This is a genomic window from Cardinium endosymbiont of Culicoides punctatus, from assembly GCF_004354815.1.
Classification (GTDB): domain Bacteria; phylum Bacteroidota; class Bacteroidia; order Cytophagales; family Amoebophilaceae; genus Cardinium.
This window is the reverse complement of record NZ_QWJI01000007.1, coordinates 1-48,154: the sequence shown is the minus strand read 5'-3', so window position 1 is coordinate 48,154 and position 48,154 is coordinate 1. Positions and strand designations below refer to the sequence as shown.

The window sequence follows — 48,154 nt, the reverse complement described above, 5'->3', positions numbered from 1 at the left end:
AGTTGCGTAGTAACTTTCATCGTTGAGTACAATAATTTGAAGTTAGTAACTATAACTACAAAAATATCAATTATTCAATACTTTGCGAAAGTCCTGATAAAAATAAATCTATTGGATTTTAAGAAAAAAATATCCAGAATACTACAAAATCCTACCTATAACTAAACCCACCTTATGACATGTAATATATAATATTACATAAAAAATACAATTTTACTTATATATTACGCATTTTCTTAAAGCATATGTATAATTTTATACATATAATATGTTTTGTATAATTTTTATAGCTGATTTATAATGAACTATAAATTACACAGTAAAAAATTTGGTAGCATACTTTCTTATGTATTTGATTTTAATAATCAATTCCTTTTATAAAAAAAGAGCCTGGGGAGTTACCTTTTTTTCAACACACACTAAGAAACTAATAAAGTGGCAAGATCCTGCTCCCTGAAAAATAATAGATTTGATGAGAAAGAGCATAATCAAAATTACATTTTGGACATACGAGCTTTTTTTCGTTATTATTACTAGTATTTTTGTTCATAAAAACAGCAGCACACTTATTATGCACTTTATGCTTATTACAATGTAGCATTTTTAGCTTATAATCAACAGGAATAGAGATCAAAAATAGAATTTTCGAACGACAGAAATTTTTATTACAAATAATACATTTTTGTGATTGTGATTCTGTTTCTGCAGCGACGTCTATGTGTTTGTCTTTAAACCGGACTCTTTCATATTCCGAATCTGAACCTGAATCTAAATCCGTTGAACTGACTTCTTCACTTACTATTGAAGAAGCATCATTATTATCATCTTCTTTCATGCCCTGTACATCTGCTAAACGCCCTGTACAGCTAGTACCATGTACCAAAATTATTATGGCACATAAAATACCCCTAACATGCTTCAAAAAAGAATAAAAATTGTGTTGAACCATATATGAACTATATTTAAATCTGTTATAAAAATAAATCTATTGGATTTTAAGAAAAAAAATATCCAGAATACTACAAAATCCCACCTATAACTAAACCCACCTTATGACATGTAATATATAATATTACATAAAAAAATACAATTTTGCTTATATATTACGCATTTTCTTAAAGCATATGTATAATTTTATACATATAATATGTTTTGTATGATGCTTACACATAACATAATCCAATTCTTGTTTTTTACCATAAATATAATATATCCGAAATGGATAATCAGCAAAATAATTCTATTTATCAACAAAAATATTTATTGAATCACAACTTACATGTTACGCAATGTATTCAGGAATCCTTTAGTACAATTGTTTAATTTTTTATAAAAAAATTACATATCTTTGTTAAAAATGAATTTGTGGGTTCTTAATTCTAGGTAACTATTTTCTATGCATAAAAATCGCAATCCATTGATTGTAATCTATTTATATTTAAGTTTGTTTAAACTTTATTTTATTTATCATAACTCCCCAGGCCTCCTATATGCCGCATAAAAGATGCTATTTTTATAGCTGATCTATATGCACTATAAAAATATACAGTAAAATTTAGGTAGTACATTTTTTTATGAACTAGGCTTAACGAATATATATCTAACAATCAACAACTTTTTATAAAAAAACACTCGAGTATTATATATGCACCATTATCATTCTGTTTTCAGAAAAATCAGATTTATTCACTATACCACAATAGTTCTACTACTACATAGTACTCATAGTAGTTGTACAAGAAGTTTATTACAAGCTAAAATCTATACTTATTCTGAAAAAGAACATGAAATAAATACCTTTTCTACTTCTTCCGAAGAAAACAATAACATAAATACCACATTGCATTCCGCAATTAGAGAAGGTAATTATAAAAAAGTTAAAAACTTATTACTAAATGCAGCCAATCCAAATTTTGCAGATCCGTCTAGAAAAACTTCTTTACATATAGCTGTTAGTAAAGGGTATTATAAGATCGTTAAGCTATTGCTAAAAAAAGGAGCCTATGTAAATGCTGCAGATCAGTCTAAACAAACTCCGCTGCATATAGCTGTTAATAAAGGGGACGATAAGATCGTTGAGATACTACTAAAAAACAAGGCTGATCAAAATGCTAAAGATGCATTTGACCAAACTCCGCTGCATATAGCTGTTAATAAAGGAAATATTAAAATCGTTACATTATTGTTAAAAAATTTGCCTAATGGTAACACTAATTCAATTATAGAAACTCTGTTACAGATAGCTGTTGATAAAGGAGATGATGGCATCGTTGATCTATTATTAAAACACAACGCTAATCCAAATGTAACCAATTCAATTGGACAAACGCCTCTACATATATCTATTAATAAAAGAGATGAAAAAATAGCTAAAATATTGTTAAATAATGGAGCGGATCTAAGTATAACCAATTCGTTTGGACAAACCCCTCTATATATAGCTGTTGACAAAGGAGATGATAAGATGATTGAGCTGCTATTAAAATTAAAAAATCCAGTCTACCCAAATACTGCAGATCATTTTAAACAAACCCCTCTGCATTTAGCAACGAACAAGTGTTCTTATAAGAACGTTAAACTATTGTTGAACAAAAGAGCCAATCCAAATGCAACAAATTCACTTGGACAAACGTCTCTGCATATAGCTGTTGATAAAGGGAATATTAAAATCGTTGAGTTACTATTAAAACACAACGCCGATCCAAATGTAACAAATTCACTTGGACAAACGCTTCTGCAAATGGCTGTTGATAAAGGGAATATTAAAATCGTTGAGTTATTATTAAAACACAACGCCAATCCAAATGTAACAAATTTACTTGGACAAACTCCTTTATACGTGGCCATTGATAAGAATGATTGTAACATGGTTACCCTATTGTTAAACCATAAAGCTAATCCAAATATACCAAGCAATTCTAAAAATACCCCTCTAGAAGAAGCAATTATAAATGGAAATGACTATATCATCAACGAGCTAATAAAATATAAGGCTGTTATAAATAAAGAGGAAATAAATACAGTAAAAGATGATCAATGGAATACGCTTCTGCATTATGTGGTTATTTACAATAATGTCAAGATAGCTAAGCGATTATTAAAAAAATATAAAAATACAATTGATCCAAATATACAAAATAAGAATAGAATAACTCCTCTGCATATAGCCGTTGATAAGAATGATTGTAACATGGTTACCCTATTATTAAAACATGGAGCTAATCCAAATATAACAGATCAATCTGGAAGGACTCCTCTGGACTTGATAAATTTAGATGCTTTTGCCAAAGACAAACAAAAACTAAGCGAAAAAAAATATCAACGTATCAGGATATTGCTTCAATTAAAAGGTAATCAAATACAATAATTTTGTGTACAGTTACATAAACACTGAGCGAACACGTTAAGTAACTCGATGAAACCAACACCTCTACAGTTCCATTCTAGGGAAACACCTTGTAGATAGATCCGAAAAGTGTCCAAACTGGTATTTATAATAAGCTGTAATGGCAACCATAGCAGCATTATCTGTACAATAAACCATAGAAGGAATGGAAATAGTCCATCCATGCCGTCCGGATAATGCTTGAAGTTGCTGTCGTAAATGACTATTTGCGGCAACACCTCCTGCCAATGCAATAGAACGTATACCTGTCTTTTGAGCAGCTTGAACCAACTTATCTAATAGCATATCAACAAGCAACGCTTGAATACTTGCACAAATATCGGCACGATTTTCCTCTATAAAAGAGGTTTGTTTTTGTTGTATAAAAAGAGAGAACGCTGTTTTGATTCCGCTAAAAGAGAAATCAAAGTTGGGCATATTGGCTTTTGAAAAAGAAAAGGCTTTAGTATTTCCTCCCTTGGCATATTGATCTATCAACGCACCCCCTGGATAGCTAAATCCCATAAGCTTAGCAATTTTATCAAATGCTTCCCCTACTGCATCATCTTGGGTCTCTCCCAAAACTTCCATACAAAAATAATTTTTTACCAATAAGATTTGGGTATGCCCCCCACTGACTGTTAAACATAAAAAAGGGAAACTGGGTTTTGGATCTTCAATAAAGTTTCCCAGCACATGCGCTTGAATATGATGCACACCTATTAACGGAATACCAAGCGCAAAGGCCAAAGATTTTGCAAAACAACTACCAACGAGCAGAGGGCCTAATAGACCAGGACCTTGCGTAAAACCAACAGCATGTAAGGCATGTTTTTCTATACCTGCTTGTGCAAGTGCGGCAGTTACAGTAGGAACAATATTTGTTTGATGTGCCCTGGCTGCAAATTCTGGGACCACACCGCCATACTGTTGATGTATAAGCTGACTGGCTACAATATTGCTTAATACATTTCCGTCTTGTACTACGGAGGCCGCTGTTTCGTCACATGACGATTCAATGCCAAGAATATTCAAAACGCTGTTATCTCTATATGAAAACATAATAAAAATACAGTGGTAGTCTAAAAATTATATAGTATTTAAGCTGCCCAATCAGGCCTCCTAATTTATACGGGCAAGTAATACCATGATTGTGTTTACATTCTTTTATAAGCTTAGTTGAAAAGCAACAAGCTTGTCTAATATACAAAAGATTACCTATGTAAATGGCACCTTCCAGGTGTCCTATGTTCTATAATAGAACAATATGGTGACAGTTAAATTATATAATGCTCAGTTTTTAAATCAGCCATGATTTTTTATATCAGTAATGAGTATGGTAATTTCGTTTTTTTTGACATAAATAGTTTTGTACTGGAGTCATTTTTTTAATACCTTTGCATTGGTGGGGAGTATTCAAAACGGTTTCCTGTAACGAGTTTGCTTTAAGCAATTAACCGTTTTTTGCCAAAAAATGAGGCATTTTCAATATCAAATAATTTTAAAAACTACCTAAAAAGTTAAAATAGAACAAGTAATCCAAAATTATAAATCCCACATTAGCTGCATGAAAAAATTACTAGGTTTTATTGTCTTTGTATTTTCTGTATCATATAGTAGTGCCACAGAAAACGATTTTTTAATACAAGAAAAAGGAACTGAGGGAAAAGAGCTCATTAATGTTTCACACTCCGTTCAGAACGACGTATCACGTCCAGTTGCTGCTGGACTAGCAGATTTGGCCACGACGGCTATCTGGGGTGATATCAACAACCAGCTAGAGTTAGAACTACTAGTTTACAGGCTCTATAGGGAGAAAGAACGATTAGAGCATGCAAAGACGAAACTGAATGAGGAACAGAATAGAAAGAATAATAAGAATAAGAAAAGTTCCTTCGCTACCCGATTTCAATTCGAGAGCTACGGAAAAAATTATAATACTTCCTCTTCTTCCAATACAATCTCCAGCCCACCCCTTCATGCTGCAATCGATAAAAATAGTATAGAAGAGGTTAAAAACTTGCTGAATACTCATGAAATTGATGTCAATGAAAAAAATCAACTTGGACTTACTCCTCTACATTATGCCATTAACAATAATCATCTAGAGCTTGTTAAACTATTACTAACAAATCCAAAAATTGATGTAAATCATAAAGATATTAGTGGACTAACGCCACTGCATAAAGCAGCTGCTCAGGGTCATGCAAAGATTGTGACGCTATTATTAGCTCATCCGAAAATTAAAATTAATGAACAAGATAAACGTTGGGGTGTGCCTCTCCATTATGCAGCTTCTGAAGGTCATGTAGAGGTAGTTAAAGTATTATTGGAAAATCCAAAAACTAATGTAAACGAAAATGATATTATAGGTGCATATACACCACTCCACTTTGCAGTTTGTAAAAGTCATATAGAAGTGGTTATGTCATTACTAGCAGCCGCTAACATTAAGATTAATGAAAAAAATGCAAAAGGATTTACGCCACTTCATCATGCAGCTTTTAATGGTTCGATAGAAATCGTTAAACTATTGTTATCAATCCCCAGAATTAAAGTCAATGAAAAAGATAGATTTGGATATACTCCACTACATTATGCAACTCGCAATGGACACGTAAAAACAGTTAAATTATTGTTAACTGCAACAAAAATTATAGCCAATGCGAAAACTGATATTCGTGATACTCCACTACATCTATCAGCCTATAATGGCCATATAGAAGTAGTTAAACTTCTACTGGAAGATCCTAGAACGGAACTAGAAGTGATAAATAAAGATATAGAAACCCCTCTTGATTTAGCAAGAAAACACAGACATCATGAATGCGTTAGCATCTTAAAAGAAGCCTCAAAATTAAAAATCCATGCAAAAGATAAACATAAACTTTCCCCTTTGTACATTGCAGCTGAAAAGGGACATGTAGAAGAAGTGAGAAAATTTCTTGGAACACCTAACATTAAGGTCAATGCCAAAAATAACAAGGGATCTACTGCGCTACATGTTGCAGTAGATAATGGTTATCTAGAAATAGTTAGATTGTTATTAGCAAATAAAAAAATTGGAATCAATGAAAAAGATAACAAGGGGTATACTCCTTTACATATCGCAGCAGATAATGGTTATCTAGAAATAGTTAAATTGCTGCTAGCAGATCTGAAAGTTAAGATCAATGAAAAAGATAAAAACAAACATTATACTCCTTTGCATATAGCGGCCCATAATGGCCATGAAAAAGTAGTTGAGTTATTATCATCAATCCCCGGAATCAAAGTCAATGAAAAAGATAAAAGAGGATACACACCTTTACATGCAGCAGCTATAAACGGTCATGTAGCAGTAATTGAAAAATTGCTAATAGCCAATGGTATCAATGTCAATGAAGAAGATAAAAAAAGACTTACTCCCCTTCACCATGTATGTATGTTTAGCCATGTAGAGGCAGCTCGTCTATTGCTATCATTTTCGAAAATTAACCTACACAAACAAGATAAAGATAGATATACTCCGCTTCATTATGCAGCTGAGAATAATCATGTAGAAATAGTTGCATTATTAATGAACATTCCGGTAATTAAGATTAATGCGCAAGATAAGTATGGGTGGACTCCACTACATTGCGCAGCTGCAAACAATTATGTAGAGACAGTTGCCTTATTAATAAAATCCAAAAAGATTAATATCAATGCAAAAAATGAAGATGGATGGACCTCATTACATTTTGCAGCAAGCCGTGGTCATGTAGAAACAGTTGCATTATTGATAGAAGATCCAAGCATTATGATTAATGCAAGGGATGATCTCGGAGACACCCCCTTATATAATGCAGCTTTTAGTGGTCAAGCAGAGGTCGTTGAATTACTACTAGCAGTTCCTGGTATTGATAGAATTGCTTCAAATAAGAATGGTTTTACACCATTGATTTGGGCACAAATAAAAGGTTATGCAAAAATCATTGAACTATTGAGCAGATCCTAGAGTTGATAAATGCGAAAATAGAGTCGTCCAAAATCCCCCCAATATGGATTGTTCATGCTTAATCTAACAATGTCTTATTGGGCATTTTAGACTTGGTGCTAAGCATGAACAGAGGTAAAGAGAAAAATTCTGCTAGCAAGCAGTTCTCGAACAATTGTGCAAAAAACGCAAACTCCTCAGCAGGTATCTGGCTTTGATCAACAAATCTTTTGAACAAACCATAGTAAGAACTTGTCTTATCTTAAAAAAGATATTGGAAACCAAATTATTTTATAATATTTTAGGACTGATTACTTAAGTTTTGTTCTTTAACAATAGATATAATTTCTTCTTTAGAAAGCGTAGTAACATCTGCTATAGTATCTATATCCATGTTTAACTGTAGCATCTTTAAGGCAGTAGCATAACGCCTTTTCTCTAAACCAAGCTTCTCCCCTTCTATCTTCCCTTTCTCTAAACCAAGTTTCTTTCCTTTTTCTATTCCAAGTTTTTCTCCTTTCTCCAAACCAATCTTCTCTCCTTCTTCTTTGCCTTTTGTTTCTGCAGAGACTAAATAGTCACGATCCTTCATAGAAGCGAGCATATAAGTGTTATAAATTTCCTGCTCTCCATGAGACATCTTTAAGACATTGAGCCGTTCTGCCACTTTTTGCATGTAAGGAGATTTAAAGTCTTCTTCTACTTTAGAATGCTTCATTACATAGAGCCATTCATCCAGTTCTTCTTTGATAACATCATCAAACAAGGGTATAGAGATGATAAAATACTCAGGAAAAACGTCATAGGCATCAAAGGTGCGCATGCCTTGGTCCATTAAGTGGACATCCACTGGATGCTCCTTATCTATTTTATGAAATATTACTTTGCCATGATGTAAAGGTGCTTTATTGCCTTCAAAAGCGAAATATAATAGATTGATATGAAATACTTTTTTGATTTTTAAATAATCTTGATTTGCCCCAAGATGATCCACAATAAGTCTTGAAGTATTAAAACAAGCCTTATACAGAAATAAATTGGTATAGGAACGATCGATCTCTACTATATAATTGTTACCTTCTTCATCTTCGAAAATAACATCTGCAATACTTCGTTTTAAAAGTTTACTTTCTTTATTGCTTTCACTTTCAAGCAGGGACTTGATTTTAATGGGTTTATACCCTTGGGAACCGAGTAAAGCAGAAATAAACCCCTCGACTATTTCATAGTCACCTTTATCCTTAAGCAGGTATTTGATGGCATAATCAAAACTTATAATTTCTTTCATAAGCATTATACATTATGTATAGTTATACTAAGATTGCATGTTTAATATATTACAAAACAAAATTAGTCTATTTTTAACTATTAAATATAACAAAAGATTTTTGTAACTTGGTATCGAGTAAAAATGGTTTTATAAAAACCAATGCTATGAATAAATCATAGAATGGTTCTATGCTTTTTTGTACATAGTGTGGGATAGCATCCCTACTTGGTATATTAATTTTTATTCCTCATACTTAGGAATGATGTTTGTTGATATTCTTATTTTTTGCAGATGTCGTTCAAACTTGTATCGCCTTATCAACCAGCAGGAGACCAACCCAAAGCTATTACAGAGCTTGTTCAGAACATGCGGTGTGGTGCTCCTAGTCAAGTCCTTTTGGGTGTTACTGGATCTGGTAAAACTTTTACCATAGCCAATGTTATTAAGGAGCTCAACAGGCCTACATTGGTTATCAGCCATAATAAAACATTGGCTGCACAGTTATATACGGAGTTACGTTACTTTTTTCCCAATAATGCGGTTGAATACTTTGTATCTTATTACGATTACTATCAACCAGAGGTATACTTACCAACTACCAACACATATATAGAAAAGGAGCTGGCAATCAATGATGAATTAGAACGGTTGCGTCTTAGTGCTGTTGCTGCTTTACTGAGTGATAGAAGAGATGTCATTGTAGTAGCATCTGTATCCTGTATATATGGCGTTGGTAAACCAGAAGAATTCAAAAAAAATAGCTACCTCTTTAAAGTCGGATGCCAATTGTCACGTAATGAGTTTTTAAGAATTCTTGTAGATATGCTCTACAGCCGCAATGATACGGAATTTACGCGTGGTAATTTTCGAGTCAAGGGAGATACGATTGATCTATTTGTTGCCTATGGGGATTATGCTTACCGTTTTGTTTTTTGGGGAAACGATTTAGAATCTATCCATATTATAGATCCTTCGTCTGGAAAGAAAATTAAAGAGATCCAGGAAGCATTTATTTTCCCTGCTAGTTTATTTGTAACCAGTAAAGATGTATTACACAGAGCTATAGAGCAAATTCAGCTAGACCTTCGTGCACAAGTTGATTTTCTTAGAGACCAATGTAAATTTGAAGAAGCAAAACGACTTCAAGAAAGAACCGAATTAGATTTAGAAATGCTTCGAGAATTGGGATACTGTTCTGGTATTGAAAATTATTCGAGGTACATAGATGGTAGGCAAGCAGGAGAACGCCCTTTTTGTTTATTAGACTATTTTCCCGAGGACTACTTAATGGTTATGGATGAAAGCCATGTTACAGTTCCCCAATTTAGAGCGATGTTTGGTGGCGATAGGGCTCGAAAAACAAATTTAGTAACCTATGGTTTTCGACTGCCATCTGCTATAGATAACCGGCCTTTAAATTTTAACGAATTTGAAAAACTAATCCATCAAATTGTTTTTGTTAGTGCTACTCCTGCGGAATATGAGTTGACAGTTTCTGAAGGAATGGTAGTAGAGCAGATCATACGTCCAACGGGATTGGTAGACCCTCAAATAGAGGTTCGGCCAAGTATGAATCAAATACAAAATATCTTGGAAGAAATTAAAAATGTAATTAAACAAAAAGATCGCGTATTAATTACTACGCTTACCAAGCGTATGGCGGAGGAGCTGACAGATTATTTGGTTTATGCAAATATTCGTTGTAGATATGTTCATTCGGAAGTAAAAACTTTAGATCGGGTTACTATATTAAATGACTTTCGTAATGGCGATTTTGATGTACTAGTAGGTGTAAATCTATTGAGAGAAGGTTTAGACCTGCCGCAAGCTTCTCTAATGATTATCCTAGATGCAGACAAAGAGGGTTTTTTAAGAAATGCCCGTTCACTTATTCAAACAATAGGAAGGGTAGCACGTCATGAGCAAGGACGTGTCATCATGTATGCAGATAGAATTACTGCGTCTATGGAGCAGGCCATTACGGAAACACAACGTAGACGCGACTTACAGATGGAATATAATCGTATTAAGGGAATTATACCCAGTTCCGTACAAAAAAGACAAATGGATATGGGCTTGTATACCGCAATATCACAAGAAAGCACGTCTAATGCTCAAGAATACAGTCAACAGGAAAATGTTGCATCTATTATAGCTGCAGAATCTGGTGCTAGCTATGGGGATGCTAAAACGGTTCAAGAGCAAATAGAACTATTAGAACATAAGATGTATCAGGCTGCAGAAGCATTGCAATTTTTAGAAGCCGATAAACTCAAAGAAATGATAGCTACACTAAGAAAGCGTAAAAAATATTAAAGGTATTCCCTATGCAAAATGTAGCAAAGAAGGTAGAACAAGCGCTAAGCACAGTATATGACCCGGATTTAAAAAAAGACCTGATAGCATTAGGCATGATTAAAAATCTGGTTGTCGGTGATACCCTAATTTCTTTTACTATAATACTTACTACACCAGCATGCCCCCTGAAAGAAGTACTCAAGCAAGCATGTATACAAGCAATCCATAATCAGGTATCCAGTGACTTCGAAGTTATTATTGAAACAACTGCAAAGGTAACATCAAGTCGTTCTAAAACAACGGTACTTCCTGAGGTGAGCAATGTTATTGCCATTGCTTCTGGAAAAGGAGGTGTGGGAAAATCTACGATAGCCACCCATTTGGCCCTAGCGTTATCTCAGCATGGTGCACGTGTAGGTCTTTTAGATGCCGATATATTTGGGCCATCTATTCCTACCATGTGGGGATGTGATACACAAAAACCAACTATAATTGAAAATAAAGGAAAAAAATATATACTTCCTATAAGTAAATATGGTGTAAAACTGCTTTCTATAGGCTTTTTAAGCCATAGCAAAGAAGCCATTATATGGCGTGGACCTATGGCTAGTGCTGCTTTCAAGCAGTTAATACAAGATTCAGATTGGGGACAGTTAGACTATTTATTCATTGATCTTCCTCCTGGAACGAGTGATATTCATCTTACCATGGTGCAAACTGTATCAGTAACAGGTGTTATCATAGTTACTACACCGCAAAAGGTAGCGCTAATAGATGCCATAAAAGCTATAGATATGTTTAGGAAAGAACAGATTAAGGTGCCCATATTGGGCTTGATAGAAAATATGTCCTACTTTTCCATAGAAAAAGAAGCCATGCATATGCCTCATTATATTTTTGGTAAGGAAGGAGGAAAAACATTGGCAGAAAAAGAGGGCATATCATTTCTCGGACAGGTTCCATTGCTTCCTGCCATTTGTACACAAGGTGATTTAGGAATCATGGGGGATGAAATCATTGAACCATTTGGTGATATTGCGCAAATGGTGGCCCAACAAATTGCTATACAGAATGCAGCCTCCTGAGAGGCTTTCGAAAAGACTCGGATTTATTCTTCTGGTTGTTCTGTACGAAGTTTTTTACTTTGTTTATCAAATTCTTCATCTATCATATTATCATCTATATCAGAACAGTCGCTAAATAAACTATTGATTACTGATTTTGCTTTTTTCTTGATATCATCAATATGTTTGTTCTTATTCAACCCTTTTTCAACTTCTCTTTTAATTATTTTTCTTTTCCTTTCATTATTTTTCTGAATATTCTTTGTTCTTTCTTCCTCTCTACCTTTATTATGTGCTTTTTCTAAAGAAGCTAATGCTACTTGTCGGTTATCTTCAGCATGTTGATATTGCCTTATGTCTTCTTCACTCCAATTTAATTGATCTATTTGCTGACATGCACGTTGAATTATAGGATTAGAGATAAGCGGCGCTTTCTCTTCTTCTGACATATTAGATATGGATTGAGCATTCTTCAAAAGAAAAGCCCAACGATCTTTTTGATCAGTTATTTCACTGATAGCCTTATTAAATTTAGGTAATTCTAAAACTATAATCTCTGTACCTTTGAAATAATTTTTATTATTTTCTTCGTCTCTATATGCATGATAGGAAATAAATCTTTGATGGTCTTTAAACATATTAAATTCTGTGATAGCAAGTAAATAAACAGGAACTAAGTCATAATATTTCTTGCCTTTAAATAATTGACCACTATAATCACGACCGATATAAGCCTGTATCCGTTTTTTCCAGCCACGGTGATGACATAATTGCATCTCTATAATGAATTTCCTGCCGCTATAATCAACACAATGAACATCAGTTATATATAAATGGTCTTCTTCTGATTCTGATTGTAAATTTGGGTCAACAAAATATACTTCTTTAATTTCATTATCACCTGATCTTCTTAGTAAAGAATTAAGTAAATCTCTTGTAAATTCATTTTGATTTTTATCTTCTGACAATACCTTTCCAAAAATATGTTTAAAGCACCAATCATTAGTAGGCCTTGCATATCTGTGACGAATTGGTGGTTCATTGCTACTGGTTGAATTTCTATAACTACGACCGCTACGAGTCGTTATAGTACTAGATGGTTGATTATCCATGTAATTTTTGTGTCTGTGTGTACTACAAGATTGTGAAATCATCCACACTATAGACACACACACTATTAAATATTTCTTGATCATAATGGTTTTTTTATAAAAAAATTGTAATAACTTATAATTAAACAATTACTGCCCGGATATGTCTTAATGAGCTATGTAGGCAATAATAGAGAAGGCTACACCAATGATACCTGTAACAGGTGTATCACTATCTCCCATGAAGACAGATCAGAATATATATATTTAGTTACTTTACAAAAGTACAAAAAAATTTAGATTGTTAGGACCAGTATGTCTATTGGAAAAGAAAAATACAGTCTTGAATATCTGCTTACACTGATAAGCCCATATTTTTATCTAAAAGTGTCAAATTAAATCTTAACTAATACAAATTATCCTTTGCATGGGTTAGAAGTAATTTTCTCCATATAAGATAATATATTCTGTATACCAGATCTATCATGAGAGGAAACAAAAAATATAGATGGAATAGGTTTCCACTCCTCTTCTAGGATGTGGATAAGGGCTGTATAATTTTTCTGGGTTAAGGTTTTATATTTTTTATCTGCCTTCGTAAGAATAATAGCAAAAGGAATGCGATTTTCCCCTAGCCAACGCATAAAAGCAAGATCTATTTCTTGGGGAGCAATCTTTGAATCTATTAACAAAAATACAGCAACCATATTTTCCCTATGTAGGAGATATGCTCGTATCATTTTTTCCCACTTTATTTTGGTCGCATAGGCCACTTGTGCCCATCCATACCCTGGAAGATCTACAAAATAAATACGATCATTGACTAAAAAATGGTTTATAAGTTGTGTTTTTCCAGGGGTTTTGGACACTTTAGCTAACTGCTTTCGCTGCAACAATGCATTAATGAGAGAAGATTTCCCTACATTAGAACGACCAATAAAGGCCACTTCTGGCCTAAGATCATTTGGGCATTTTTTATAATGCGCATTACTAGAGATAAAAGCAGCAGAAGAAATCTTCATAATAAGAAATATTGCTTAATATGTTTAATAAAGAATACTGTATACGTAAATAGTATATGAAGATACGGTTTTTAAAATGTAGAAGTCGTTATTTTTATTCTGAAACGAGTACTTCTTTTCACATATATACATTAAATTTGCAATTAAGCTTCTACCAGTCTTTACTTGGCATGTGTTTGTTTTTTGTTTATTAATGTATCGTCATGTCAAATCAACCATCATTTTTTACTTCTGATGAGCGTATATGGGCCAGTGATCACCTTCACATGGCAACAGAATTAGTGCATGCTGGTATTAGTCCAGAACCATGTACAGGTGCTATTCTTACCCCTATTTTTCAGTCTTCAGTATTTGTACAAGATTCTGTGGAGACCTATTTATCAAGTGGTCATTCCTATTCTGGCTCCAGAAATCCTACCGTTGCAGTCTTAGAAAAGAAAATTGCTATTTTAGAAAAAGCGGCAGAGGCCTATTGTTTTGGGTCTGGTATGGCTGCCATTGTCACTACCATGTCGACTTTTTTACATCAAGGTGACCATTGTATCCTCTCCAAGGCCTGCTATGGTACTACACAAGAAGTTGCATATGAGCTTTTAGGTAAACTTGGAGTAACATTTTCTTTTGTAGACTTTAGAAGTCTATTGGAAGTAGAAGCTGCCATACAGCCCAATACTAAATTAATTTTTTCTGAATACCCAACGAATCCTACACTGTACTTAACAGACTTGGCTGCTGTTAGTATGTTAGCCAAAAAATTTGGCATCAAACACGTTTGCGATAGTACCATGGCATCGCCTATTGTTATTTGCCCACTAGAGTTTGGTGTAGATATTATCATTCAATCTACAACTAAGTATTATGATGGACATAATATGACCATTGGTGGAGCAGTGGCCTGTGCATCTATTGAAGATTGCAACCCGATCTTTGCTTATAGGAATAGACATGGAAGTATTATGAGTCCTATGATCGCTTTTTTTACGCTACAATCGACTAAAACCATGCATTTACGCGTTCGAGAGCAGTCCAACAACGCACAAAAAATTGCAACATTCTTAGAAGGACATTCTAAAATACTCGAAGTAGGTTATCCTGGGTTGGCTTCTTTTCCACAAAAAGAACTTGCAGATAGGCAGCATCAACATGGGCTACATGGTGGTATGTTATACTTTGTACTAAAAGGAGGAGCTAAGGCAAGAAAGCAATTTATAAAAAGTCTACATCGTCCATGGAGTTTTGGTGCCAATTTAGGAGCTGTAGAAAGTTTGATTTCTTGTCCTGCTGTTATGTCTAATGGCAATATGAGTAAAGAACAACGTCAAGGTATTGGCATAAGTGAGGGTTTTATACGTGTATCGTGTGGAATTGAAGATCCAAAAGACCTCATTTATGCACTTGATAAAACGCTTGCTGCGTTATAAAACGGAGAATAAATATAAATTAAAACATATGGATGGCATCATAAAAGAAAAATATCAGGCAGTTATTGGATTAGAAGTCCATATTCAGTTACTCACCGATAGCAAAATATTTGCTTCTGATAAAACGGAATATGGTGCGCTCCCTAATACAAATATTAGTCCTATTACATTGGCCTGTCCTGGAACATTACCTAAAGTGAATAAAAAAGCATTCGACTATGCTATAAAGCTTGGACTAGCCTGTGAATCAGATATTACAGAATTGAATTTTTTCTCAAGAAAAAGTTATTTCTATCCCGACTTACCCAAAGGATTTCAAATTACACAAGAGGCAACACCCATCTGCCGTGGTGGTTTTGTAACGATTTACCCTAAAGAGGGTGAGCAAAAGCATATTCCACTTATACGCATGCATTTAGAAGAGGATACAGGAAAATCCCTACATGGTATCATGGAAGATGTCACGTTATTAGATTATAACAGAGCTGGTATCCCATTGATAGAACTAGTGACCACTCCAGAACTTACAACAGGCGAAGAAGCTTATTTATTTTTATCTGAAATCCGTAAACTAGTCCGGTATTTAGAGATATGCGATGGCAATATGGAAGAAGCCTCACTACGTTGTGATGCTAATGTTTCCATCATGGAGAAAGGCTCAATGTTGTTTGGTACTAGAGTTGAAATTAAAAATATGAACTCTATGCGCAATGTCCAGCTTGCTATAGAACATGAAATAGAAAGACAAATTGCACTACTAGAATCAGGAGAACCTATTATATCAGAAACAAGAAGTTTTGAATCTGCTTCTAGCGAAACATTTAGCCTGCGTGCAAAAGAGATGGCTGCCGATTATCGCTATTTTCCAGAACCAGATATCCCACCCGTTCTGGTGACAGAAGCGTGGATAAACGATATAAAGGCAACAATGCCTCCCTTACCGAATGCATTATTAAAGAAATTTATGTCCTTATATGGTCTTTCTAACTATGCAGCTTCTGTACTTACAGAAGGGAAAGCGTTTGCCTTGTTTTTTGATGAAATATGCCAACAGACTGCATACTATACATCTGCTGCTAATTGGCTGCTTGGACCAGTTAAAGGGTATCTTAATGAATTATCGGTAACTTTATCGGAAATACCTCTTACAGTGAACCACATTGTTTTGCTAGCAGAACTAGTAGAAAGTGGTGCTGTTAGCTTTTCCATTGCTGCAACACAGATTTTTCCAATATTATTGCAACAACCAAAAGAACTACCCCTAGCAATTGCAAAAAGGTTAAATCTTATACAAGATAGCAACGAATCTAATTTGAAGACTTTAATTACAGAAGTGCTGGCAGCTTATCCTGATAAAGTCATGGCGTATAAAAATGGGAAATCAGGAATCTTAGGTATGTTTATGGGAGAAATTATGAAAAAAAGCCAAGGAAGGGCAAATGCACAACTTACAAGCAAACTATTACAAGAAGCATTAGAGGACTAAAAGGCTTTATTTACGAAATGAATGAACATATTTGTATGAAAACATGGCTATTGCATAAAAAATAGCAATAATAAGTATGTTAAGTAACACGTAAGCCCATCCTAAATCTAAAAAGGTAAGTTTAAAAGGCCATGCTGCAACCTTGTCTAACAGATAAAATGTTATCAGCAAGACCAAAAATCCATGCTTATAATATGGTATGGGATAAAGCTTTTTGCTGATAAAGTAGCCAAGCAATGTCATAGCAGCCGTTCCAACTATGGAAGCATATGTTCCTCCCCAATGGCCTAATATGGGCATAAGTAGCCATGATGTTGCTAAGACTATGAGACACCCCAGTGCACTTATCCAAGTGCTGTATTGTGGCTTATTACTCAACTTAAATGCGATACTAAAGTTATAATAAACGCCTAAAAGAATATGTACAAATGCTAGATATGGAACGATATCAACCGTATTACGATAATATGCCTTAGGTATAAGGATTTTAGCAATCCAATCTATATTTAAACTAAAAAGCAATAGCGCAACGCAAGATATCAATATAAAAAGATGCATGGTTTGTCCATAAAGTTTTTTAGCATCTTTTTTATCTGAATTAGAGAAGAAAAACGGCTCAGCTGCATATTTAAATGCTTGAATCCCTAATCTTATAAGTAAAGTAAGTTTATAAGAGGTGCCTAAATTGCCTAATATTTCTTCTTTGGTATACGTTTCATAAAAATCAGTTGGTATTAATTGTCGAAAGAGTGTTATAGGTAATATATCGTTAAGTCTAAGGAAGAGTGTAGTAAAAAAAGAAGCCAAAGCATAGCCCAATATGGCTGAGTATACCTTTTTGTTATAGGAAAACCGAAAACTTTTATATTGGGGAAATAAAATAGCCAATGCACTTACATTCGACAATAAGTTGGTTATAAAAATAGCATCTAAGGCATTCATATACACAGTTATACCACAATATTTGAAAAGCAGATGTTTTATAAACCCTATAGAAGAAGGAACATAGAGCAAGATACAAGAGAAAATAATATTAATTATAGCTTGTAAAGATTTAGCAATAGTAAACTTAATGGGTTTTTGCTCTGCACGTAGCACAGCATAAAAGATAGTTATGAAAGTATCTAAAATAAGTATCGCAACTACATAGTAAAAATAACGCACATGGGATATATGATTGGTTATTTTTGCAATTACTGGTATGCATAGGACTAATATTATAGAACAGACCGCAGTTGTAATCAGCAATACAGTTAAAATTGTATTAAAAGTACATTCCTTACCTAATTTATGTAAAAACCTAAAGTAGGCTATATCCATAGAAAATAGGTAAACTATGCTACCAAAAGCAATATAACTCCCATAAAATTCGGTAATGATACCATATTCACCAGGAGTCAGTATGCCTGTTTGTAATAATAAGACTATATAAGAGCAGCCTCTTACTACAATATCACTAATGGTATAAATAATGGTTTCTTTAGCAAGATTCTTAACAGCATTGTGCATTTATAGAAATATCTAAGTTTAAAGATGCATACGTACTCAATATTAAATATAAGATAGTGGTCTAATTATATGATGATACATTGGCCTCAAGCTATTTCGGTCTTTAACCACTGCTAAAATCGTTATTTCTTTTTTTTATTGGTTGTTTTAGTAGTAACCCTAGATTGAAATGAAATTTTTTCATTTTGTTTACCTTTCTTTTTTGTAGCATCTAGTTTTTCTTTAATGCCTTCTTCACTAAGAAACTTCTTTATTAATGTTTGTTGTAAAAAAGTAGCAATGTTAGAAACAAAATAATAAAAACTTAGTCCCGCTGGAAAGGAATTAAGTACAACCATAAATGCAACAGGCATAGCATAGGATAACATTTTCATGGGTCCTTCCGTAGGATTATTCTGATTGCTAGACCAAGAATACAGAATGGTTGAAAGCACCATAAGTAATGTAAACAAGCTTATATGACTTCCATATACTGGGATAGTGAAGGGCAGTTTAATAATACTGTCATAAGTTGATAAGTCATGTGCCCACAAAAAGGATGCTTTGCGTAACGAAATGGCATTGGGAAAAAAATGAAACATGGCTAGCAAAATCGGCATCTGTAGCAAAATCGGCACACAACCACTTAAAGGATTGATACCTAATTCCCTATATAAGGTTATTTGTTCCGATTGCATTTTCTGTAAGTTATTACCATATTTTTCTTTTATTTTATCCAACTCTGGTTTTACCATTTTCATTTTAGCCATAGAAACAAAGGACTTATAAGATAATGGGGCTAGTAGTAATTTGATTATAATGACCAAGAAGAATATAACAAGCCCATAATTAGAAAAACATTTTTCTAAAAAAGAAAAAAGGGGAATAATCAATCCTTGGTTGACCCACTTAACAACTATCCATCCTAATGACATATTTTGTTCAAACCCTTGGGTCACTTTTTGAAGTGTTTTATATTCATTTGGCCCAAAGAAAAAAGCAAATGTACCACATCCTTCTTCTTTATTTTTTTCAGATAATGCAAGGGTAAGGGCAGCTGTTTTAGTAATATTTTCTCTAGCAGAAGTTGGAGTAAGACGCATATCCCCGTTAGAAAAAGCATCTCCAGCAATGATTGCAGAAGAAAAAAAGCGTTGTTTAAGACTTACCCATTTAAGTGGTGTTTCAATTTTCTTGCTCTCAATTTCTGTTGAGTTTTCTTTTAAACTATTAAAAGTCTGACTGGAAGAATAATAGTTGATAGTACTTTTAGACATGTCAGCTTTAATATCAGACTCTACCTGCTTCATATCCATATTCCAAAAAAAAGAGACATTAGATTTTTGCAAAAATGCATCCATGCCTACAGCTTTCCAAGAATGATTTATTTGATAGCTATTTCCTAAAAATTCAAATGATTGCTCAAGATATTGGCTTGGGGTAAGTTCTAAACGAAAAATTATTTTGGTCTGTTCTGTGCCTTGAAGTGTGTAATGCGTAACAGGACCTTCTATATGAAAATGCAATAAATTTGTTTTTATAACTGCATTACCACATGGAAATGAAAATCCCATAGTACTGCTTAACTCATCTAATAGCACCAGTTCCTGATCATGATTATCTTTATATTTTTTTAGCACAACTTTTTTTATCCCCCCTCCTTTTGTACTCAAAAACACCTTAATTAATTCATTTTCAACCACAACAATTTTCTCTTCTCCTTTTAAAGCCATTGCAAACGGAGTAGCAATCAAAGCATCGGTTTCACCAACTGAAGACAAAGGCATAGTAGCTTCTACAATAGGAATAATAGGAGGTTGGTTTTCATTTTTAGGCTTATTAAATATGTAAAAATAACTTAATAAAGTAATTGAAATCAAAGACAATCGAATAAATTTATTTTTATCCATAAGAAAAAAATATTTAAGTAAAAAAATAGTATTAGTAAAACGAGTTCATGAGTAAAATGCTCATTTCCCTTTTTTTGCTTATAATAAAAAAATATTTACTAATATAGTCATTATTAGCAATAATGTTGTTATGAAATGCATTAACAAAATGCCTGATGTAAATATTTAACCTGTATTACAATTTAAATAAAGTACGTAACCTCCCGTATTGGATTCGTACTCTAGATCTAGTATTGGATTTAGATAAATCAGTAGGAGAATTCTATTTTTTGGAAATAAATTAAAAGAAAATCATATCACTTCTAGAAAAGAATTAAGGGATATTACAAAAGCCTTAAATAAAAATGATATAAATGAAGTAAATTCAATCATATTATCATCTAATAGGAAACGTAAGGTACAAACCTACTAAATTTTTTAAGCATAAGGTTAAGAATACAACATAAACATTAGAAATATTTTCTTTCCAGTTGTCTAATCAATGACTGGTTTTCCAATTACATAATCATATGATATTTTATTATGAGTAATGAAAATAAAATTGTGCATCCTCATGACATGTATTTTAAAAGTATTTTTGGTAGAACAGATGTTATGCTAGACTTTTTGGAGCACAATCTACCAGCAGAGGTTTTTAGTAAGGTAGATAAGTCAACTTTACGATTGACTAACAAAAGCTTTGTTAACCCAGTAGGTACGCGTGGAGAAAGTGATTTAGTGTTTCAAGCAACCATGGATAATCAAGATGGATACATATACATGATCGTTGAGCATCAGGCAAAAACAGACAAATACATGCCACTACGTTTCATGGAGTATAACTTAAAACTATTCAGACAGCATTTACATGAAAATAAGGATTCAGATGATTTACCGTTAGTACTGAATATATGTGTATACAATGGTAAAGAGGCTTATACGGGGAAGAGGAGTCTTCTGTCTATGTTTAAAGTACCAGAGTTAGCTAAAGCTTATACATTTGGTGATTTTCAACTTGTCGATTTAACATATACATCTGATAATGAATTAGTTAAACAGCGTAGGGCAGCATTAGGTGAATTGATTCTTAAATATGGCAAGAGCAAGAATTTTAGTATGCTACTAAAATTCAATGAGTCTTTGAAATATTTATTATCACGTATTGATCTATATGATACGCAATATTATGAAAACACATTTTTATATATCTTAGCTATAGATGAAGATGAGGATATCTTAGAAAAATTAAAATCTATCAACCCAGAAACTAAAGAACTAGTTATGACAGCAGCAACAAGATTAATACAACAAGGAAGGCAAGAAGGTGAGCAATTTGGATTAAAGAAAGGAAGACAGGAAGAAAAATACAAAATAGCTAAAGAAATGCTAGCAGAAGGATTTGATATAGTCAAAATTTCTCGCATTACTGGTCTTACAGAACGAAAAATTAAAAACCTGTCTACAGATAAAGTATAAATATTTTGAGGCTTTTGAAAAGATTGTGTTTTTTAAATAAAAGGTGGTGGTACAAATATATGATGGAATAAGTATTTGATCTTGAGTGTATTTTACGTCGTTTAATAAAAAGTGGTTAATTTTTTTAAGCAAACACATTACAGAAAGCTATTCTGAATGCCTCACTAACATAGATGTAGTAAATAATGGCTTTAACAAAGACAAAAAACAGAATTATTTATGCAAAAAAAATCAATACAATATTCATTATCAAAACAAAAATATAAAATCTAGTTTGAGTAATTTAGTATCATATATTTGTACCACCACCGAAATAAAAACTAGTGGTGTATCAAAATTAGTAAATAAATCTATTATGGAAGATACTTATTCTAGTAGTAAAAAAACTAAATACGATAGATATTTATAGTACTTGATTACTAAATCCATGTAGTGGAAAATTTGTTGTTTTTCATTATTTGGAAAGTGTTCTGTTTTTTCATCTTGTATGAACAAGATGAAAAAACAGTCAAGATCTTTATATTTTTGTATCGTAACTAAAATATGTAGTCGGATCTGTCTTCATGGAAGATGATGATACAGTGTGTTACACGTATCCATTGGTATAGTCTTCTTTAAGTTACTGCCTACATAACTCATAAGACATATCGATCAGTAAAAAAAATAAATATCATTCATTATAAACATTATATAAAGTATTATCATAGTCAAAAAAATTTGATGCTACTTACTGCTTCAGTATGCACTATTGTACAATCCTGTAATACACTTAAGTATAAAAACTACATGGATAATTCATCATATAATACTATGACGACTTCTATTAGCAGTGATGAGCCCTCAATCAATATATATGAACGACGCACTCGTCATGATGTGGCAATCAAAATGAATTTACAAGTGACTTATTAAATAGCCTACTGGAACGCTCTGGTGATAATGCAATTAAAGAGGTACACCTTCAAGATCCAATTTTAGATTCAAGAATAGAAGTGGGGCTTCCAGAATTTGTGATTTCTGTTTATTGCATTGATAATAAAGACTTTAGCAGATAAAAAAGGGTATACTAACTTCTTACGCCAACTGCTTACGGAAGGATTATTCAATAGTAAAATTAGCACAAAAGCTAATGCTCTCCAATCGCAGTATCTTTTCCACTTTATACGTGAAAAATACTCAGAACAGCAAAAATTAGAAAATGTACGTATTCTTTTAGCGTATGGTGCAAATCCTAATATACCAAAAGAACTATAGTGGACTGAAAAAATTTGTCCTAAAAAGTTAGTCCAGTATAGCTTACCAAAATCCTCATATTGGAATCATCTATTCTTCTGGTTATTCTCTACGAAATTCCTCCATCCCACATTCCGCACCTTTTTTTAGATTCTTATTAATTAAATTAAGATCAATTGATAACATCAAAACTATTTAATATTACTTCAAAAACAACATTTTGTAGAATATATTGTTTAATGAAACACTCATTTCATAATGAATGATTAGGTTTGCTTCCTCATTATACTAAATAAAAAGTTACCATACAATAGTAAAGCAAAAAATTATTACTAATTAGTAGTTTCTAAAACTTATACTCTGTACAAAGTTTTACTTTGGCTATGAAAGTATATTACTATACAATTATAAAAATTATTAGTAATCAATTATAAAATAATTGTAAGATTTGCATTTTTTGGTGCGGAATGTGGGCTCCATTACTTCATTTGTAGCATTATCTATATCAGCATCATAATCATCGATAAATATATTTTTTATTACTAATCTTGTTTTTTAATTGTAGTACCCCTATCTTCATCCGGAGTATAGGGTACCTGTGGAGTTACCGTAAAGGGAATAGCCTTGTTTCATGAATAATAGTACCTTGTGAGTTGTAGGGAATTCTTGCTTGAGCAACGACTCCTACGGGAAAGGACATTGCTTCATGATCAACTGTAACTCGTACGGGAAAGGAAATTGCCTCCTGAATTGTTTCCTGAGAAGATGTGGAACTTCTTAACTTATTCTCTTCTATAAATTTTTCATTAATCTGTACACGACATTGTGGACATTTTGGACAAGATTTATCTCCTAGATAAATTGAGTCAATTATGCAATTTTTATGAACTTGATGAGTATGATGACATTCTAACATGATTATATTGCCAGAATATTGAAAATAGATATCTTCTAAGCAAATAGAACATGTTTGGGATAATACTTCTATTAGATTAGAATAACTATGTTTCTTTGCTATATCTAAAGGCATATTTCCATCTTTATTCACTTTAAACTTATTAACTCTATTTTTTAACAAAACATTAACTGCATCAGGATCATTCTCAAGAACTGATCCATGTAATAATGTATTGCCATCACTATCTTGGTCATCTAGTTTATATCCCAACTTAGGTAACATATTTACTGTTTCCTCTAATGCCTCCAATTTGCCTGAATCTATAGTAGTATGTACTGTCTTACTAGATGATGTGCCATTATGCATATGCGTTAATCTTCTTGTACAACTGCTGGTCACAACATGTAATAAGATTGTAATAGCATATAAACTACCCCTAACTTTTTTTAATAGAGCATAAAAATTGTATAAAATCATAATAAAAATATATTTAAACCTATTAAAAATACTTACTTATTATCTTTTCAAGCACAAAATTGTTGTAACTCCACAGGTACATTTTTTGAATTTTATAAAAAAAATGATTGTTAAATAGAAATATTTTTATCAATTTTAACATATCGGAAAATATACTACAAAAATTTTTACAACTAATTTTATATTTTATACAAATCAACTATAAAAATAAAATCTGTTGTATGCAGAACACAGGGTGCCTGTGTAGTTACAAATTGTTAAAAACAAAGAATTATCAATCGAATTATATATGACATTAATATATAAAAATATAAAAATTATGTAACTACTCCAAGTACCATATATTCCGTATATCTGGTGAACTTTTAAGGGAATTTTATTCAACTTCAGTAATTTTAGGACTTACGCAACATGTCTATTTATATCCTTCCTTAGTATTTAAATTTTGCCTATCTAATACATTCTATGATAATCATTATAGTTACTAAATGGTATTATTACCATTTCTAAAATTTTTTTAAAAAAATACTGTGAACATAATTTATCTTTTTTTATAAAATCTTCACTAATAAGCTGCCTACAAATTGGACATATCTTATTTCCTGTATTAATACATTTAACGATACAATCCTTATGAAAACGATGATGAACACTACATGGTAATACAACAATAGAATCTTCTGTCTTAAATTGATCAAGACAAATAGAACATTTATCCAAATAAATATCTAATGATACGCTTTCTGGTTTTTTTGCAGATCGATCAAATACATCTAGAGATAGTAGTTCAATAAAATGATTATGGCCATTAGCTTCTGCTAACATTAATGGGGTAATGTAATTTTTATTTAATGCGCTTTTATTTGCGCCTCTAGAAAGTAAAATTTCAATGATTTCTCGATGGCCATTATAAGCTGCAAAATGCAAAAGAGTATTTCCATGATTATCTGGTTTATTTACATCAGGTATATTATCTAATAAATATTCTATGTATGCTTTATTAAATGAAAATGAAGTTGAAGAAACTCTTTGAGTAAGTTGAAAGTATGGATCGAATATAGGAGATTTGATGGTTTCTTTTTTATAATCTTTACAATGTTCGTAGTTTCCTCCTATTATTTGTCCCATCAAAGAAGTATTTGATGCGTTTTTAGTACAATTAGAAATAAATATACTTGACAGAGTCATCAAAAAAATGTGTAAAACCTTTTTGTTTCTTTTTGATAAAATATTATTCATATTCATAAAAAATTAGTAGATCAGTATTTATATGTTATGCTTTATTATACATAATGTAATATATAATTAAAATTAAAAAATGTCAATAATATGTCCAAATATCTATCTTTTTCTATACACATTTTGTAATCAACAGTAGATCTGTTGCGTAAGTCTTAGGAGACTTGAAGCAGATAAAAATCTATTCGAAAATCCTTTTTTTCTATCATAAAACAACAAACAATATACTGTATAGTCCTTTTTTTGATCGTTTTTGCTCAAATCCTAATCAAATCCTAATATATAGAAACCTGAATTTTTGATATGCTTACTTACGCAACAGGTCTATTGATTTTATTTGCATAAATAATTCTGTTTTTTGTCTTTATTAAAGCCATTATTTACTACATCTACGTTAGTGAGGCATTCAGAATAGCTTTCTGTAATGTGTTTGCTTAAAAAAATTAACCACTTTTTATTAAACGACATAAAATACACTCAAGATCAAATACTTATTCCATCATATATTTGTACCACCACCAAAAAGTTACATAAAGTATTGTTTTTATACAAAAAGGTGTATAAATTGTATCGTGATAGAGGCACTAGTTGTTTTGTATTCCTTTTATTATTAATACATTTTATGCTATCACAGCATTTTTTAATATTCTGTATATCATAGGAGTGAAAATAAATTCCTTTGTGTCTCATATCATTTAACACAATTAAGTTATAAAGCTTATAACATATAATACACTATGTGTAGTAAAACTACATTATGTATTGTTAAGTTATAAATCACTGTGTTTATGTGCAAATTCAAAATTTATAAATAAAGAAGATTAAAAGCGGTAAAAAATTTTTAATAGCCTTGATTTATGTGAATCGACTTTATTATTTGACTATATGCTTATGTATTATACATAAACATATAAAAACCGGTATTTAAATACATAATAATAAATTAAAATTTGTACTAATACAGCTGATTTTGTGTTATACTTATTATTAAATGGATGAAATACATGTTCAATTTTTTTATTAAACTATAAACAATCATGAAAAAAAGTTGCTTAATTTTAATGTCATCTGTTGCGATAATTTTTACTAATTGTAGCAGAAATGTAACATCTCAAGGAATAAAAGAGTGGACTAAAGAGGAGATCAGTAGAGATAAAAATAAATTTATAAATGAGTTAACGAATGCAACGACTGATGAAAATCAGATTATCGTTGACTGTTCATCTGGATCTACTAGACAAAATATAGCAAATACAGCTATTGCTAATTATGAAAGTCCTATAAATAGAAGAAACTGGCTTACAAGCGGAAATAGGTTTAATTTTGGTCCTGGAAAACCTAAATGTAATCAATTTGTTTGGGAGGTTACTGCAGCAGTCGGTGCAAATCCAGGTTTGCCTAATCATAGTTCAGACCTTGCTGGAATAAGGAGTTGGCTACATGATTTATATCCAGATCTTATTAGATATGAACAATTTCCCCCATCTGCTAATCAATGGGCAAGTAAAGATCGATCTGTTATAGATGAAGGTTGGTGTCCATTAGAAGCATCTGGAAGAAGTACACGCCCAAATCCAAGTCCAGGAGATGTTGTAGCAAAATACGGAAGCAGAACGGGACATGTTTCAATAGTTACTGGATATCAAGAATCTACTGGAACAGTTTACGAAGGTATTATTGATAAAACAGATTTTGGCTTTAGGGATCAAGAAGAGGTTTTTTGGCGTTGGCAAGAGTAGATGTATTTGTACTCTATCTATTTATGATAAAATGATTGGTAAGAAATTACTATTTCTTGTAAAGAAATTGATTTTTTACTCTATAATATGTTTTACTATCATAAAGTTGCTTATAGTTCTACGTATAGATACTTACTATTGGAGGTATAGGTTACAATCTGTAGGTGCTAATCGTGGAACTATAGTAACCTTTGAAGAAAAGTTAATTGCAATAGCTCACAAAACAGATCCACATAAAAATCCTGAAAATCTTTTTTTATCTAGGGATTTTGTCTGGATTTATAGACATCCATCTTGTTATTTACCGCACGTAATTAGTCTATTAAATAACCCTTCTTGCTCCGAAGCAGAGAAATTAATTGCAATATATGGGATGGAAAAATTAGATCTAGATAACTATCTACTACTCTTACAAGAGGGTATAAAGCTTTATCAAAAAGGCATTATTTCTCAAGAATTACTGAACATACTATTGGGATTTTCTTTGGCAGAATGCCATCCTTTAATCAAGAATTATCAATCTATACATACTGTAGACTTTTTAAATGCTATCAGATCTTTGCGTATTCCATGGAACTTATTCGACTATATACCAGAACATATTACTTCTATCCTAAGTGGAAATGCTTTAAGGAAATGGCAAATTAGAAAAGAGCTACCGGAAATAAAAAAGATAATGCAAGACATTACGGTACCTCCTTTTAGAACCATTACAACAAATCAGTTATCCTTTTCAAGTGGTTATTATCAGTACTCAGGACCTGAAAAATCAGTTGAACTATTAATTGTTGTTAATGGTAAACGAGTAGATTATCCACTGTTGGTGGAACATAACTTAGATCCATTATTTGCAGAAATTTATTTCCATCCTATTGACTATATGCAAGAGGCGATGGATTTAATAGAAGATCCTTCATTTGATAGTATGCTAAAAAAGAAAGTAATTTATGCCATGCGTAGATTGCCTTTAAAGCAACATATTATTTTTGTAAAATTCTGTTGTAATGCTTATATAAGAAATAAGATTCCACAAAGTTTGCTTATGTACATGCTGAATGATTTTTGTAGAGCTTTAAAAGTACCACCCACTATTGTAGAAGCATATAAAAATAAAGAAGTACGACAATTATTGATGGAAATTCAAAAAATAGAGTCGTTACCAAACGAATTTATATCTGCTATACAGGGAGTTATGTCTGGAAGGTCAAAATGGATTTTTCATGCTTCACTAATAAAAGGATGGCCTGCATTTAAAAATAAATTCACAGATTTTACGTATGGCCCTATAGAATACCCAGTTATAGATTTTACAGATGGTAATATTACAATATACCATTCATTATATGGTAAAGATTCTAATTACATGTATTTATATGAAGATGTCTATCCTACTAAAAGATGGTCCCTGCTTTCTTGTTTTATATCATTAAAAAAACAATTTTATTTCTATATAAGAGAAATACACAAAAAACTAATGTTGTAAGGAGTACAAATAGTGATTTAGAAGGCTAACCAATATGCATTCTTATTTATTTTTTCCTATTCCTAATCTATACGCTTGTATGATGCAAACGTATAAATAGGAATAGGTAATTAAAAGGTAACTACCCAGGTACCCTATATTCCATACAAAACGATATTGTTTTTATGAATGATTTATAATGAAATATAAAATTATTGGTAAAAATTTTGGTAGCACATTTGCTTGTATGTTAAAGTTTGTAAAAATATTTATACCTAACAATCAATTGTTTTTAAAATTCGTTTAAGTTGTCTATTTTAGATATTAAAGCAGAGAGCTGTACAGGAAAGAGATTTAATATTGAAATACAGATTACCGATGCCAAAGACTACGATAAGCGTGCATTGTATTACTGGGCTAAATTGTATACAGAGCAATTAGAAATTTCTAGAAGTTATGATATTTTATCTAAAGCCATCGGCATCCATATACTTAACTTTACCAGTATTCCTACATCGGAGAAATACCATAATATATTTCATATTAAGGAAATAGATAATAATATACATTATTTCAAAGACCTAGAATTACACACCATAGAGTTGAAGAAATTCATCAATGATAAAGATTCAACATTATCCGATATCGTATCGAAAGTAAGCAGTGGTTTAGACAGATGGGTTACCTTTTTATCCCGTCATGATTTATTAAACAAAGAGCATTTACCCTCTGCATTAAATAGACCTGTTGCGTAAGTCCGTTATTTAAAATTTTTTATTGGATCTCTTTGGTGTTATAATTCCCTTACCTTTCTTGGTGTTATGCTATTCTTTTTTGGAAAGCTGATCCATTTTTTAAATTTACCAATCCTGCTACAATTTCAAATTTTATATCATATCTTTTTCGTTTGTTTCTATATCTATTTCCAATGATTTTGAATACTTTTATGGATCGTATTTTATGTTCTACTAGCACCCTGTCTCTAGCTAAAATCTGATTATATACCTTTTTTTCTGGAGTTAATGGATTATTTTTACTTGATTTATATGGAATAATGGAATCATTATGAATATTTTCTATGCCCTGGTAACCCGAATCTGCTAATACTAGGCTTTTTTGATCAGGAGGTGGTTCCTGTTTAAATATAGAGAAATCATGTACTTTGCCAGGATGGGTTTTTGATAGATGAACTATGGTGCCAGACTCATTTATACGGATTTCTTTCTTAACCGTATGTTGTTTCTTTTTACCTGAATAATAAGATTCTTGATCTTTTTTAGGACGTTCAATAGGCTGTTCAGTCACATCTATAATGATCGTTTCAACTTCTTCTTTGCTCAGAAAGCGTTTGGAAGAAATCGGTAAAATTTTAGATAGAAGAGGTTCTAGTTGTTGAATAATACGGCATACATTTGATTTATCTAGATCAAATAGATAACCCAAAAATTCTTGGGTAAGATAACTTCTATAGTAAATCAACAGTAGGGAAACCATACTACCTAGATCGTGTTTGTAGTGCCTACCAGGACCTTTATAACGCTTACTAAGATGAGATGCCCAAACTGGGGTTAAGAAAAATAAAATTTTTTGCAATTCAGAAAGCTCTATACCTAATAAACGACGTAAAGAAAATGGATGTTTCGATAATTTTTTATATATTAAGCCCATAGGGGGTAGGTATTTATACGGTTATTAAGTATTACCCCCTATTTTAACATTTTTTTACTCCAAAAACTAATAACAGGGACTTACGCAACAGGTCTAATAATAATAGCTTCTGTTTCTACTGCTGAATAACCAGGATAAAGACCTTGTCTATTGGCTGTATAAAAATGTCTGTTTGTGTTGTCTTTGTTTTCTATATGTCTTCCGTAAAGGCTTACAATGTTATTGTCTCTATCTTTCAAAGGAAAAATAATGCAGTTTTTTAACTGATTATAATAACTTCCATTATTATAGCCAACTTCTAGTTTTGCTAAACCATTTTTCATAATTTTATATAAAAGATTAAAAAGTATTTGATTTTTAATAACCATAATGAACATAGGCGAACGTATCATTCAACTCAGAAAAGAGTGTAATATTTCACAATCTGAGTTAGCTAAGAAAACTGCAATGTCTCGTACGATTATTGGAAATTACGAACGAAACGCAAACACACCTTCTATTGAAGTGCTTGCAAAATTAGCGAAAGTTTTTAATGTAAGTTTAGATTTTTTAATAGGGGAAGGCGAAATCGCTTCTTTCAATAAAGATGTACTTAAACGTATTGAAGGTATTCAAAACTTAGATACTGATACAAAAAACCACTTGTTTTTTATTATAGATACTGTTATTCAGCATTTTAATACAAAAAAAGCATTTCTAAAATAGAAGAATTATTATGAAAACAATAACTATTGATATTGTTAATGATAATGCCTTTAAATTGCTAAAGGAGTTAGAGTCACTCAAAATTATACGTCTTCATAAAGAAAAGAGAAAACATAAAATAAGAGAAGATAAAGGTGACTCCAGAGAAGAAGTCTTAGCTAATATTAAAAGAGGAATTAAAGACGTTAAGCTATTTAAACAAGGTAAATTAAAAACAATTTCTGAAGAAGATTTTATCAAAGGTCTCTGTGAGCTATAAAATTATATTTTCTAATCATTTCAATAATACGATTAAATACCTGATCAAAAAATATCCTTCTCTTAAGAATGATATTTTATCACTGATTTCAAGCCTAAAAATAAATCCTATTCAAGGTATCGCATTAGGTAAAAATATGTATATAATACGTTTATCTATTGGATCTAAAGGAAAAGGGAAATCAGGTGGGGCAAGAGTTTTAACTTTGGTAAAAGTTGAAGAAATGACTGTCTTACTTTTTGCTATCTATGATAAAAGTATCAAGGATACACTTTCCACTAAAGAAATTCAAGAATTAATTAATAATACATAATGCTGATTATCAAAATTATTTTATATTACTTTTTTGTTCTAATTCATCAATCGCCTTCAAGCTTTCTTGAATAATTTCGACGAATTTTTCTTCACCATAATAACAATTAGGACATTGATTCATCAAATAAAAAAAGTCTTGTCGATTCCAAACTTAATACCTTATCCAAGGCAAGACAATGCGCCCTATTATCCATAAATCGGAGCTCGATGTATTACACATCCAAAGTATTAAGTTCGTCTAATTCAACTATCTTAGATAAGATAGATAGCATTTATTGTAACAATCCTGACTATGGTTATCGTTACATATACAGGCAATTAAAAGAAGATGGCTTGCATGTAGGGAGAGATCGTGTCCTTAAATATATGGGTATAATGGGTATCAAAGCTATTTATCCATGTAAGAAAAAAACTACTTCTATTAAGGATAGTAGTCATAAGATACATAGTTATTTACTTGACAAATATTGACTTAAATCAGGTGAAAAAAGGACTGTTCATGTAGAGCATGTCAATGATGTTTGGAGTGGTGATATAACCTATATACGGACTCATGGTGGATTTATGTATCTTGGTGCTATTATAGATTGGCACAGTAAAGCGATATTAAGTTACAAATTGTCTAACTCTCTGGATGCAACATTGGTCACTGATGTATTAAAGGATGCACTTGCTAAATATCCTGCACCTAAGATATTTTAATAGCGATCAAGGTAGTCAGTATACTGGATGTGATCATACGGAGATATTGAAAAACAATAATATTCAAATATCTATGAATGGAAAAGGTAGGAGTATTGATAACATTATTATGGAAAGATTTTTTAGAACCTTAAAATATAATTGTATCCTTATTAAAGATTTTAAACATATTAAGGATCTTAAAAACGGTATTGATGACTATATAAGTAAATATAATTATCAAAGATATCATTCAAGTATTGAATATCAAAANCAATGAATGTATATCTTAGGTATCTAAAAAACGCGGCCTAATAGACTGAAAATAATGGGAAGCAAAATTAACAAAAATTTTGTCTAGTTTTTTCAGTCCACTATAGTTCCAACTAGACATTCAAATTCATCTATAAATGAAGCGGTAGATTTCTTATTACAAAATGATATAAGTCCTGATTTTATTTTGAAATCAGTAATAAAAGATCGAGTTTCTTTTAAACATTCTGTAAAATCTGGAAGAGGAGTCGTAGAGCTTTTTCCTCAAGATGAAAAAGCTACTAAAGAAATGTTTATGTGTTGTGATGAGATTATAGATATTATCTATAAAAACTATATATAGTATATATAATTAATATTATATTTATATATAATAAGTATTTAAATTTTAAATAAAATGCTAAAAAATAAACAGATACCGAATCCTAATAAAATTTCTAAAGATGAACATGAGTTTGTAGAAAATGTATCACAATCTATATCAGGGGTTTTGCACGAAATTTCAGTAATGATTATTTAGCATATTCATGATAAGATTTTTGTATTTTACAAATCTTATCATGAATATATTACAATTAATCAATGAGATTCCTGATCCTCGAATGGAAGGGAAGGTAGTCTATAAATTTAGCACGATTGTATTTGTGGTATTGTGCGGAATACTATCTGGTTGTGAGAGCTGGTCTGACATAGAAGATTACTGTGAGTCTAAGAGAGAATGGCTTGGACAATATGTAGATTTAAAAAACGGAGTGCCGTCAGAATGGACATTTAGGAGAGTTTTTACATTACTAGACCCCGATCATATAGAATCTTTGTTAAGAGCTAATGCAAAGCAAATAGTAAAAGACAAAAGCCCGAGCGATCAAATTGCAATTGACGGTAAAGCTATACGCGGCAGTAAAAAGCAAGATCTAAAATGTCTTTATTCAATTAGTGCTTGGTGTCATGAGAACGGCTTGGTTTTAGGAGAGATACAAGCCGATAGCAAATCTAACGAGATAACGGCAATTCCGTTATTATTAGAATCGCTTGATTTAAAGACAAATACGGTGACTATTGATGCGGCAGGATGCCAAAAATCTATAGCCGAGATAATAGTGAAGAAGAAAGGCGATTATGTTTTAGGTCTAAAGCGTAACCATCCAAAACTATATAAAGCGGTTGAAGAATATATTAAGAAAGTTGGAGAAAGTAACGAAAATCTACTATTTGATGCTTTCGACGATAGTCACGGTAGAAGAGTTCGTCGTCGAGCTTTTGGCTATGATGTAAGTAAACTACCGGAACAGGGGTTTTGCACGAAATTTCAGTAATGATTATTTAGCATAGCAATGATAAGATTTTTGTATTTTAAAAATCTTATCATGAATATGAAATTCCGCACTAAAAAAACATAATTTTTAATTATTTTTATAACTGATTAAGAATTAATTATGTAAAAATATCAGAAACAGATCTTCCTAGTCAAAGTAAAACTTTGTACAGAATATAGGTTTTTAGATCGATTAATTAGTAATAAATACTTCTTTTTCTATTGTATAGTAACTTTTTATTTAGCATAATAATGCATGACTTTAATCATTCTTTAAGAAATAAGAGACTAATTAATCATGTTCTTCCATAAAATGCTGTTTTTGAAATAAAAATAAATAGTCTTGATGCTAGCAATTGACATTGATGCAATCAGTACGAAAAATAAAAAATCTAAAAATTTTGTGCGAAATGTCGGATGAATATGCTAAATAATCATTACTGAAATTTCGTGCAAAACCCCTGCCCAGAAACTAAAGAATTGGTGATGACAGCAGCAACAAGATTAATACAACAAGGTGAGCAACTTGGATTAAAGAAAGGAAGACAGGAAGGAAGACAGGAAGGGGAACGTATTAAAGCAACTAAAATAGCTCAAGAAATGTTGTCAGAAGGATTTGATATGGTAAAAATTTCTCGTATTACTGGTCTTTCAGAACGAGAAATCAAAAACCTGTCTACAGATAAAGTATAAATATTTTTGCTTTCTCCAGTCATAAAGATTGGATTGAGCAATTTTATGTCTTGATCGATTTTTTATTCTTAAAACGGTCGTTTGGGGAATAAATAAAGGGGATTTTGAAAAATTTTGTATAAGGTTTGTTATCCTCGTTGTCTGTTAACTCTATTACGATTTTTTTTACGGTTACCTATATGATCTAAAAAAGCATCTCTATCAGGTATTTCATTTCCTTTTGAATCATAATATTTACACTCATAATCATTAAGATTACGATCTTCACTGTCAAAATTTATTCCTATAACAACAATATCCTTGTTCTGACGAATATACTGTTGGATATACTTAGTATTTTCTGTCTGTTTTAATGCAGTATTAGCATCTTGACCATGTTTTAATTCAAATATGTACGTGAGACTTGGTATAGAATTAATAACAATATCTATTCTTCCTAGATTAGAACATTTTTCACTTTCTGGATTCAGTTTAGCTCCTCTTAAAAAAGCATGAAGCACTGAATGGTAAAAAGCTTCATTTTTATTTTGTTCTTGCAAAAATAAGAAATAAGGGATACTTGAAAAAGAAGATTCAAGGGTAGAAATAAAACCATCTATGTCCACATTTATTAGGGAATTTCTTACGTTATCCTCGCTATCTCTACCTTTGGATTTTAAGGATTCTTCAATTTCTTCTGATAACGAATTATAGAAAGATTCTTTTACTTCATCATTAGGGAATGTTACTAATAAAGGCTTTGTATCTGATGCAAGTTCTCCTTTCTTTAATGGTGGTTCATACTTATCAATAGTTAGATAGCCTGATTGGAACATTTTACCAACCATATTTAACTCATTTTCTTTAGGACTGGTTAATTTATACTCTGTAGTAATAATATTTTGACTAAAATCTATGTTAAAATAGGAGTCATCAACTCTTTTAGTTAAAAAAGTAGGCGTTCCTGTATTATACCAATAGTTATTTAGTATACCATGTTTTAAAAATTTTAGTGTAGACCAAGGGTTATATACTGAAATAGTATTTTTATGTGTAGCAAACTTATATCCATTATATTTGGAACGCATATGTGATATAATTGTATTTGTATCCAATTCTTGTTCCTCGGCTAGCTCTTTTATACGTTTATAATAGGCAGAACCCTCCTGTAATAAATCTTCTTTTTCTCTATAACCAGCTATAGTTGCATAATCTTGATCTAAAGTAATGTCGTCTAAATTATTAGGACCAGAGTTGCATTCTTTAAAACAGTAAGCACTAACACCTGTGACAAATTCTAGCTTAATCTTATTGTCAATAGAAAGGCTTTTAATAACTCCTAAAAAATCTCGTACAATTAAACGATTACTTTCTTTTATGACGGGATCTGATTGGTTAATAAATGGAGCATCGTATTCGTCTACTAAGACGACTATTTTAGGTTCGTAACTTTCATCCGTCTTTTTAAGTTCTATGAATTTTGAATATAGTTTGTTAATTAAGTTTATTGTATAATCTTTAATAGGATTTTTTTCTGTAGGAATATCAATTTTTACATCGTATTCACAAGCAATATCATATAACCTATTTATAAGAGTATGTTTAAGTAATTCTGAGTCATCATTATCTACTTTTGAAAAGTCCACCCTAATCACAGGATATTTCTTCCAATCATAACCAGAATTATAGATATAGCAATCTTGAAATAGCTCTTTATTTCCTTTAGCTATTTCTTCTAATGTGCTAACAAATAAGGATTTTCCAAATCTACGGGGACGGGAAAGAAAGATGAATTTATTAACACCAGACATTAATGTATAAGCATGATTCGTCTTATCTACATAATACTGCGTAGATAACATTTCTTCTATAGAAACAACACCAATAGGGATATTATCATATCCATATTTCTGTCTTTTACTATCAGACCCTATTTCTACCTCTTCTAATGGTCTTTTATTTTCTAAGTCTTTTGGATCTTGATGCATACCATACTTATTTGTTTTACATGAAAATAAAGATAGTATAAGACACAGTAATACTGCATAAAACCTTGTGTTTTTTTGGGAAACCATTTTTTTAAATCATTTTTTTAGTGCTCGATATGTCTTAATGAGCTATGTGGGCAGTAATAGATAAGACTACATCAATGATACCTGTAACAGGTGTATCACTATCTCCCATAAAGACAGATCAGACTATATGTTTTTAATTTATGTTCTTGTTTAAATATTATTTTTTAGTTCTCGATACGTCTTAATGAGCTATGTAGGCAGTAATAAAGAAGACTACATCAATGATACCTGTAACAGGTGTATCACTATCTCCCATGAAGACAGATCAGGCTATATTTTTTTAGTTACGATGTAAAAATACGAAAATGTTTTAATACTATTGGTTACATCTTCACAAAGGTACGTAACGTATCCACATGATTTAGATTTGTACATGCTCTCCTCGTAGTTGTTTTATACGGTCTGAAGTGAAATAACGATAGAAAGCCGTTCTGCCAACATTGAGCTGGTCAATGACATCTCCAATGAAAGGATAGTTTTGCGTATCCTTGAGCATTGATTCCGCTTTTTTAATGCTTTGCTCATCCATACATTTTGGTCTTCCCCCTCTACGTCCTCGTTTGTTAGCAGCTACTAGACCGGCTCTTGTATTTTCAACGATTAATTCCCGTTGAAATTCATCAAATGAAGCTGTTATATGGAAGAACAATCGCCCTTCTGGGGTGGCTGTATCTATATTTTGGGTGAGTACTTTAAGAGCAATATTCCGTTCATTAATATCACTGACTGTTTTGATTACTTGAGTAAGGGATCGTGCTAATCTAGAGAGTTTCCAGACAACAAGCGTATCTCCTGAACGTAAATATTCAAGGGCAGCTTTTAATTGTGGTCTATCTTTATGAGAGCCTGAAGCACTTTCCGTAAAAATTTTTTCACACCCGGCCATACGCAAAGCATCCATTTGCAGTGCAATGTTCTGGTCCATGGTTGAAACACGAGCATATCCAATGAGCATAAAAATTTGTTTTTAAATAGGTTTTTGGTAAAAGTAAAAGAATATTATTTTCCGAACAAGGAAAAGGGACAAGATTTGGCTGCCTTATTTGAGGTTTTGGAAGACACTCTTCCTTGTTCCTAAAACGCTCGTTTTAAGAATTAAGGTTCCTGGAGAGTTACAAACATTTTATACAATCTTTTCAAAATCCTCGTGATAAAATCACGTAATGTTTGTTCAGATGTAACCAATAGTATTAAAACGTTTTTGTATATTCATAGAGTAACTAAAAATATATAGCCCTGACTGTCTTCATGAGAAATAGTGGTACGTTTGTTACAAATATTATTAATGTAGTCTTCTCTATTACTGCCTACATAGCTCATTAAGACATATCGAGCGGAAAAAACAAATGATTTAAAAATGGTTTCCAAAAAAAACACAAGGTTTTATGCAGTATTACTGTTTCTTATACTATCTTTATTTTCATGTAAAACAAATAAGCATAGTATGGGGCAAATATATTCAGGCCATCAAAAATCAGATGAAGATATGCAAATAGATCATGATAATAAAAGGCAGAAATTAGGTTATGACAATATCCCTATTGGTGTTGTTTCTATAGAAGAAATGTTATCTACACAGTATTATGTAGATAAGACTGATCATGCTTATACATTAATGTCTGGTGTTAATAAATTCATCTTTCTCTCCCGTCCCCGTAGATTTGGAAAATCCTTATTTGTTAGCACATTAGAAGAAATAGCTAAAGGAAATAAAGAGCTATTTCAAGATTGCCATATCTATAATAAAACTAACTATGATTGGAAGAAATATCCTGTCATTAGGTTGAGTTTTTCAAGATTAGTTAATGAAACACCTGAAAATCTAAAACAATCAATTCATAAATCTTTACAAAGAATAGCTATAAAATATGGCGTAGAAGAAAAAATACTTGCTTTTAGGGAATCATTAACAACTATTTCTTCTAAAAAAGAAGATGATACTTTTCAAGAATATTGTATAGACTTAGTTGATAACTTAATAACCTTAGAAGGTTACGAACCTAAAGTAGTCGTCCTGGTAGACGAATATGATGCTCCTTTTATTAATCAATCAGATCCAATTATAAAAGAAAAAAATCGTGAAGTAGTTCGAAATTTTTTGACAGTTATAAAGGATCTTTCTCTTGACAATAAAATTAAATTAGAATTTGTCACAGGTGTTAGTGCTTACTGTTTTAAAGAATGTAAATCTGGACCGAATAATCTAAATGATATTACTTTAGATAAAAACTATGAAACTATAGCTGGTTATAAAGAAGAAGATTTATTACAGAAAGGTTCTGTTTACAGTAAAAAAATAGATGAGTTAGCAGAAGAAAGAAATGTAAGTAGAGATATACTAATTGGTGAAATGCGTGATATGTATAATGGTTATAAATTTCATCCTGGAGAAAAGACGATATCTGTATATAATCCATTGTCAACATTAATGTTTTTAAGTCGTAATGAATTAGATAACTATTGGATTAATACAGGAACGCCTACATTTTTAGTGAATAAAATGAATAAGTTAAATGCTGATATAAACTTTTCTACTCAGCCTATTGAAGTTGTAAAATCTAAATTAATAGAACACAATGAGGATAGTTTAACTATAGAAGGCGCTATGTTTCAAGCAGGCTATCTAACTATCAAGGGATATAAAAATAAAATAGAACAAGGAAGATTTATTAGACCTAATGAGCCAATATTACTAGAATTTCCTAATGATGAAGTTGAAGATTCTTTTTATGATTTTTTAGTACCAGAATTTAAGAAAAAATCGAAATTAGAAGGTGAAAAAATTAAAGATAAAATAATTACAAAACTGAAAGATATAGATCTAGAAGGTTTTGTTAAAGTTATTAGATCATGCATGTCAAGTATACCCTCTAATTTATCTAATCCAAAGCATAATAGAAATGAAGCCTACTACCATACAGCTTTACACTGTTTATTGGAAGGAGCGGAACTAAATCCACTTAGTGAACATGCTACTAGTGAAGGTAGGATAGATATTGTTATTGACTCATTAAGTGATGTTACCTATATATTTGAATTAAAACATGACCAAAATTCTAATACTGCTTTAGGTCAGATAGAAGGTAATAATTATAGGGAAAAGTTTCTTTATAAAGACAAAAATATAGTCCTTATAGGACTTAATTTCTCTAGTAAAATTCGTAATGTTGAACAAAAATTTGATTTTACCATCTACGATGAAGATGGCAATCAAACTACTAAAGATGCTATTCTTGGTAGCCGTAAGCATATACGTGATAGGGAAGTTAACAGACAACGAGGATAACAAATATTTTACACAATCTATTCAAAATCCTCTTGTTAATCAATATTTTTACTTGTAATATCTCTTTTTTCAAAAAATAAATCTGCTTTTTCTGACAATCCTGGAATAATAATATTCACATACACATTATGGCAACGTGAACATTCTATCATTTCATTGTCTGTTTCAATTTCCCATGCATTTTCACAGTTCCAACACATTACTAGTCTTTCATCTAGTTGTTCTATTTTGTATTTATTTTCTGGATCATGAACTTGAGGCAATAAATTAGGATTAAAAAACTCATAATCCATAAGCTTTTTATAGTGATTAAAAATTCCTTGATAATCAGTATTACGTGCTTTTTCTTCATATTCAGGTGGTGTATAATCCCCACTATCAAATAGCTGTCTCCAAAAATATTGGTCTTCTGCCCACTCTTTAAATGTAAAAATTGGGACAAGTTCTTTTATACCGTAGTTTGTATTATAATTACCAAAGCAAAAATATCTTGAGAGTCTATTGTCAATGATTTCGAAATTTTCTAAATCATGTGGGTATGGACAATAATCACTGATATTTTCACAAATATAAATCCCAATTCCTTTAAAGTAAACCCATGCATATACCACATAATATCTATTTTCTGATATGAAACGTTCTTCATCTTCTTTAATGCACTTTACTAACATTTAATATCCTATATCTTTAAATTTAACATCAAAAATTTCACCAGTCGTACTATCTTTAAAGTAGTGAATTTGAACACGATCAATTACTTCTCCTGTTTTAGGATCTGTAAACTCTCTTAAATATTTATATTTTTCAACATTAAGATCTTTTAGTCTAGGATCTGTTAAAAGATGTATTTTTCTAGTAACTTCTGCAGGGTTTTTAGTAAGAATTTTTTTTATTGTTACTCCATTTCCACCACCTCCTGACATTGCTTCCTTTAATGCTAATTGTTGATTTAATGTTCTAGGTTCTATATAATGACCATCTTTACCTGGAATACTTGGTCTATCCCCTTTAGCCATTTTACTAAACCCTTCTGGAATTTTACCATTCCCAGTCTCTAACCCGCTTGAACTAGAAGATCCAATTTTTTCTTCCGCATCACCGATTACTTTTCCATTTTTATTCCCATGATTTTGTAGAGCATTAACCAACTTCTTTGAAACCTTGTTCGTTACCTTTCCCGTTACAAAATTTGCAGCTAAACGTCCAGCACCTTCTATGAGCGTTGTACTAGCTTTTGCCAAGAATAGCGCTTATTCATTTGTTAGGTCGGAATCAATAGTTTTTAAATAGTTCCCTATTTTTTGATGTACTTCTTCTGTACGAAGACCTGTTTCCTGAATAACTTTTTCATAGATATCATTAACCAATGTGTAGGCAACAGCAGTAGTAGCTACAATAGCAGCAAATATTGCAGGACTTTGCCAAGCTAGTGTGAATAGAGCAGGAGCTGTTTTAAGTAGAACAGCAACATTAGCAACATCAATGCCCTTATCAATAAGGTTTTTGATATCTGGGTTTCTGTCTAGCCAAGCATCTGCAGCCATACCTGCTTTTGCCATAGCAGATAATGCCGCCCCCCCATCTATGACCCTATCTGGCGCTATTTCTGCTAGCCGATCACGCATTTGGAAAGCATCATTCGCCTCTTCTGGATTATTACGAAGCGTATCGATCATCTTTTTCTTTAGATCATCTGCACTGTGGATACCATGACTTTCACGCTCATCAGGTGACATTTGTACCATAAGAGAGTCTAACGCACAATTATTCTTCCCTGATGGAATAACCTTATCAGCCAGACTTTTATCTAGAGGAGTAAAGTGGCCTGGATTATCCGATGTAGGAAGTATATGTTTTACCAAAAAAGGCTCACCAGGAAGATCATCCCCTACTACATATTTTAGTTTACCATTTTCATCATACACATAAACAGGGCGGCCAGTTTCTCCAGAAGCCAAGGCTAACTCTGTAGTATCACGGAGGTTACCATCTTGTTCTAGCTTTTCTAGCCCTTTTTTAGCATGTTCATTAAGTTCTACAGGTGTTTTTTCTTTAGGAGCTTTTTTGTTGTTTTTACCTTTGGCTTTATCTCTCTCCTCTTTGCGTTTTGCCTTTGCTTCTTGTTTGGCTTTTTTAGCATTTGCATTGGCTAAGGTGTTGGCCCTATCTCTCGTATTGCGATCTGTTTGTACCTTGACCCTTAACTCTTTGACAGCTGCCTCTTGTGTTGCAAACATCTTACTCGTCAAAGCATTCACCCCATAACTCATCCCTGGGTTAATCAGATTGTTTTTAATCGAGTTAGTCAGTTTACTGGCAATTTGGCCTTTAAACGAATCAGCCAACCCTTGAGGGGTAGAAGGGCCTAAGTTATTATAATAGCTTTGTAATTGTGTTTTTTCTGTATTCGGTTTAGAGCTATAGGAGGTATTTTCTGATAAAGTATGTACCGTAATATCGCCTTCCTCAAGTCCTACGGACTTGATGGAAAAATCACTTTTTGTGGCATTGCTATACACCACAAAAAACATAAAAATAATAAAGTTTAGACACCTTTTCATGTTGTTAATCTACGATTTATAATCGGATTATCTGATATTTTTATTTGATTTTTATAGGATAGATTTTTCAAGTGAAGAAAAAAATTGATAACAGATCCGTTCGTATTCAAGTGAAAGAAAAAATAAATAGCAAATTAATTTGGTTTCAAATGAAGAGAAAAAAGCAACTATATTACTGTATATCAAATTAAAACTATTGTAATGGATGGAACTGCAAAATATATTTCCGTAAATCCTCACTGTCTTTCTGTTTGTATGATTCAACACTATTGACAGATTTAAATCCTGCATAGTATTGTGTTTTACGTAAACCGTATTGTTTAATCCAAAGTGTGATTCTAGATTGTCTAAATTGTTTTAAACAACTGATATTCATTTGTAAATTACATCCATGATGACGCATTTGTTTGTTCAGGATCCGAAGTTGATGATAAAACTTGTTCTCGTTAGCTGCCTGAGGACTAATAAGTTTTTCGGTGCTTTTATCTCTATGGTTTTCTATATAATAATGCAATTGTAATATCTGATGAGATACTAAGTCTAATGTACGGGCTACTTTCCTTTTTTGACTAGCTGGAACATATAGTTTCCCAGTTTGTAAGTTTAGGTGTTGGATTTCTAAACGTGCCATATCACTGGTATCTAATGCTTGATAAATACTAAAACTCAATAATATTTTATTGCTATGTCTAAAAAGACTTTGCTGATCTTCTGGAAGATAACTGTGATAAATATGATCAAGTTCTTCTTCAGTAAATAATATTTGTTGTTTTCTTTCAATGCCTTTTATACGTACTTGATAGGCAATATCTGGAATATCTGCGCTGCGATAATAATAACTTATGGACTTTAAGTGTTCATTGGTTACTTGTTTGCTTTTGCTTTTTTGTAGGTATGTAATGTAGTTGATTAAATCTTTATAGGTTGCTTCTTTTATATGGATATTATTGACTGTAAGCCAGTTTATATAATGGTTAGCACAATGTACTATTCTTTTTATTGTCTTTCTTGCAAATCTTTTTTCCGTTAAGTAAGATGTAAGATCGTTGTGCATGATGGTGAGATATTTTTGTTAGTAATGCTAATTTCAAATGAAGAAAAAACTATAATTAAGATAATTGATTTTATTCAGGTGTTTTCAAGTGAAGAATAAATATATATATTGCTTTATATCAAAGTAAAAATATTTTTTATGTGTTTAGTTCTTCTGCAATTCGTGTATAAATTTGTGTACTTTCTAATGTGATGTGCCCTAAAAATTTACTAATTTGTTCTAATGGCATACCTTGATGTAAAAAATGAGTGGCTATAGAATGACGCAAACTGTGTAGACTGATTTCTTGTTTTATTTTTGCTTTCTCTAATAAATGTTTTAATCTATTATTCAAGAAACTATTATTTAATGAATGTCCACCTGGTCTCAGCAAAAATAGTATGGTGTTATGGTTATAAATAAAATTAGGTCTGCTATAGGTCTCGTAATCTTGTAAATCTTTAGTAATGCGATCATTCATAGGAATAAACCTGTCTCTATAGTTTTTACTAGGTGCTACATATAAAAGTTGTTTTTTATAATCAATATGATTTGTTTTTAATCGTATTCCTTCACAACATCTTAACCCACAACCGTAATAGAGTCCTAAAATAGCTCTGTCTCTTAGACCGTTAAGACTGTCATCAGTAGATTCGTATAGTTGATTTATTTCTTCTTGAGTAAGAATCTTTCTTTGGCTTGCTATGTTGGATTCAACACGGATATTACCTGTAAATATTTTTTGTTCTCCAGTAAGTTCCAGGTATTTGCTTAATAAGCAAACAATATTGATATGGCTCTGAATGTAAGAAGAACCAAGTCCACCTACTTTTCGTAAGTTTTTTTTTTGATGTAAAAATTGATTGTAGGAAGCTAAATGATTGGGAGTAATATCAGATAAGTCTTTGATATGATGTTTTTCTAACCAACAAAAAAACGTTGTCAACTTTCTTTTATAGCCTTTGATGGTTTCCATAGCATATCCTAAACATTGTAACCATTTTATAAAGGAGAATTGATGGCTTTGAAAGGGGGTGGCAGGGGGTAAAAATTTTCGTCCGCTTACTTCCATTTTATTTTTAGTTCGCAACTATAGTATTTTATATCATTTTCAGTAGTTTAAGTTGCGAATTAGCTCAATTCGCAACCGTTCGCAACATTCGCAACATTCGCAACTGAAATAAAAGTATTCATTATCAATGTATTAAAACGGTTGAGTTGCGAACGGATTTTTAACTGCTGTAATTTCTTTTAATTTAGATAGGGCTTCGTCTAATGCTGTTTGTACTTGGTTTTGTAATCTGGTATATTCTTCTCTATCAGTTATTTCGTACTCAAATCCTGTGGTATATTTATTGCCTCCTACTATTTTGATATAGCCATATTTAGTTAGCTGTGCCAAATAGTGACGTAGGTTGTCGGGATGGATTCTTAGCCAATTTCTGATATCACTTCTAAAGAAACTGGCCTTATTTTCTTTTAATAGCAAGTTTTTGAGCGTTTCTAAAAAATCTCGACAGGATTTAGTAAGTTCATCGCTTTTAGCTAGCAAAACTTCTTTTAAAAGTTTATTGGCTAATTCTATATCTTCTAAAGTGGTTTCTATATAAGGAGTACTGGTAGATGTTCTCTTTATTTCTCTTTGGTATTGATGTACAAAGGTTATCGCTTCTATAAATTGTAAGTAATGGGCATTGGTACGAAGGGGTTTGAATACACTTGAAGGAATAATTAACTGATCTGCAAAGGGATTAACCACAGTTATAGGACGTAATATGAGTTGTATGTCTTGTAAAAATTCTCTGGTAGCTTCTTCTTCAGCTTTGTTTATTTTTCCAGCACTCAGAAGTCTTTGATACTGCATAATATTTTGTTGCTGTTTATCCGTATTATCAAGATAAATTAGCAGACAACGGTTGGCGTTATCTTCATACATACGCTCTTTAGTTGTAGTTCCATATAGGCAGATAGGGCCTTCTACTTCTAATAAAATGGTTTTCATATTTCCTTTGCTATCTTTCATGGGAACGATTTTACTTACATAGCCTTTGCTTTGTAACTCACGTAATACAAAGAGCATACTGTTTGCTCCGTCCATATCCTCAATAAGGATGAGTTTATTTTTAAGATCTGTTTTCCCAACATAGTAAAGTGCATTTTCTGTTGAGGCTGTGAAGCTTATTTTATGTTGCTTTGGTATGAGTTCACTCATACGTTCTTGCAAATAAGTTTTTCCTGTTCCTGATGCACCTAAACATATAATGTGTAAGGGGTTATCGGTAAGCCTCGAGGTAAATACGGTCCACATAATTAGTCTGTTGACTATTTCTCCTATTACACCTGTTTTACTGATAAGTTCGTTTAGTTTTTTGTAGAGGCTTGGTGTTTGGAGGAAGGCAATGAGTTCTTCTTTTCTAGCCGAAGTTAATATTTTTGGTTTTTCTACTTTAGGTTGTTGAGCTTCTATACGAGCATGACGATAATCTTCTAGCAGGGTAATAAGTGCTGCTATGGCATAGTTTAGGTGTTTGGTTCCTATTTCTAATTTCTCTGATACTGTTTTAATAAAGCGTTGTATTTGTTCTTCGCTATATAGGTCTAAGTTGCTTTGTCGAATGGCATGTAGTGGGTTAGAGCTTTGTGCTATTTGTATTTTTAATGTGATTCTTAATTTGTCTAGTGGGTATAAGGCGATTCCTCCAATAATAGAAAATAGTAGGTTCTCATATGAAAAGCTGATGTAATCAGGATTTGTGGTGTTTAATTTTCCTGTTGTAGGGATCATTGTTTCATTCACATTTTCTGCTACTTGTATGTTTTTTTCAGTTGAGGCTTCAAATGAAGAAAAAAGAACTGAAGAATCGCTTTCTTCTGATGAAGAAAAAAGGGTAGTACAATCTTTTTTTTTAGCTGAGTTTTCAAGTGAAGAAAAAACAGTAGAGGGGTGAGGTGATTCAAGTGAAGAAAAAATCTGGATACGTTCTTGGATAAGGTGTTCTAAGATTTCTGGATAATGGCTAATAATAAGGCTGTTTACATCTTCATTTTCTGGTGTTATGACGTTGGATATCTTTACTTTTGGCAGTAATTCATGTAGCATAAGACTGTGTTTCTGTGTCCATGCTCTGCCTGCTGCATCGCCATTTAAAAAGAAGATAATTTCTTGAAGGTTTTCTAAAGAGGCTAATGCCGTTTTATGTTCTTCATTGAAAACATTGGTTCCATATAGAGATAATACTTTATGGTTGGTATAAAGCTGTATAGTAGCTGCATCTATTATACTTTCTGTGATGATAATGATTTTCGTATCAGCTTTTGGATAACCTGGATAAAGGCCTTGTCTATTAGATGTATAAAAATGTCTGTCATCTTTTCCTTTGTTTTCTATATGTCTTCCGTAAAGGCTTATAATGTTATTACCTCTGTCTTTTAAAGGAAAAATAATACAATTTTTTAATTGATTATAATAGGTTCCTGTATTATAGCCTACTTCTAATTTAGCACTGTATATGCGTCTATTTTCTGCATAAGATCTAGCTTTACTACTGCTGAAAAGGCTTTGTTTAAGCCTAGAAAATACTTCTGATAGGTCCGCTTGTTGCGTAATGGATTTAGATACATGTGGTTCTATGCTTATGCAAATAAGACTTTTTGCTTTCATTATGGCTTCGTATTTGGTAATCTTTTCTTTCTCTTGGATAAACTGGATGGTATCCATGGGTTGTACATTTTTATTACAATTACCACTGAAACAGAATACTTTATTGGTGTCTGGATAGACCTGCATGCTTGGGGTTTTGTCATTGTGAAAGGGACAACGTATCATTTTATTACGGTTTATTTGGATCCCATAATGGGATAAAACGGTCTGTATAGACAGTTTTTGTAGAATCTCTTTTATCTCCATAAAATTTACTTGTTCTTTTTTGATACTTATCAAAGATAAAAATAATGTGTCAAATAGGCAATATCTTACTTGTCAAAAACTATTAATATTGCTTGATATATTCCTAAATGATAACTTTAATCTAAAATAAAAGTACATTATGAAACATATTGGAAAAACTATAAAAGGAATAAGAAAGAAAAAAGGCTTAACGCAACAGCAAATTGCTGAATTAGTACATATGCACCGTTCTAATTATTCTAAGGTCGAAAACGGTGAGCGAGAACTCTCTATTGAAGCAATTGATAAAATTGCTAAATATTTTGGAATGACAATTGATCAGCTAGTACATTTTGGAGGTAATGTACCAGATGATATTGTAGTTGAAGATAAAACATTAATGGAACAAGTAAAACTTATCAATGAACTGGAAGAAGAAGAAAAGTCTATGATCTTTAAAATGATCGATACATTTCTAACAAAGAAAAAATTTAAAGATTTTTTTAAGAAAAATATTGCATCTCTATAG

Annotated in this window: 38 protein-coding genes and 1 pseudogene; 20 read left to right on the top strand and 19 right to left on the bottom strand. The window is 31.8% G+C overall.

The window, feature by feature from the left end; all coding sequences use genetic code 11:
* Window positions 1–427: 427 nt before the first annotated feature.
* Window positions 428–949, bottom strand: coding sequence for a hypothetical protein (locus CCPUN_RS01995; RefSeq protein ID WP_133281912.1), 522 nt, complete (start codon window positions 947–949; stop codon window positions 428–430).
* Between the two features lie 696 nt (window positions 950–1,645).
* Between CCPUN_RS01995 and CCPUN_RS01990 the strand changes: the two genes are divergently transcribed.
* Window positions 1,646–3,367 carry an ankyrin repeat domain-containing protein gene (locus CCPUN_RS01990; protein WP_133281911.1) on the top strand — a complete coding sequence of 574 codons (1,722 nt, stop codon included), beginning with the start codon at window positions 1,646–1,648 and terminating at the stop codon, window positions 3,365–3,367.
* Window positions 3,368–3,430: 63 nt separating this feature from the next.
* On the opposite strand, the gene tsaD is transcribed toward CCPUN_RS01990, so the two are convergent.
* A complete protein-coding gene (gene tsaD / locus CCPUN_RS01985) occupies window positions 3,431–4,447 on the bottom strand; it encodes a tRNA (adenosine(37)-N6)-threonylcarbamoyltransferase complex transferase subunit TsaD (protein ID WP_133281910.1) in 1,017 nt (338 codons plus the stop codon).
* Between the two features lie 505 nt (window positions 4,448–4,952).
* Between tsaD and CCPUN_RS01980 the strand changes: the two genes are divergently transcribed.
* Window positions 4,953–7,364 (top strand): ankyrin repeat domain-containing protein, encoded by a 2,412-nt coding sequence (locus CCPUN_RS01980; RefSeq protein WP_133281909.1) that lies wholly within the window; start codon window positions 4,953–4,955, stop codon window positions 7,362–7,364.
* 280 nt (window positions 7,365–7,644) lie between these two features.
* Here CCPUN_RS01980 and CCPUN_RS01975 read toward each other — a convergent pair whose 3' ends face one another.
* Window positions 7,645–8,631 (bottom strand): PD-(D/E)XK nuclease family transposase, encoded by a 987-nt coding sequence (locus CCPUN_RS01975; RefSeq protein ID WP_133281908.1) that lies wholly within the window; start codon window positions 8,629–8,631, stop codon window positions 7,645–7,647.
* A gap of 273 nt (window positions 8,632–8,904) precedes the next feature.
* Between CCPUN_RS01975 and uvrB the strand changes: the two genes are divergently transcribed.
* Together uvrB and CCPUN_RS01965 are read left to right on the top strand one after the other, a co-directional pair.
* Window positions 8,905–10,929: an excinuclease ABC subunit UvrB gene (gene uvrB / locus CCPUN_RS01970; protein WP_275541299.1), complete on the top strand. Its 2,025-nt coding sequence runs from the start codon at window positions 8,905–8,907 to the stop codon at window positions 10,927–10,929.
* 11 nt (window positions 10,930–10,940) lie between these two features.
* Window positions 10,941–11,996, top strand: coding sequence for an Mrp/NBP35 family ATP-binding protein (locus tag CCPUN_RS01965; RefSeq protein WP_133281906.1), 1,056 nt, complete (start codon window positions 10,941–10,943; stop codon window positions 11,994–11,996).
* Between the two features lie 23 nt (window positions 11,997–12,019).
* On the opposite strand, the gene CCPUN_RS01960 is transcribed toward CCPUN_RS01965, so the two are convergent.
* Together CCPUN_RS01960 and yihA are read right to left on the bottom strand one after the other, a co-directional pair.
* Window positions 12,020–13,171, bottom strand: coding sequence for an Rpn family recombination-promoting nuclease/putative transposase (locus tag CCPUN_RS01960; RefSeq protein WP_133281905.1), 1,152 nt, complete (start codon window positions 13,169–13,171; stop codon window positions 12,020–12,022).
* 311 nt (window positions 13,172–13,482) lie between these two features.
* Window positions 13,483–14,088 (bottom strand): ribosome biogenesis GTP-binding protein YihA/YsxC, encoded by a 606-nt coding sequence (gene yihA, locus CCPUN_RS01955; RefSeq protein WP_133281904.1) that lies wholly within the window; start codon window positions 14,086–14,088, stop codon window positions 13,483–13,485.
* Between the two features lie 203 nt (window positions 14,089–14,291).
* On the opposite strand from yihA, the gene CCPUN_RS01950 reads away from it, so the two are divergent.
* Complete coding sequence (locus CCPUN_RS01950; protein WP_133281903.1) at window positions 14,292–15,509, top strand: trans-sulfuration enzyme family protein; 1,218 nt, start codon at window positions 14,292–14,294, stop codon at window positions 15,507–15,509.
* A 28-nt stretch (window positions 15,510–15,537) separates the two neighbouring features.
* A complete protein-coding gene (gatB, locus tag CCPUN_RS01945) occupies window positions 15,538–16,995 on the top strand; it encodes an Asp-tRNA(Asn)/Glu-tRNA(Gln) amidotransferase subunit GatB (RefSeq protein WP_133281902.1) in 1,458 nt (485 codons plus the stop codon).
* A 6-nt stretch (window positions 16,996–17,001) separates the two neighbouring features.
* On the opposite strand, the gene CCPUN_RS01940 is transcribed toward gatB, so the two are convergent.
* A complete protein-coding gene (locus tag CCPUN_RS01940) occupies window positions 17,002–18,504 on the bottom strand; it encodes a lipopolysaccharide biosynthesis protein (RefSeq protein WP_133281901.1) in 1,503 nt (500 codons plus the stop codon).
* A gap of 122 nt (window positions 18,505–18,626) precedes the next feature.
* Complete coding sequence (gene yidC, locus CCPUN_RS01935) at window positions 18,627–20,393, bottom strand: membrane protein insertase YidC (RefSeq protein WP_133281900.1); 1,767 nt, start codon at window positions 20,391–20,393, stop codon at window positions 18,627–18,629.
* A 522-nt stretch (window positions 20,394–20,915) separates the two neighbouring features.
* Between yidC and CCPUN_RS01930 the strand changes: the two genes are divergently transcribed.
* Complete coding sequence (locus CCPUN_RS01930) at window positions 20,916–21,848, top strand: Rpn family recombination-promoting nuclease/putative transposase (RefSeq protein WP_133281899.1); 933 nt, start codon at window positions 20,916–20,918, stop codon at window positions 21,846–21,848.
* A 1,837-nt stretch (window positions 21,849–23,685) separates the two neighbouring features.
* Here the strand turns inward: CCPUN_RS01930 and CCPUN_RS01925 are convergent.
* Window positions 23,686–24,456, bottom strand: coding sequence for an RING finger protein (locus CCPUN_RS01925; protein WP_133281898.1), 771 nt, complete (start codon window positions 24,454–24,456; stop codon window positions 23,686–23,688).
* Window positions 24,457–24,909: 453 nt separating this feature from the next.
* Complete coding sequence (locus CCPUN_RS01920; RefSeq protein WP_165941905.1) at window positions 24,910–25,584, bottom strand: ankyrin repeat domain-containing RING finger protein; 675 nt, start codon at window positions 25,582–25,584, stop codon at window positions 24,910–24,912.
* Window positions 25,585–26,732: 1,148 nt separating this feature from the next.
* Here CCPUN_RS01920 and CCPUN_RS01915 point away from each other — a divergent pair.
* From CCPUN_RS01915 to CCPUN_RS01905, 3 genes are all read left to right on the top strand, one after another.
* A complete protein-coding gene (locus tag CCPUN_RS01915) occupies window positions 26,733–27,434 on the top strand; it encodes a hypothetical protein (protein WP_133281896.1) in 702 nt (233 codons plus the stop codon).
* A 106-nt stretch (window positions 27,435–27,540) separates the two neighbouring features.
* The gene (locus CCPUN_RS01910; protein ID WP_133281895.1) at window positions 27,541–28,917 is read left to right on the top strand and encodes a hypothetical protein; all 1,377 of its coding nucleotides are present in this window, start codon (window positions 27,541–27,543) and stop codon (window positions 28,915–28,917) included.
* 287 nt (window positions 28,918–29,204) lie between these two features.
* The gene (locus CCPUN_RS01905; RefSeq protein WP_133281894.1) at window positions 29,205–29,651 is read left to right on the top strand and encodes an Rpn family recombination-promoting nuclease/putative transposase; all 447 of its coding nucleotides are present in this window, start codon (window positions 29,205–29,207) and stop codon (window positions 29,649–29,651) included.
* A gap of 64 nt (window positions 29,652–29,715) precedes the next feature.
* Here the strand turns inward: CCPUN_RS01905 and CCPUN_RS01900 are convergent, their stop codons facing one another.
* Window positions 29,716–30,564, bottom strand: a complete 849-nt coding sequence (locus CCPUN_RS01900) for a transposase family protein (RefSeq protein ID WP_133281893.1) — start codon at window positions 30,562–30,564, stop codon at window positions 29,716–29,718.
* 80 nt (window positions 30,565–30,644) lie between these two features.
* The gene (locus CCPUN_RS01895) at window positions 30,645–30,887 is read right to left on the bottom strand and encodes a hypothetical protein (protein ID WP_165941904.1); all 243 of its coding nucleotides are present in this window, start codon (window positions 30,885–30,887) and stop codon (window positions 30,645–30,647) included.
* Between the two features lie 46 nt (window positions 30,888–30,933).
* Here CCPUN_RS01895 and CCPUN_RS01890 point away from each other — a divergent pair, with 46 nt between their 5' ends.
* The 8 genes and pseudogenes from CCPUN_RS01890 (at window position 30,934) to CCPUN_RS01855 (ending at window position 34,805) form a co-directional block, all read left to right on the top strand.
* On the top strand, window positions 30,934–31,269 hold the full coding sequence (locus CCPUN_RS01890; protein WP_204594639.1) for a helix-turn-helix domain-containing protein: 336 nt from the start codon (window positions 30,934–30,936) through the stop codon (window positions 31,267–31,269).
* A 10-nt stretch (window positions 31,270–31,279) separates the two neighbouring features.
* Complete coding sequence (locus tag CCPUN_RS01885) at window positions 31,280–31,528, top strand: hypothetical protein (protein ID WP_133281890.1); 249 nt, start codon at window positions 31,280–31,282, stop codon at window positions 31,526–31,528.
* A gap of 136 nt (window positions 31,529–31,664) precedes the next feature.
* The gene (locus CCPUN_RS04875; protein ID WP_320410533.1) at window positions 31,665–31,841 is read left to right on the top strand and encodes a type II toxin-antitoxin system RelE/ParE family toxin; all 177 of its coding nucleotides are present in this window, start codon (window positions 31,665–31,667) and stop codon (window positions 31,839–31,841) included.
* 209 nt (window positions 31,842–32,050) lie between these two features.
* On the top strand, window positions 32,051–32,314 hold the full coding sequence (locus CCPUN_RS04955) for a helix-turn-helix domain-containing protein (RefSeq protein WP_133281888.1): 264 nt from the start codon (window positions 32,051–32,053) through the stop codon (window positions 32,312–32,314).
* Window positions 32,315–32,332: 18 nt separating this feature from the next.
* A pseudogene (locus CCPUN_RS04950) lies at window positions 32,333–32,839 on the top strand (IS3 family transposase); the annotation flags it as partial.
* A 145-nt stretch (window positions 32,840–32,984) separates the two neighbouring features.
* Entirely contained in the window at window positions 32,985–33,140 is a 156-nt protein-coding gene (locus tag CCPUN_RS04695; protein ID WP_165941903.1) for a hypothetical protein, read from the top strand.
* Window positions 33,141–33,357: 217 nt separating this feature from the next.
* The gene (locus CCPUN_RS01860; RefSeq protein ID WP_165941902.1) at window positions 33,358–34,113 is read left to right on the top strand and encodes an ISAs1 family transposase; all 756 of its coding nucleotides are present in this window, start codon (window positions 33,358–33,360) and stop codon (window positions 34,111–34,113) included.
* A 449-nt stretch (window positions 34,114–34,562) separates the two neighbouring features.
* Window positions 34,563–34,805, top strand: a complete 243-nt coding sequence (locus tag CCPUN_RS01855) for an RpnC/YadD family protein (protein ID WP_133281885.1) — start codon at window positions 34,563–34,565, stop codon at window positions 34,803–34,805.
* Window positions 34,806–34,933: 128 nt separating this feature from the next.
* Here the strand turns inward: CCPUN_RS01855 and CCPUN_RS01850 are convergent, their stop codons facing one another.
* Together CCPUN_RS01850 and CCPUN_RS01845 are read right to left on the bottom strand one after the other, a co-directional pair.
* Window positions 34,934–36,772: an AAA family ATPase gene (locus CCPUN_RS01850; RefSeq protein WP_165941901.1), complete on the bottom strand. Its 1,839-nt coding sequence runs from the start codon at window positions 36,770–36,772 to the stop codon at window positions 34,934–34,936.
* Window positions 36,773–37,220: 448 nt separating this feature from the next.
* The gene (locus tag CCPUN_RS01845) at window positions 37,221–37,814 is read right to left on the bottom strand and encodes a recombinase family protein (protein WP_133281883.1); all 594 of its coding nucleotides are present in this window, start codon (window positions 37,812–37,814) and stop codon (window positions 37,221–37,223) included.
* A 489-nt stretch (window positions 37,815–38,303) separates the two neighbouring features.
* Between CCPUN_RS01845 and CCPUN_RS01840 the strand changes: the two genes are divergently transcribed.
* Entirely contained in the window at window positions 38,304–40,145 is a 1,842-nt protein-coding gene (locus CCPUN_RS01840; RefSeq protein ID WP_165941900.1) for an AAA family ATPase, read from the top strand.
* Between the two features lie 35 nt (window positions 40,146–40,180).
* Here CCPUN_RS01840 and CCPUN_RS01835 read toward each other — a convergent pair whose 3' ends face one another.
* The 6 genes from CCPUN_RS01835 to CCPUN_RS01810 form a co-directional block, all read right to left on the bottom strand.
* Window positions 40,181–40,816, bottom strand: a complete 636-nt coding sequence (locus tag CCPUN_RS01835) for a hypothetical protein (protein ID WP_133281881.1) — start codon at window positions 40,814–40,816, stop codon at window positions 40,181–40,183.
* On the bottom strand, window positions 40,817–41,386 hold the full coding sequence (locus CCPUN_RS01830) for a hypothetical protein (RefSeq protein WP_133281880.1): 570 nt from the start codon (window positions 41,384–41,386) through the stop codon (window positions 40,817–40,819).
* 9 nt (window positions 41,387–41,395) lie between these two features.
* The gene (locus CCPUN_RS01825; protein WP_133281879.1) at window positions 41,396–42,676 is read right to left on the bottom strand and encodes a hypothetical protein; all 1,281 of its coding nucleotides are present in this window, start codon (window positions 42,674–42,676) and stop codon (window positions 41,396–41,398) included.
* Between the two features lie 223 nt (window positions 42,677–42,899).
* The gene (locus CCPUN_RS01820) at window positions 42,900–43,760 is read right to left on the bottom strand and encodes a tyrosine-type recombinase/integrase (RefSeq protein ID WP_133281878.1); all 861 of its coding nucleotides are present in this window, start codon (window positions 43,758–43,760) and stop codon (window positions 42,900–42,902) included.
* Between the two features lie 136 nt (window positions 43,761–43,896).
* The gene (locus tag CCPUN_RS01815) at window positions 43,897–44,811 is read right to left on the bottom strand and encodes a tyrosine-type recombinase/integrase (protein ID WP_133281877.1); all 915 of its coding nucleotides are present in this window, start codon (window positions 44,809–44,811) and stop codon (window positions 43,897–43,899) included.
* A 132-nt stretch (window positions 44,812–44,943) separates the two neighbouring features.
* On the bottom strand, window positions 44,944–47,646 hold the full coding sequence (locus CCPUN_RS01810; protein ID WP_133281876.1) for a CHC2 zinc finger domain-containing protein: 2,703 nt from the start codon (window positions 47,644–47,646) through the stop codon (window positions 44,944–44,946).
* A 139-nt stretch (window positions 47,647–47,785) separates the two neighbouring features.
* On the opposite strand from CCPUN_RS01810, the gene CCPUN_RS01805 reads away from it, so the two are divergent.
* Window positions 47,786–48,154, top strand: coding sequence for a helix-turn-helix domain-containing protein (locus tag CCPUN_RS01805; RefSeq protein ID WP_133281875.1), 369 nt, complete (start codon window positions 47,786–47,788; stop codon window positions 48,152–48,154).

Excerpts from the sequence above, each read along its gene's own strand:
- tsaD (WP_133281910.1), bottom strand. The coding sequence starts at position 4,447 with ATGTTTTCATATAGAGATAACAGCGTTTTGAATATTCTTGGCATTGAA.
- CCPUN_RS01950 (WP_133281903.1), top strand. The coding sequence starts at position 14,292 with ATGTCAAATCAACCATCATTTTTTACTTCTGATGAGCGTATATGGGCC.
- CCPUN_RS01845 (WP_133281883.1), bottom strand. The coding sequence starts at position 37,814 with ATGCTCATTGGATATGCTCGTGTTTCAACCATGGACCAGAACATTGCA.
- CCPUN_RS01825 (WP_133281879.1), bottom strand. The coding sequence starts at position 42,676 with ATGTTTTTTGTGGTGTATAGCAATGCCACAAAAAGTGATTTTTCCATC.
- CCPUN_RS01850 (WP_165941901.1), bottom strand. The coding sequence starts at position 36,772 with ATGCATCAAGATCCAAAAGACTTAGAAAATAAAAGACCATTAGAAGAG.
- CCPUN_RS01960 (WP_133281905.1), bottom strand. The coding sequence starts at position 13,171 with ATGATCAAGAAATATTTAATAGTGTGTGTGTCTATAGTGTGGATGATT.
- CCPUN_RS01975 (WP_133281908.1), bottom strand. The coding sequence starts at position 8,631 with ATGAAAGAAATTATAAGTTTTGATTATGCCATCAAATACCTGCTTAAG.
- CCPUN_RS01965 (WP_133281906.1), top strand. The coding sequence starts at position 10,941 with ATGCAAAATGTAGCAAAGAAGGTAGAACAAGCGCTAAGCACAGTATAT.
- CCPUN_RS01805 (WP_133281875.1), top strand. The coding sequence starts at position 47,786 with ATGAAACATATTGGAAAAACTATAAAAGGAATAAGAAAGAAAAAAGGC.
- CCPUN_RS04875 (WP_320410533.1), top strand. The coding sequence starts at position 31,665 with ATGTATATAATACGTTTATCTATTGGATCTAAAGGAAAAGGGAAATCA.
- CCPUN_RS01820 (WP_133281878.1), bottom strand. The coding sequence starts at position 43,760 with ATGCACAACGATCTTACATCTTACTTAACGGAAAAAAGATTTGCAAGA.
- CCPUN_RS01925 (WP_133281898.1), bottom strand. The coding sequence starts at position 24,456 with ATGATTTTATACAATTTTTATGCTCTATTAAAAAAAGTTAGGGGTAGT.
- CCPUN_RS01980 (WP_133281909.1), top strand. The coding sequence starts at position 4,953 with ATGAAAAAATTACTAGGTTTTATTGTCTTTGTATTTTCTGTATCATAT.
- uvrB (WP_275541299.1), top strand. The coding sequence starts at position 8,905 with ATGTCGTTCAAACTTGTATCGCCTTATCAACCAGCAGGAGACCAACCC.
- CCPUN_RS01990 (WP_133281911.1), top strand. The coding sequence starts at position 1,646 with ATGCACCATTATCATTCTGTTTTCAGAAAAATCAGATTTATTCACTAT.
- CCPUN_RS01810 (WP_133281876.1), bottom strand. The coding sequence starts at position 47,646 with ATGGAGATAAAAGAGATTCTACAAAAACTGTCTATACAGACCGTTTTA.
- CCPUN_RS01885 (WP_133281890.1), top strand. The coding sequence starts at position 31,280 with ATGAAAACAATAACTATTGATATTGTTAATGATAATGCCTTTAAATTG.
- CCPUN_RS01940 (WP_133281901.1), bottom strand. The coding sequence starts at position 18,504 with ATGCACAATGCTGTTAAGAATCTTGCTAAAGAAACCATTATTTATACC.
- CCPUN_RS04955 (WP_133281888.1), top strand. The coding sequence starts at position 32,051 with ATGTATTACACATCCAAAGTATTAAGTTCGTCTAATTCAACTATCTTA.
- CCPUN_RS01860 (WP_165941902.1), top strand. The coding sequence starts at position 33,358 with ATGAATATATTACAATTAATCAATGAGATTCCTGATCCTCGAATGGAA.
- CCPUN_RS01840 (WP_165941900.1), top strand. The coding sequence starts at position 38,304 with ATGGGGCAAATATATTCAGGCCATCAAAAATCAGATGAAGATATGCAA.
- CCPUN_RS01895 (WP_165941904.1), bottom strand. The coding sequence starts at position 30,887 with ATGAAAAATGGTTTAGCAAAACTAGAAGTTGGCTATAATAATGGAAGT.
- CCPUN_RS01815 (WP_133281877.1), bottom strand. The coding sequence starts at position 44,811 with ATGGAAGTAAGCGGACGAAAATTTTTACCCCCTGCCACCCCCTTTCAA.
- gatB (WP_133281902.1), top strand. The coding sequence starts at position 15,538 with ATGGATGGCATCATAAAAGAAAAATATCAGGCAGTTATTGGATTAGAA.
- CCPUN_RS01920 (WP_165941905.1), bottom strand. The coding sequence starts at position 25,584 with ATGGGACAAATAATAGGAGGAAACTACGAACATTGTAAAGATTATAAA.
- CCPUN_RS01995 (WP_133281912.1), bottom strand. The coding sequence starts at position 949 with ATGGTTCAACACAATTTTTATTCTTTTTTGAAGCATGTTAGGGGTATT.
- CCPUN_RS01930 (WP_133281899.1), top strand. The coding sequence starts at position 20,916 with ATGAGTAATGAAAATAAAATTGTGCATCCTCATGACATGTATTTTAAA.
- CCPUN_RS01890 (WP_204594639.1), top strand. The coding sequence starts at position 30,934 with ATGAACATAGGCGAACGTATCATTCAACTCAGAAAAGAGTGTAATATT.
- yihA (WP_133281904.1), bottom strand. The coding sequence starts at position 14,088 with ATGAAGATTTCTTCTGCTGCTTTTATCTCTAGTAATGCGCATTATAAA.
- CCPUN_RS01900 (WP_133281893.1), bottom strand. The coding sequence starts at position 30,564 with ATGGGCTTAATATATAAAAAATTATCGAAACATCCATTTTCTTTACGT.
- CCPUN_RS01915 (WP_133281896.1), top strand. The coding sequence starts at position 26,733 with ATGAAAAAAAGTTGCTTAATTTTAATGTCATCTGTTGCGATAATTTTT.
- yidC (WP_133281900.1), bottom strand. The coding sequence starts at position 20,393 with ATGGATAAAAATAAATTTATTCGATTGTCTTTGATTTCAATTACTTTA.
- CCPUN_RS01835 (WP_133281881.1), bottom strand. The coding sequence starts at position 40,816 with ATGTTAGTAAAGTGCATTAAAGAAGATGAAGAACGTTTCATATCAGAA.